Below are 48,885 nucleotides of genomic sequence, written 5' to 3' on the forward strand. Positions count from 1 at the left end.
GCTGGCGTCGTCAGCAAGCAGCACGTTAACAAGATCAAAAAAGAGTCGCATAACAAAAAGAAACAGAAAGGCTCGAAGAATGATGCTGTTGTTGACGAGACCCGGCTCAAGGCCGAACAGGCAGCAAAGGAAAAGGCTGCCCAGGATCGTGAACTAAACAGGCAAAAAGACCAACAAGCGCGAGACAAGGCGCGCTCTGCTGAAATGGATCAACTCATCAATGCCAATCGAATTGCCCGCAATAAAGATGGCGATGACGACGAGCTTGTCTACAACTTCGAGCACGGCGAGCAGATCAAGCGCATCTATATCAATACGGGTCTGAAGCAACAGATCGTGAATGGCAAAGTCGGCATTGCCAGTATCGATGGCCGCTATGAACTCGTGCCCAAAGCCGTCGCCGAAAAGATCCTGCAACGGGACGAGAACCGCGCGATCCTGTTCAGCGATGAAGAACCGGTTATGGATGAAAACGACCCTTATGCTGATTACCAGGTACCCGACGACCTGACGTGGTAAACGTGAGCCAACATATACCTTTCAACTTCATTCTTTACGTGTAAAAAACTGCAACAGTTCCTGGCATAACTCAGTCAATGGCAGGCAGAACCAGTGTTACCCTCACCCCTGTAATATCAGTACGATTATCTGCTTGTAATTGACCACCGTGGTGTTCGGCAATGGTACGGGCGACATACAGCCCCATGCCCAGGTGTGGCCGCTCGTCACTCGAGGGACGGGTAGTAATCATGGACATAAAGGTGGAACCACGCAATTGTTCTGGCAATACTGGACCTTCATTGAGAATGCGACAAATAATCCGGCCTCCTTCAGTTACCAGTTGTACATTAATCGGGCTCCTGTCGTTTGCGAAGTCAATGGCATTATCCATAAGCTTGTCGAATAACTGTTCGATACGCAGTGCACTGCCAATAATCTCGACACCATCAGCAGGACCAGTGAAGATAAATTCCTGCCGGGGATGTGAATGGCGGCAGCTTTCTACATAGGTATATACAAGCAGTGCAAGATCAAATCGGGTTTTCTCGTCTCCCTGCAGAGCCTGTTCCAGGCTCGCCGCTTCGGTCAGGCTGTCCATAATCCGGCTTAAACGCTGAATACCACGTTCCGCACTATGCAGATAATGCTCATCATTCATATCCGGATATTTCTCGGTCAAATTCTGCAATGATGTGCTGATGACATTTAACGGGTTGTTTATCTCATGACGCAGTGTTCGCGGCATGCTTTCGAGAAAGCCTGTATAGCGTTGCAGACGCTGCAGCATGGCACTCATGCGTTGTGACAATTGCCCCAGCTCATCGCGGCTTGAATGTTCAGCACTGAGTTCCGTCGTCGTTATACGTCCTTCACCATCGATTGCCATATCGGCTTCATGACTCAGTCGACGAATTCGCCATGCCAGCCACGATGCAAATCCAAGCAGGCTGAGAATGATCACCAGTAGCACCGCCAGAGTAGTCAGGGTGATTTGTAAAAACGTCTTGCGCTGCAGGGTAAGGATATCGGTCGTATTTTGCATTAATACGACCGCGCCGAGGATCTGCTCTTTACCGAGTATCGGCTGTGCGGCAATAATGACCTCATCATCGGTGTTATCCTGCACGATACGGCGCACCACCGGTGAACCATTCAGCGCTTCCTGTACCGGGTGTTCATCCAGCCGCTCGATTGTATTTCGCTCATACAGGGATTCACCCCCCACTGCAGCGCGCACGCGTTGCTGCCTGTCGACGATCCAGATATGCGCATCTGAGCGCGCCAGTCCGCGTAAAATATTTTCCAGTTCCGGTGATCGAACCACCAGCACGTTGAGTTCACTTGACCACTGTGATGGTAGACTGCCTATCTCGGCATCTACCTGACGATTGTCAGCATCATCGACATCCGCCACACTGATATGCAGGCGTTTGTCTTGCCCCAGCAACCCCTGTTTCAGGCGAAATTCAACGACATAACCATTAGCACCTTCGTACCATTCAGCATAAATGCCATCAAACGGATAACCATTGAGCGGATACTTCCACTCCTCATCTACTTCATAGGCGCTGACCGTCCCGGGGCCTTCAGTAACCAGGACCACGCGCCGAATAGTGTCATTTGAATCAATAAAGGTCATGCGGACATGGTCACCGTTGTCCAATCGCCGGTAACCGGGATGCCGGTAGACGATGGTCTTGTCACTGACCTGTATCACGCCATAAAGATAATCCTGCTGAACACCCAGTAGCAGTGAAAAATTCGGCAGGTCAGCCACATTTTCCTTGCGTAATGAAATAACACTTTCTTTTGCATAATGATTGGCATGCGACAACAGGTCTTTCCAGTCATCCAGATAACCATCGATCTGAATAGGCACATCCAGGGGATAGGCATATACGGAACCCTGTTCGACAAGCGAGGTCGGGATATTCTCTGCCAGGTCAAACAGATCACTGCGGTCATGCAATACAGTTGCTATTGCCTGAGTGGCAAGCAGTTGCGCCTTTTCCTGCCCCTTGAGCAGGAAGTCTTTCATTTCCACGAGATATTGATAACCCAGCGATGGGATTAACAGTAACAGCAGACTGATAACAATAAGGTGACCGCGAATACTGGTATTTTTGTCTTTCACGCACACACCCAGCGATAACCGAAACCGTAGACACTCTTGATACAGTCGAAATCTTTATCAATATCACGAAACTTGTTACGCAAGTGCAGTATGTGGGTATTGATGGTGTTGTTCTGTACCACGCCCTGACGTGTTGCGTCGGCGAGTTCATCATAACTCACACCGCGTGCATCTTTCTTGTTGAGCAGTTCCTGCAATACGCTGTACTCGGTAAAGGTCAACACCAGTGACTGCCCCTGCCAGGCCACCTGCATACGTTCTGTATCGAGGGTCAAGTCACCGATCTGCCGGATATTGGCGACAGGGGTCTTTTCCTGGTTGATATTCAGGATGCGAAATACCGAGCTGGCCCGTTCAGCGAGAAACTCCAGTGACACTGGTTTAGTCTGATAGTCCCATGCTCCCAGGCGCAGGCCGGAAATTCGGTCTATGTCATCATTACGGCTGGTCAGGAAAATGATCGGCAGGCCGGACTGACGTGCCAGCAGATAGCGGCACAGTTCAAAGCCGGCATCCTGTTCCTCGCCGAGCATGATGTCGAGGATCGCAAGATCCGGCAGTTGCTGTTCAAACGCCGCCTGCGCCTCGGCGCGTGAGCCATAGGCCAGTACCTGGTAGCCACGCCGTATCAGCGCATCGGTACAGTTTTGCCGCTGGTCCTGATCGTCCTCAACGATGGCAATGGTTCTTTCCAAACGATTATCTCCGGTTTTACTGCATCAACTGTACCTCACCTTATTTGTCATGTAGAGCATCGAGTTCAACTTTCCATGATTTCTCCATGATCTTTCCATCCTCCGGCAAAGATTGAAACACCCGCTATTGCTTAAATCCTTATCGAACATGACTTCGGCGCAGACAGGCACGGTCATCGGGGCAGCATTCACACCGATTTTGCCAGGGACGGCAGCGCTGAACCAATCGCAAACAAGGAGAACATGATGAAAAAGACACTTATTGTTATCACCCTGGCCTCGGCCATAACCAGCACCGCCGGTTTTGCTGCTGAAGCGGAACCTGGCTACCAGCCAAGTCGACAGGATGCCGGTCTCGGTATCGGCCTGCTTGCCGGTGCCATCGTTGGTGGGCCGATTGGCTTTGTGGTCGGAGGCCTGGTTGGCGCACAGGCTGGTCAGGCCGGGGACTACCGGCAACAGCTGGAGGAAAAAGACCGGCAACTGGTCTCACTGCGCAAGGACATCGCTCTCGCACGGACCAGCAAGGTCAGGGCCGCTGTTGAGGTGGATCAGGACAAACCAGCACGGTTCCATAACACGGCCGCAAGCAGCCAGAACCCAGCGGGCAAACTGGCCACCGGCATGCGTGTCGATGTGCTGTTTCGTACCAATAGCGAAAACATCGAGCCGCATTACACCTCGCAACTACAGCGAATCATTGCCGTCATGAAGCTGTTCCCCGAGGTAGACATCCAGCTCGCCGGTCATGCCGACCCACGTGGCCCGGAAACAAATAACCTGGCCCTCTCCCAACGCCGTGTGAACAGCGTCCGCCAGGCCCTGCTGAAGGCCGGCATCAAAAACGGACGTATCCATGCCACGGCCTGGGGTGAACGCAAAACGATTTCCACACCGAAAGATATCGAGGCATACGCCTTTGATCGCCGCGTGGTAGTGGATTTTATCAGCAAGCCCTCAGGTCATGACCAGGCGGCAATGCGAACAAACGCTGACCAGGCTGGTGGCCATTTCCTGCCAGCCAGCCTGGAACAATAGGGCTCGCCGTCATGAAACAGTTTGTGCCGATCAGCGATGAACTTATCTTCGACCACCCGGAACAGATCCGCGAACCGTTGGTGCCGTTCAGCCATGAGTATGATTGTTATCACCCGCTGAACAGCGCCGCGAGCGAACATACATCAGACAAGGATACTTCGCATGAAAAAAATAATAACCGATAAACAGCATGTAGCGCACTGGATACTGGGCCTGATGTTACTGGCCGGCGGCAACCCGGCCTTGTACGCCAACGATAGTGGCATACGCACACACAACGTGACGCGCGGCTCATTATTGTTAAAGACAGAAGTTGCCGGCCAGTATATCCCCTCACCACTGCTGGACACGGATGTGACGATGCAGATCTCGGGTATGGTGGCAAGAGTCAGGGTCAGCCAGCAGTTTCGAAATACCGGCCGTGAATGGGCGGAAGGGGTTTATGTATTTCCCCTGCCGGAACAGGCGGCCGTCGACAGCATGCGTCTGCGAATTGGTGAACGTGTTATCGAAGGGCAGATAAAGGAACGCCGGCAGGCGAAAAGGATTTACCAGCAGGCCAGGCGCAGTGGCAAACACACCTCACTGGTGGAACAGGAACGGCCGAACATGTTTACCACCTCGGTCGCCAACATCGCCCCCGGCGAGCAGGTAAGTGTCGAGATCGAATACCTGCAAACCCTTACCTATACAGATAACCAGTTCAGCCTGCGTTTCCCGCTGGCGATTACGCCACGCTATATCCCCGGCCAGGCAATCACGCCGCTCAGGGATGCGGTCCGTTTTACTGACAACGGCTGGGCCCGGCAACAGCCAGCCGCTACTACCGTGAGCGTACCGGATGCCGGTCGCATTACGCCACCTGTCGCCACACCGGCAGAAGAACTGGTCAACCCGGTCTCCATCGACATCACACTGGCCGCCGGCTTTCAACTCGCCAAACTGAGCAGCCCTTATCACGCCATCCGGGATCAACAGGATGCCGAGGGGGTGTTTCACATCACGCTGGCAGAAGGCAATGTGCCGGCAGACCGTGATTTTGAACTGGTCTGGAAACCGGTCGCACACGAAGCACCGGTAGCCGCGATGTTCCGGCAGCGTTACCAGGATGAGGAATATGCCCTGCTGATGGTCATGCCACCGGACATCGCCAATATGAAACAGCATGTCGCAGCACGTGAGTTCGTTTTTGTTATTGACGTATCAGGTTCGATGAGTGGTGATTCGATTACACAGGCAAAAGCCGCACTCAAACTCGCGCTGGAACGCCTGACAGCACGCGATCGCTTCAACATTATCTGGTTTAACCACGGTTACGGCAGCTTGTTTCCGGATGCGCGTATTGCCACTTCATTTCGCGTAACACATGCAAAACGTTTTGTTGAACAACTACATTCCAGTGGCGGAACCGAGATGCAGCCGGCATTAAAGCGAGCACTGACTACTCGCAACGATTTCAACACGCTGCGTCAGGTGATTTTCCTCACCGACGGAGCGGTGGGAAATGAAGAACAGTTATTCAAGACGATCAACACCCATCTCGGTGACAATCGCCTGTTTACTATTGGCATTGGTCCTGCACCCAACAGTTACTTCATGCGCAAGGCGGCCGAGCGTGGCCGCGGCACCTTTACCTATATTGGCAATACCCATGAGATACTGGCAAAAATGGAGCCGCTCTTGCTCAAGTTATCGCAACCGGCACTCACCGATCTGAAACTGATCTTGCCTGACAGCACCGTGGTCGAGACTCTGCCGGCGCCCCTGCCCGATCTCTATTTAGGCGAACCTGTCGTGCTGGCCATGAAGGCAGACCGATTACCTGACAATCTGCAACTGCAAGGCATATTCGGGGCCATGCCATGGCAAACACAGGTGAACCTGTCCGGCGGACAACGTCGTGAAGGCATTGCCGCCGTGTGGGCACAACGCAAGATCGCATCATTTATGGATCAGCGCCTGGCAGCGCATGACCAGGACGAACGCCATATATTACGTGAAAACATTCTGCAGCTTGCACTGAAGCATCACCTGGTAAGTAAATTCACCAGCCTGGTTGCCGTCGATATTACCCCCGCACGTCATAATAAGCCGCTCGTCAGTCATGCGCTGAAAACACAATTACCCAAAGGCATGAACTATCAAAAAGTATTCGGCATGGCGAAGACGGCGACGCCTGCGATGATGCATATACTTATCGGCATGCTATTACTGGTGCTGGGCCTGGTCGGCCGGCAATGGCTTAACAGGACAGGGAGTTGAAAAAATTCGCGTTACTACTGTTGATGTGCAGTGGTGGCTTCCTGCTGGCCGACGGCGGCTGGATTTATCTCAAGGCAGTGCTCGCGCAACAGTTACTCGAGCATTCCTGGCAACAAACGCTGGAAACCACGCAGCCGACCAGGCCCTGGCCGTGGGCAGACACCCGGGTGGTGGCAAGGCTCACTGTGCCGGCTCAGGGTATTGCACACATCGTCCTCGCCGGTGACAGCGGGCGGACGCTGGCATTTGGCCCGGGACACACGCCGGGTAGCGCCATGCCCGGCGAGGCCGGCAGTGTTGTGATCAGCGGTCACCGTGATACTCACTTTCGCTTTCTGGAACAACTGCAACAGGGAAACGAAATAGATTTGCAAACCGCAAGGGGGCATTATCGCTACAGGGTACGGGATGTGCGAATACTGAATATACATCGACATAAGCTGGCCAGTGATCCGGACAGCAAGTTACTCTACCTCGTAACCTGTTTTCCGTTTGACAGCGTGGTAAGCGGCGGGCCGTTGCGTTATGTGGTGAGTGCCGAATTGATCGAAGTATAGCCACGAAGACAAGAGACGGTAAAAGGCGCAATCCTTTCCTGCCGGCAATTCCCCCTGTTAAATTCTTTCTGTTAACCGTAAGTCTGCCAACCCCGACAAGCTGCGACTGAATCACCTCAACTTATAGTCTTACCGGCTACACCCCTCTGCCACGATACCGTCATCCACTGACCCCCCCAGATCGGGCTACTTGAACGCTTCCCGAACATTGGCATAGCACGTGCACTATCAAATCATGAGTGCCCGGTATTGCTGCAATTTATCGCTGTTAATGCATTAGAAACGGGAATTGACGCACTGAACTGGTGCGGATTTTATTGCAATGCATCATCTTGAAACACAAGAGGGAAAAGACATGACGTACAAGAGCCTGAATGACCCGTTCAACCCGGATAAAAGTTTACTTCACGAGGCCAGTTGCGATTGTGCGCTGTGCAAATCGGCCCAACAAAACCTGGCTACCGACAACCTGAGTGCCAGCCAGCGCCAGGAGGTGCTGGAGAAACAGATATTTGAACCGGCGACGACAGATCAACCATCGACAATCTATACAGCCGAGGACAATACCGGCCTGGCGTCAACGGAAGACATGATGGACCGCGCGATTGAAAGCGCGGTGGTGCGCTCGGTGTTCGGGCACAATGAAATGAGTCGACGGTCATTTCTCGGCCTGGTCGGTGCCGGCACAGCCACTGCCCTGCTCGGTTCGATGTTCCCCTTGAACGAGGCCAAGGCTGCCCTCAAGGACAGCCTCGGCAAGCTGGAAAAGACCAAACTCGACGTAGGTTTTGTGCCCATTACCTGTGCGACGCCGATCATCATGGCGCACCCGATGGGCTTTTATGAGAAATACGGCCTGGACGTCAATGTCATCAAGACCGCCGGATGGGCGGTGGCACGCGACAAATCCTTATCCAATGAATACGACGCGGCGCACATGCTCACACCTATGCCGCTGGCAATGAGCATGGGCGCAGGTTCTACTGCCAAGCCCTTCATCATGCCGGCGGTCGAAAACATCAATGGCCAGGCCATCGTGCTGCACGTTGACCACAAGGATAAACGCGACCCGAAACAATGGAAGGGCTTCAAGTTCGGTGTGCCTTTTGAATACTCCATGCATAACTTCCTGTTACGCTATTACCTGGCCGAACATGGCCTCGACCCTGACACGGATGTACAGATCCGGGTCGTGCCACCACCGGAGATGGTAGCCAACCTGCGCGCCGGCAACCTCGACGGTTATCTCTCACCCGACCCGTTCAACCAGCGCGCCGTATGGGAGAAGGTTGGCTTCATTCACCTGCTGACCAAGGAAATATGGGAAGGCCACCCCTGCTGCGCCTTTGCCTGTTCGCAGGAATTTGCCACCGAAAACCCCAATACCTACGGGGCACTATTGCGCGCTATTATTGATGCAACCCACTACTCGGCCAAACAGGAAAACCGCAAGGAGATCGCTGAGGCCATTGCGCCGAAGAACTATCTCAACCAGCCGGTTCCGGTTATCCAGCAGGTACTCACCGGGCGTTACGCGGATGGTCTCGGCGGTGTCCAGAACGAACCCTCGCGCATCGATTTCGACCCGTTCCCGTGGCATTCAATGGGCGTGTGGATCCTTACCCAGATGAAGCGCTGGGGCTACATCAAGGGCGACGTGGAATACCGGAAGATTGCCGAGGAAGTCTACCTGGCTGCCGACACCGCGAAGATCATGAAGGAACTGGGTTACACACCACCGGACAAGACCTATGAAAACTACACCATCATGGGTAAGACGTTCGATTACACCAAACCCGAAGAATACGTGAACAGCTTCGCTATCCGGAGGACATAATGCCGGGGTCACAACGATTCAGGGCAGGTATCTTATCCTTGCTGCTGCTGGTGCTTTTTCTCGGTATCTGGGAAGGCCTCAACATTGCACCAGAGGATACGGCACCACTGTCCGAGTATGAGCTGCTGATGGGGGGCGCCTCGCAAGAGGCGCGCGTCCCGCCACCCTCTGCTGTCATCGAGCGCGCCATCGAGGAACTAAGCAATCCCTTCTATGATGCCGGCCCCAATGACAAGGGCATCGGCATCCAGTTGGGTTATTCCATTTACCGCGTGCTGACGGGCTTCTTCCTTGCCGCCCTGGTGGCCCTGCCACTCGGCTTCCTGGTCGGCATGTCGCCCTTGATGCATAAGGCGCTCGATCCTTTCATACAAGTCTTGCGCCCCATCTCGCCTCTCGCATGGATGCCACTTGCCTTGTTTATTATCAAGGATTCGGAGGCCTCGGCGATCTTCGTCATTTTCATTTGCTCGATCTGGCCCATGTTGATCAACACCGCGTTCGGTGTTGCCAACGTTCGCCAGGACTGGGTGAATGTGGCACGCACTCATGAACTGGGTCCCCTTAAGACCGCGTTCCAGGTGATTCTGCCCGCTGCCGCGCCGACCATTCTCACCGGTATGCGTATTTCCATCGGCATAGCGTGGCTGGTTATTGTCGCCGCTGAAATGCTCGTGGGCGGAACCGGCATCGGTTACTACGTGTGGAATGAGTGGAACAATCTTGACCTGATCAGCGTCATCTTCTCCATCCTAATGATCGGCGTCGTTGGCATGCTGCTCGATATGCTGCTTGGCAGCCTCAGTCGACTGGTCGAGTACGAAGAATAGGAGTACACCATGAATAAATATTTCCTCGAAATCCAGGGCCTGTCCAAGCGTTACCCGAGCCCGGGTAGCGAGCAGCCACTGACGGTATTCGAGAATGCCAACTTTGGCATCAACAAGGGCGAGTTCGTCTGCATCATCGGCCACTCCGGTTGCGGTAAATCCACCATCATGAACATCCTTGCCGGGCTGGATGAATCCAGCGACGGCGGCGTTATCATGAACGGCAAGGAAGTCAGCGGGCCGAGCCTGGAGCGCGGCGTCGTGTTTCAGAACTACAGCCTTTTGCCCTGGCGCAGCACACTGAAAAACATCACTTTTGCGGTGCGGGCGCGCTGGCCTGGCTGGAGTAAGGGACAAGTGCTGGAACACAGCATGAAGTTTCTCGATCTGGTCGGCCTCAAGGAGGTCGTGGATCGTAAACCCTCCCAGCTTTCCGGTGGCATGCGCCAGCGTGTCAGTATTGCCCGCGCCTTTGCCACGCAGCCGCAATTGTTGTTGATGGATGAACCGTTCGGGGCACTTGATGCCCTGACCCGCGGCATGATTCAGGAGGAGCTGCTCAAGATATGGGAAGAGACACACCAGACGGTATTCATGATCACCCACGATGTTGACGAGGCGATCCTGCTCTCGGATCGAATACTGTTGATGACAAACGGTCCGCAGGCACGGGTCGCGGAATCTATCAAGGTATCCATCCCGCGTCCACGCAACCGCACCGACATTATCCACCACCCCGGTTATTACAAGATACGTAACCACCTGGTGGACTTTCTTATCAACCGCTCGAAGGAGCTATCCGGTTCAGCGGTTAACAGTGATGCCGGCACAGCGAAGCCCTGTACTGACCACCCGGTAGTGGTTGACCCGATAACGGCGGGCAGCGAAACACCTGCAGAACCGTCATATAAACAGGCTGCCATGTAGCGGCCACCCCGCAAAAACAAACTACATTACCAGGAGATAGATACGATGAAAAAACTTGAAATGACCGAGGTCATAATGGCCGCCAAAACCTCTTCCGGGCTGGGATGGGAGGCCATCGCCGAACATGCCGGGCTGGCCCCGGTGTTCCTTACCTCCGCCTGCCTGGGCATGAATAGCCTCAAGCCCGAGTTTGCCGACAAGGTCTGTGAAATCCTCAAACTGCCTGATGAGGTTTCTGTCGCCCTGCAACAGTTTCCGCACAAGACCTGGGACAAGGCGGTGCCCACCGATCCTGTCATCTACCGTTGGTATGAAATCGTCGGCGTCTATGGCGAAACTATCAAGGAATTGATTCACGAGAAATTCGGCGACGGCATTATGAGCGCCATTGATTTCTCCATGCACATTGACAAGGAAGAGAATCCTGCCGGTGACCGCGTGGTCGTTACCCTGAATGGAAAGTTCCTGCCCTACAAGAGCTGGTAGGTCTTGCTGTCCCGATAAAAAAGCCCGTCACAGACGGGCTTCTTTATTACTGCCTGCCAGCCCGACGATCTGGCAGGGCCGCTTTCCGGTTTACCCTTTAATCTCGTCCAGCAAGGCGGCGAACTCGTCGAGTTCCGGGTAACATCCTGCCACGTCTTTCACATAGCCCAGAGTGCGAGGGATATCGTTGATATAGCCCCCCTTACCGTCGCGGTGTAACAGGCGGGCGAAGATGCCGATGGCCTTGAGGTGCCGCTGTACACCCATGAGGTCAAAGTGACGCAGAAACTGCATCTCGCTGACATGGTCTTCGTTGACAATGCCGGATTCGACGGCGATTTGATAATAGTTCTGCACCCATTCCTCAACGCGTTCGCGTGGCCAGGCGATGTAGCAATCACGCAGCAGGGAAACCAGGTCATAGGTCACCGGTCCGATCACGGCATCCTGGAAATCAAGCACCCCGGGGTTATATTGTTCCGTGAACATCAGGTTACGTGAATGGTAGTCGCGGTGGACGCAGACCTGCGTTTGCGCCAGTGCGTTGTCGACCAGCAGCTGGTTAGTGGTGGCCAGGGTTGATTCCTGCCCGGCATCGAGCGTCATGCCAAGATGCTTTTGCAGGTACCAGTCTTTGAACAAGGACAGTTCAACGTTTAATAATTCGGCGTCATAGTCCGGCAGGCCGGCCGAGGCCGGATCGATGCAGGCCTGTAACCGGGCCAGGGCACCTGTCGCGTCACCATACAGACGATCGACATTGTCCTCATTCAGGACGTCAAGGTAAGTTGTGTTACCGAGATCGCTCAGGAGCAAAAATCCCTCTTCGAGATCGCTGGCGATCACTTCCGGGGCATGCATGCCGGCGGCATGTAACAGGTTCGCCACGTGTACAAAGGGCCGGCAGTCTTCCTGTGGTGGCGGGGCATCCATGACGATGCGTGTGGTGCCATCGGTCTGGATGCGGAAGTAGCGGCGGAAACTGGCATCATTCGAGGCCGGCACCAGTTCATGGTGTGTGCCGGTCAGGGCATGCAGCCAGGCCAGCAGGTTCTGTTCACGTTCAGTCATTTTCAGCAGGGTGTTCACTCACGAGACAAATTGGGGCGATGTTCTCATCCGGCTCGGGCTGGCCGAGAAGCCGCCGTAAGCCGCGGCAAGTATAGTGGCGCAGATCATCGGCGATGAGATAGAAGCAGGGTAACACAACCAGGATCAGGACCGTGGCAAATAACAGGCCAACACCAAGGCTGACGGCCATCGGCGACAGGAACGCGGTCTGGCCGGTGGCGAAGAAGATGAGTGGCGAGATGCCCAGGAAGGTCGTGATCGTCGTCAACAGGATGGGACGAATACGCACCCGCCCCGCCTCGATCACGGCCTCGATACGGTCCCAGCCCTGGGCACGCAGGCGCTTGATGAAGTCGACCAGAATCAGGGAATCATTCACGACGATCCCGGACAGCGCAAGAAAGCCGACCAGGGACAGGAACTGCAAGTGATAACCGAACACGGCATGACCTATGATCACACCGCTGATGCCAAACGGAATGGCGAACATGACCACCAGCGGGTCCAGCAGGGAACGGAACAGCGCGATGAGAATAAAATAAATGATCGCCAGCGCAACGAAGGTCGCACGGATCATGTCGGCGATGGAATCAGCCGCCTCTTTCTTTTCCCCCAGGAAGACCAGGTCGTAACCCGGGCGGCGCTCCGGCAAATCTGCGAATTGCTGACGGATCTGTTCCGCGGCTTCCAGTGGCGTAATGATCTCGCTATTCACCTCCGCGGTGACCGTGGCCAGACGCTGGCCGCCACGCCGGCTCACCGCGTTGAGGCCTCGGCCGATGTCGATATCAGCCACCTCACCGAGATAAATCGCCTCCCCGCCAGGCAGGGTTATGCGCAGCCTCTTCAACTGTGATGAGGTTTCCCGCCAGTCTTCCGGGTAAATGACGCGTACCGGGATACGCTTGTCTCGCCAGGTCACATACGTCACCTCCAGACCCAGGAAGCCGCTGCGCACGGCATTGGCCAGGTCACGTTGCGTCAGCCCCAACTGCCGGCCACGTTCATTCAGTGTGTATCGGTATTCAAGCTTGCCGCTTTCCATGTCCTGACGCGCATCGTGGACCCCGGACAGGCTGCGCAGGTAGTCGCGGATGGCGATGGCCTCTTCCTGCAACACCGCTATATCGTGGCCGCGCACACCGACCTCAATGTCGGCACCGGCGGGCCCGCCCTGTGGCCGCAGGATGGAAAGTCGCTGCACGCCGTTTATCCGCGCTATTCTTTCCCGAACGGCATCAATGATCTCGTTGGCATCGCGTTGCCGCGTGCCTTCGCGTTCAAACCGCAAGTTCACCACGGGCGTTACCCAACGCTCGATAAAACCCTGCGGCTCCTGCTTCTTCAGGTCGATAACCAGCTGGATATAATGGCTGCCAAAACGGAAGCGGTTGAAGTCAATAATGGTGATACCAACATTCGTCAGCATGGTCTTTAGCTCGTTGTCGGCAACCACTTCCTCGATCGCGCTTTCCGCCTTGGCGGCAAGGCGGCGTGAGTCATCGATACTGAAGGTGCTCGGGGCCTCGATATTGACAAAAAACTGGCCAATGTCGACGTTACCGAACAACTGGAATGGCAGGCGGGTTTGCGCGAACACGACCAGGATCAGCAACACCCCGACTGTGGCCAGGCTGACCAGGTAGCGGCTGTGCACGGCGCGCCGCAAGACCTTCAGGTATCTCTGCAGCCAGGCGGACCAATCGACAAAACGGGAGTGGTTGCTCTTTTCGACGCGCAACACTTCAGCCGCATGGGAAGGCAGGACACCGAACGCCTCGAGCAGGGAACCCAGCAGGGCAAATATGACCACCGCCGGAATAACCGCGATAAAGGTGCCGAGTGTGCCGCCGATCGAGAACATCGGCAGGAAGGCCGCAATCGTGGTAGTGGTCGAGGCAATGACCGGCCAGAACACTTCACTGGCGCCGGTCTGCGCGGCCTTATAGCGCGGCATACCCTCTTCCATGTGCCGGTATACATTCTCGGTCACAATGATCGCATCATCAACGATCATGCCCAGCGCAATCAGGAACGCGAACAGTGAAATCATGTTAATGGTGTAACCAAAGTAATTGATCATGATGATCGCAAACAGGAATGACACCGGGATACCCATCGCGGTGATAAAGGCCACGCGAAAATTCAGGAACAGGTACAGCGACAGCAGTACCAGCACCAGGCCCACCAGCCCCGATGACTTCACCGTGTTCAGGCGGGTTTTGACATAGACCGACAGGTCACTGAACAGGCCGATGTGCAGGCTTCCCGGCAATTCGTCCTCGAGCTGTGCGGCCAGCACCCGCACACGATTGGCCACCTCGATAGTAGAGGCCTCGACCGTCTTGGTGATGGTCAGGTTGACCGACGGCTTGCCATTAAAACGGCCCAGGGTTTGTGCCTCTTCAAGGCGTAACTCGACGCGGGCAACCTCTCCCAGCAGGAGTTGTCCACCACGGTCGTTGGTTCGCAACGGGATCCCGGCCAGCCCCTCGACATCCGGAGTCGTTCCCTTGCCGCGCAGGAGAATGTCGCCCTCCACGGATTTGATCGAACCACCCGGGATATCGTTGAGATTATCACGCAGGGCACTGATCACGCTGCCGAGGGGAACCTTGCGCGCGGCGAGTTGCTCCGGATCGACTATTGCCCAGAGTTCCCATTCCCGGTCGCCGGCCACACCGACGCTGGCAACACCGGGGATCTGTAATAACTTGCGTTTCACCTGCTCGGCCTGGGTATACAGTTCGCCGCGAGCGATCTCACCATAGAGGGCGACGCTGATCACCGGGAAGCGGGTTTCGAGGCGAACCACCTCGGGGTCTTCGATCAGGTCCGGCAAGTCCGTAATACGACTAATGCGATCCCGGGCGTCATTGAGAAATTCATCGATATTCGTGCCCGGCTTTAACTCGATCATAACCGTCGATACGCTTTCCTGGCTCACCGAGGTAATGACGTCGATATCCGCGACACCATCAAACTCCTCCTCGATCGGCAAGGTCACCTGCCGGTCGACCTCTTCCGGGGTCGCGCCCTCGAACACGGTGCTGATGCGTACCTTGTCGAGCTCAACCGCCGGAAACATTTCCTGCGGCATGACCTGCCATGACAGCACCCCCATAATAAGGACGATGACCAGCAGCATGTTGGTCAGCAGGGGGTTATTGATACTGAAGCGAATAAGGAACATCGTATTTACCGGCTGATGTTCACTGTCTGGCCGTGGCTCAAAGTAGCGACGTTATCGGCGACAATGACCTCCTCCTCCCGCAGTCCGTGCGTCACGACCACCTGCTCGGCATGGCGCAGGCCGGTACGCACCTCGCGGCGTTCAAGCTGGTTTTCGTGAATAACAAAGACATAGGCCTGTCCATCCTCATAGAGAACGCTCGCCACCGGCACGGCCAGTACCGAGTCCAACGGGCTCAACGGCAGCCGCGTCCGGGCCAGGCCACCCGGTAACAAACCCTCACCCGGCAGGCGAATCCGCAGGGCATGGGTAAAGGTACTGGGGTCCGGGTCACTGCGCAGGGCAATGATATGCCCTGGTATCTCGCGGCCTTCCGCCCCGATACTGACCTCCTGCTGCAGGTGCAGCGCCGCGGCGGCCGCGCCAGAAACCTCGGCATAAAAGTCCATTTGCGCCAGGTCCACCAACTCCACGGCCGTGCTCGCCGGGGTGACGTAGTCACCGGGCTCAATCTCTACCGTGTTCACCGTGCCGGGGAACGGTGCGCGGAGTATCGTGCGCTGCAGGTTACGCTGTGCCCGGGCCAGTGCCGCCTGGTAGGTATTCAGGCGCGCCGCGGCAGTCTCGACGCTGTATTGCAGCTGTGCCTCGGCGGACTCCAGTTGCAGCAGGCGCTGGCGAGCCTGATCCAGACGCGAGGCCGACACCAGGGATTCTGCCCCGAGCTTCTCCAGGCGAGCCACTTCATTCGCCTGTAGCTCTTTGTCTTTTATGGATATTTTTAGAAGCCAGCGGTCGCGCTTGATAGCTGCCTGTTCCATCTCCAGGCGAGCCTGCGCCTCGGCAAGAGCATCACGGGCATCACCGTCTTCCAGGCTCAGCAACAAGGCCCCCGCGCCGACAACCTCGCCCGGCTCAACATGGCGAGCCGCGAGCTGACCACTGATTTCAAAGCGTAACAGGGCACGATTGGCCGGCTGCAGCCGCCCGGTGACCTCGACCTGCGGACGCAGATCCACGCTCTCGACCACGAAGTCTTGCACGCTTACGGCTGCCAACGGCTCCGGCGTGGCTATTTTGTCTGGCCGACTTAGCAACAGGAGGAGTACAATAAGTATGGTTGCACCAACAATGGCTACTGCACTAACAATTTGCCTGGATAGGCTTTTTTTTGATTCTTTTGTCACAATTTCCGGCTATCCCTGATAAAAAATTTGAAGCAGGTGTCATTCTATGCGATTTTAGGCGGCCCCACGATGGGGGTGGGATAATAAAACAAAATTCAGATATCACGCGTGAAAAATACTCATAAACTTTTTAGTGCCTTGCTTGGTGCCGGGCTGGTCATATTGCATTCACCGGTTGTGCATGCCGCGAGGTCGACAGGCTGGGACTGTCAAAAGACCCCGGCCGGCCTGTGGGAATGCAACCCCGACGAGACGCTGCCCGCAGCCGCGCCGGCGCCGGCGACGACAGCGCCGATTCAGGGACCCGTGACGCCACCCATCACCGCTCTGCCAGTGGCCGATGAGCCAGAACCGGCACAACAAACCGAGGCCGAGGCCGACCAGGCAACCAGCACCGAGCAGACGCCGGCCAGCAGCGAGGCAGAAACGGTAGCGGCACCGACAGCGGAGCCCGAACCACGACCGACCCCACCGGCCGACACCAGCAATGCCGCCGAAACGGCAGCGGAACAGCCCGTGCCTGAACCGGCACCCGAAACAGAACCGCGCCCTGCTGCCCTGGCCAGCAAACCCCAAACTGCGCTGAGTACAACACGGCCTGTCGCTGTTGCCGACAAGCAAGCTACCGACACCCCGGAGCTTTGCCCGGTCCAGCCCCGGCCGCCACGCATCCCTGTGCCCGCCGAAGGTCGTGCCAGTGCCGAATTGCACCTGAGTGCCGACGAGGCCGATGTGGCCAAGGAAGGTGTTTCACACTTCCGGGGCAACGTGGAAATCAGACGTGCTGATCAGCACCTGAATGCCGATAACATCGATTATGATCGCGACAAGGAACTCCTGCTTGCCAGGGGGAATGTCAGCCTCTATGACAATGAGCTGCGCATTGACGGCGAAACCGCCCGTGTCGACCTGAATGCCGACCAGGGCGTGGTAGAAAAGGCCGACTTCCTGCTTTATGAACGCCAGGGCCGGGGCACGGCGGAAAAGATTCGCCGCGACGGTGCCGGCAACAAGACCCAGCTCGACGTTACCACCTACACCACCTGCCCGCCCGGCAATGAGGACTGGCAGCTGAAGGCCGACAAGATCAAGCTCGACCATAATGAAGGTGTCGGTACCGCCCGCGATGTGTCGGTGCGCTTCAAGGGTATTCCATTTTTCTACAGCCCGTGGCTGACCTTCCCGATCGATGACCGTCGCAAGACCGGTTTCCTCACCCCGAGTTTCGGCAGCTCCGATGATGACGGCTTTGAGATCATCGCCCCGTATTACTGGAATATCGCCCCGTACCGTGACGCGACCCTGACGCCACGCTTCATGGGCAAGCGCGGCCTGCAACTGGCGGGGGAATACCGTTTCCTGAACAAGGACAACGAGGGCCAGTTCAACGCTGAACTGTTGCCGAGTGACGACCTCTACAATGATGACCGTTATCTGTTCGCCTACAGGAATCAGGTTCGCTTCACGCCGCGCCTGACCGCCAACGCCGATCTCAATTATGTCTCCGATGACGAATACTTTGAAGACCTGGGTACTGACATCTCCCTGACCAGCCAGACACACCTGAACCGTTATGTGAACGTGAATTACTACGGTGATTTCTGGAATGTCAGCGGTCTGCTGCAGGGCTATGAAACAGTTGGTAATGCAGCGCAGCCCTACGAGCGCCTGCCGCAGGTTCTTTTCAACATGAACCTGCCGGATCAGCATGGGGGTCTCGACTACGGCCTGCGCGCCGAGGCTGTGCAGTTCGAGCATAGCAGCAACGCCACCGGTACCCGCATCGACATCGAACCGAGCGTGAGCCTGCCACTGCAAAACAACTATGGCTTTATCACCCCGAAGTTCGCCTTGCGCCACACCCGCTATAATCTCGACGATGTTGCCACCGCCATCGATGACAACCCGGATCGTACCGTGCCGATCTTCAGCATCGACAGTGGCCTGTTCTTCGAGCGTGACATGAGCTGGGGCGATCGCAACCTGCTGCAGACCCTGGAACCGCGCCTGTACTACCTGAACGTGGCACACCGCAACCAGGATAATCTCATCGTCAACGAAGCCGGCCAGGACGTGGTCTTTGACAGCGGCCTGTTTGATTTCAGTTTCTCGCAGTTATTCCGTGAGAACCGCTTCAGCGGGGCCGACCGTATCGGCGACACCAACCAGCTGACCGCCGCGCTGACGACCCGGATCATCGATCAAAACAGCGGCCTGGAACGCTTGTCAGCGAGTATCGGCCAGATCTATTATTTTGAAGATCGCAAGGTTAACCTGCCGGGGGTAGCCGACCAGACCGAAAACAGCTCTGACGTGGTCGCGGAGGTCAGCGCCCGCCTGACCCGGAACTGGAGCGCCCGTGCCGGTGGCCAATGGGATGTGCATGACAGTGTTACCGAGAAAAGTGTATTCTCCACCCGTTACCAGCCCGATGCGGATCGCGTCTTCAACCTGGCCTACCGCCATCGTCGCGGCCTGCTCGAGCAGGTCGATACATCGGTCAGCTGGCCTGTCAACCGGCAGTGGAACGTGGTCGGACGCTGGAACTATGCGCTGGACCGTTCCCGCACCATTGATGCCTTTGCCGGCTTCGAATATGAAAGCTGTTGCTGGATTGGTCGCGTCGTCGCGCGGCAGTTCATCAATGACCTCGATCAGGAAGACGAAAACTTCGCCATCCTGTTCCAACTTGAGTTAAAAGGCCTCACCAGCTTCGGTGACAAGGTCAACAAACTCATCGGTGAGGGCGTCCTCGGCTATGGCCGCGATACCTTTACCGACGAGTTTTAAGTTTGTAGAGAAAATATCATGCGTAGTTTTATTCTGTTAGCCGGTTTACTGGCCGCCCTGTCTGTGCAAGCCGCCGTCGTGCCGGTCGATCGTATCGTTGCCGTGGTCAATGATGATGTCATCATGAAAAGTGAACTGGAGACACGTTTACGCACCATCAAGGGACAACTCCAGCAACGCAACACGCCGTTGCCGCCGGAAGCGGACCTGCGCAAACAGGTTCTCGAGCGCCTGGTCCTGAATCAGCTGCAGCTACAGGCCGCGACCCGCCTGGGCATCCGTGTCAGTGATCAACGCCTGAATGCCTCCATCGCCCGCATTGCCAGCCAGAACAGGCTGAACATTGCCGATTTCCGCCGCACCCTCGAACGTGACGGCTTTGACTTTGATGTCTTCCGTGAAGATATCCGTCGTGAAATGATCATCAGCCAACTGGTCCAGCGTGCCGTCAAACAGCGCATCAACATCACCGAACAGGAAGTCAGCAACTTTCTCGCCACCAACCAGCAACAATCTTCTGCCGCTGATGAATACCGCCTGTCGCATATTCTCATCTCGCTGCCCGAAGCGGCCAGCGCCGAGCAGGTAGAAGCGGCACAGCGCAAGGCCGATGCCACCGTCGCCAAATTGCGCGCCGGTGCCGACTTCAGCCAGGTTGCAGCAACCAGCTCCGCCGGCCAGCAGGCCTTTGAAGGCGGGGATCTCGGCTGGCGTAAAGTCGCCCAGTTGCCCAGCCTGTTTACCGACATCGTAACCGGCATGGGCAAGGGCGATATCAGTGACCCCATCCGCAGCCCGAGCGGTTTTCATATTGTCCAGGTCGCCGATGTCCGTGGCCAGGAGCAACGCCATGTCACCAGGCAGAGCCTGGCGCGGCATATTCTCATCCGTACCGACGAACTGACCTCGGACGCAGATGCGCGTAACCGCCTCACCCAGTTGCTGATCCGCCTTGAGGGAGGAGAAGACTTCGCGACCCTGGCACGCGCGCATTCCGATGACCCCGGTTCGGCCGCCAACGGCGGCGAGCTGGGCTGGACCAGCCCCGGTGCCCTCGTGCCACAGTTTGAGGACGCCATGAACAAGCTCGAACCGGGACAGATCAGTCAGCCGTTCCAGTCCCCCTTCGGCTGGCATATTGTGCAACTGATGGATCGGCGCGCGCATGATGACACCGACCAGTTCATGAAGAACAAGGCCCGTGAGTTCCTGACGGAGCGCAAGGTCGAGGAAGAGACCGAGACCTGGCTGCGCCGACTGCGTGACGAGGCCTATGTTGAATATCGCCTGGAAGACAATTTTTAATCGCACGCCCAAATAGCCACTGCGCACATCGCCGCCAGGCGATACACTCACGCCATGAATGACATCCCCCCACGCCTTGTTATCACCTCCGGTGAACCCGCCGGTATCGGTCCGGACCTGTGCCTGCAGCTCAAGGCACCGCCCGCCGCCGAACTGGTTGTGCTGGGCGACCGCGAACTCATCGCCCGGCGCGCCCAACTGCTGGACATCGCCTTCGACTGGCCAGAATACGATCCCGACATAGTCAGGCCCGGCCAGATCAGTTTGCAGCATATTCCGCTCGAGGTCCCCTGCGAGCCCGGACAACTCGACGCAGCCAATGCGAATTACGTACTGGCATTAATCCGCCAGGCCACCATGGGTTGCCTGACCGGGGAATTCGCCGCCATGGTCACAGCACCGATTCACAAGGGCATTATCAATGAAGCCGGCGCACGTTTTAGCGGCCATACCGAGTATCTTGCCGAACTCTGCAACATCGACACCCCGCCGGTGATGATGCTGGCCACCGAGGGCCTGCGCGTGGCGCTGGCGACCACCCACCTGCCACTGGCCGAGGTTAGCCGGCATATCAGCCGTGAATCGCTGACCACGATCCTGACTATCCTCAACAATGAATTGCGCTCGCATTTCGGTATCGAGACCCCCTCCATCCTGGTCTGCGGCCTGAACCCGCACGCCGGGGAAAATGGCCATCTGGGCCGTGAAGAGATTGATGTGATAGAACCCGCGCTGGCTGCCTTGCGCGAACAGGGGCTGCGGCTGCAAGGCCCGCTGCCGGCCGATACCCTGTTTACGCCCCCTTACCTGGAGCAGGCCGATGCCGTGCTGGCCATGTATCATGACCAGGGTCTGCCGGTCCTCAAGCATATGGGCTTCGGCCGGGCCGTGAATATTACCCTCGGCCTGCCAATCATCCGTACCTCGGTCGACCACGGCACGGCCCTCGACCTGGCCGGCACAGGCCGGGCCGATGCCGGCAGCATGGCGGTTGCCATCAACACGGCACTCGAGATGGTGCGCGCGGCATGAGTGGTGGGCACCGGGCACGCAAGCGCTTCGGCCAGAACTTCCTCAACGACGCCAATATCATCGCGCATATTGTTGATGTGATTGATCCGCAGGCCGGTGATCACATGGTCGAGATTGGCCCGGGCCAGGCCGCCCTGACCGTGAAATTACTCGAACGGCTCGACAGGCTCGATGTCATCGAGATCGATCGTGACCTGGTCGCCCGGCTCGAAGACCTGCGCGTGCAATTCCCCGGCCTGACCATCCACAGCGCCGATGCACTGCGCTTTGACTACCGCCGGTTACAGACTGATGATGAGCCACTGCGCGTGGTCGGTAACCTGCCGTACAACATCTCCACGCCGTTGCTGTTCCACCTGCTCGAGCAGGCCACGATCATCCGGGACATGCACTTCATGCTGCAAAAGGAAGTCGTGGAACGCATGGCCGCGCAACCCGGTGGCAGTGATTACGGTCGCCTCAGCATCATGGTGCAGTACCGTTGTCAGGTCGATAACCTGTTCCGCGTCCCGCCCACAGCCTTCCGTCCCGCGCCCAAGGTCGATTCGGCCATCGTGCGCCTGGTCCCCCATGCCGAACTGCCGTACCCGGCCCGTGACGAGCAATACTTCGCCCGGCTCGTCAATCACGCCTTTACCCAGCGGCGCAAGACGCTGCGCAAGTCACTAAAATCCTATGTCGCGGCGGCAAAGATGGAGGCCATCGGTATCGACCCGATGCGTCGTCCCGAGACGCTCAGCATTGCCGAATTTGTTGCCCTGGCAAACATCCGGCCCGAAGACGAACACTAGCCGGGGAACCGGATAGAATGCATATACCGAGTTTATCGGGTCTGAACGGCCACTTTTACGCTATAATTGCGGTTTAGCCATTTGCACGGCGGCGAAGTAGCGGCCTCGCATCAACCGGAGAGCAAAACATGCAGCCATTAGTGGGCATCATCATGGGTTCCACCTCTGACTGGGAAACAATGAAATACACCACCGAGGCGCTCGAGGCGCTCGGCATCGCCTACGAGGCAGAGGTCGTTTCGGCCCACCGGACTCCGGACAAGCTGTTTGCCTATGCCGAGGCCGCCGCAGGGCGTGGCATTGAGATCATCATCGCCGGTGCTGGCGGCGCCGCCCACCTGCCGGGTATGGCCGCGGCGAAGACTATCCTGCCCGTACTCGGTGTGCCGATTCAATCCAAAGCCCTCAATGGCATGGATTCATTGCTTTCCATTGCGCAGATGCCGGCCGGGATCCCCGTCGGCACCCTCGCCATCGGCAAGGCCGGCGCCACCAATGCCGCCCTGCTCGCGGCTGCCATGCTTGGCAACAAATACGGCGAGATCCGCGAGGCCCTCGAGGCCTACCGTAGCGCGCAGACAGAACGCGTGCTCAAAAACCCGAACCCCAAGAACGGCAACGGCGAATGAAAATAGGTGTCCTCGGTGGCGGGCAGCTGGCCCGCATGTTGTCACTGGCCGGCACCCCGCTCGGCGTCGACTTCGTGTTTCTCTGCCAGGCCCACGATGCCTGTGCCGCAACCGTGGGTGAACACCTGCATGCCCGCTTTGATGACAAGGCGGCGCTCGAGCAACTCGCCACGCAAGTTGACCTCCTCACTTACGAATTCGAAAGCGTGCCTGCCGAGTCTGTCGAATACCTGGGCAGCCGGCTACCGGTTTACCCGCCGCCCGGGGCGCTGGCCACGGCACGGGACCGTTGGCACGAGAAAACCCTGTTTAATGAACTGGGGATAAAGACGGCCGACTTCATCAACCTGAACAGCTTCGAGGATCTGCAGCAGGCCGTGCCGCGCATCGGCCTGCCGGCGATCATCAAGACCCGCACCGAGGGTTACGATGGCAAAGGCCAGCGCCTTATCCGCGACGAGAGCGAGCTGGCTGCGGCATGGGAGGCCATGCTCGATGTCCCTGCAATCATCGAGGCTTTCGTCCCGTTTGCCCGCGAGGTTTCGATCATTGCCGCGCGCAGCGTCTCTGGCGAACTGGCCTTTTACCCGCTGACCGAAAACGAACATCGCGACGGCATCCTGCGCAAGTCCACTGCGCTGGCCAATGACCCGATGCAGGGACTGGCCGAGTCTTATGCCCGACGCCTGCTCGAACACCTCGACTATGTCGGCGTGCTCGCCATCGAGTTTTTCCAGGTCGGTGATGAATTACTCGTTAACGAGATGGCGCCGCGCGTGCACAACTCCGGGCACTGGACCATCGAGGGTGCCGAGACCAGCCAGTTTGAAAATCACATCCGCGCCATCCTCGACTGGCCACTCGGTTCCACTGCCCTGCGCGGCCATGCCGTGATGCTGAACCTGATCGGCGACCTCCCCGACAGCAAAAAAATCCTCGCCCAGCCACATGCGCACCTGCACCTGTACGGCAAGGACGAGCGCCCCGGCCGCAAGGTAGGGCATATTACAATCTGTGCGGAGAATGAAGCCGAGGTGAACGCCTGCATCGAGGCGATCGGGCCAGTTTGATTTTTAAAAGCCCAACGCAGAGGCGCGGAGACGCAAAGGTCGCAGAGTAACTTCAGAATAACCCGATTTTGTCTATTCAGATATGGCGACTCTTACCGCGAAGGACGCCAGGTATCGCAAAGTAACTGAAAAACCTTGGCGTAACTTCGCGTACTTTGCGGTTGAATATTTTAATCGACAGGATTATAAGAAATTAAAATTACGGCGCTAACAACACTGCGCTAATCCTGTAAATACTGTCCAATATTTTTTAGATTTATCTTTGTGTTCTCTGCGCCTTCGCGTCTCTGCGTTGGGCTTTTAAATATTACCCAAGTGCTTTCAGGATCGTATCGGCCATACGTTCGACGTGTTCCATCTTCATGGCCGGGTAGACCGGCAGGGACAGGGCTTCGGTGCTGGCCTTGTCGCAGACCGGCAGGTCGCCGACTTTGTAACCCAGCGGTTTGTAAATTTCCTGCAAATGCAGGCCCAGCGGGTAACACAGCGAGCTCGGGCAACCATTGTCGTTCATGACCGCGCGCACACGATCGCGCTCCGGCATACGCACCGTGTAGAGATTAAAGGCATGACCGCCGTCAGCCGGCAAGGTCGGGGCCATGACCGCGCTGCCGGCAAATAGCTCGGTATAGCGGGCGGCGATGGCGCGGCGGCTGGCCACATCGTCATCGAGCTTGCGCAGCTTGATGCGCAACAGCGCCGCCTGGATCTCATCGAGGCGACTGTTATAACCGACCGTATCGTGCATAAACGGCGCGCTGGCACCGTGGTTACGCAGCTTCTTGAGTTTTTCAACAACCGCTTCGTCGTCGGTGGTGATCACGCCGCCATCACCGTAACAACCCAGCACCTTGGTCGGGTAGAAACTGAAGCCACCAGCGGTGCCAAGACTGCCGACGCGCTTGCCGCCGACATCGGCACCATAGGCCTGGGCGGCATCTTCGATAACAGCAAGGTTATGTTCTTTGGCGATCGCGTTCAGTTCCAGCATGCGCGCCGGGTGACCAAAGATATGTACCGGCAGAATCGCCCGGGTCTTGTCGGTGATCTTTGCCTTGACACTGGCCGGGTCGAGTGTGAAACAGTCCTCGAGGATATCGGCAAACACAGGCGTGGCGCCGGCGAGGCTGATGACCTCGGCGGTGGCATAAAAAGTATATGGTGTGGTGATGACCTCGTCACCAGGGCCAATGTCGAGCGCCCGCAAGGACAACAACAGTGCATCGGTACCGTTGGCGACGCCGACGGAGAACTTCGTGCCGACATGCGCGGCGAGTTCTTTCTCGAAGGCCTGCTCGTTCGGGCCGAGGATATAGGCCCCGCGCTGGCCGGTCTCGTGAATGGCGGCAAACCATTCCTTTTCGAGCGCGTTATATTCTCCGGAAAGATCCAGAAACGGGATGGGATCGTTTACGCCAGACATGCAGTCATTTTCTCCTTGATGATATGAGCGACACGCACGGCCTCGAGGGCGATGCGCCCGGTAACCAGCGGTGTGCCGTTATTTTGTACGGTGTCGATAAAGGCCTCGAGCTCGGTATTCAGCGGCAGGCGCGGTTCAATATCGAGTTCTTCGGTGACAATCCTCGGCCACTGCTCGCCGTCGGCGGGCGGCCTGGTCGTCGCCATCGTGATTTGTTGATTGGTGTAATCCAGCCCGTAGTAATGCTGCTGCTCAAAGATACGGATGCGGCGTTGCTGCTTGGTTGAGACGCGGCTGGCCGTCACATTCGCCACCGCGCCGCTTTCAAACTCAAGGCGCACATTGGCGATATCGATGTGGTCGGTGATCACGGGTGTACCGTTGGCCGAGATACTCGTGATCGGCGAGTTGACCAGCGACATAACGATATCGATATCGTGGATCATCAGATCGGTGACCACATCGACATCGGTCGCGCGCGCGACGAAGGGACCGATACGGGTCACCTCGAGGAAGCGCGGGTTTTCGATACGCTCGGCCAGGGCCATGACTCCGCCATTGAAACGTTCGAGATGCCCGACCTGAAACACGACACCGGACTTTTCGGCGTGCTCGACCAGCGCCAGGGATTCCTCGTAAGTCGGGGCCAACGGCTTTTCCATGAGCATATGGATGCCGGCATCAAGAAAGGGTCTGGCCATCTCCAGGTGCAGGGAGGTGGGCACGACGATACTGACCGCATCGACCTTGCCAATGAGCTCGGCCGGTTCGGTATAGGCGGCGCAGCCGTGGGCGGCGGCGACCTTCTCGGCCGTGGCCGGGTCGGCATCAACCACGCCGACCAGCTCGACGTTGTCCATGTTCGAATAGATTTTTGCGTGGATATTGCCCAGGTAACCGACGCCCACAACGCCGACTCGGATAGGTGATGGCATGAAAAAATGCTCTAAAAAATCAAGAAACCGTCTGCAGGGCGAGGTCTGAACCGCCCAGCCACCCCCGTTGGGTGACTAAAGGCGGGTATTTTAGCATTGCTTGGAAAATTCTGCCTGTTCTGTGGGAAATAGCCTACCAGCGATTGCTCAGGCCGAAATACAGCAGCGGCTTGTTGGTGAGCGCCTCCGGGTTTCCGGCCTCGATTCCCAGGCTCATGCCGAAATGGCGGTATTGCTGCTTGACGACGACACCGAACTGACGGCGCTCAGGCGCTGTGTCATGCAGGGAGGCTCCGGACAGGCCATAAACCTGATCTGTACCGAGTAAGGCACGGCGCGTGTAGTACCAGACCATGCCGAGGTCCGGGCGCTCTTCACTGGACAGGCGCAAGGCGGTGCGATGAGGGAGGGTCCGCTCGGCGGTGTCGCCCATCCATTGCGAACAGCCCTGCCACTCGCCAATCGCCTCGCCACAACCGTTCTCGGCATTCAAACTGATGCCCCAGTACGCCTTGTCGGCCGCATTCACGGTTGCCGTGAGCAATATGCCCAGGCATACAAAAACCGTGACCGCGAATAATAAATCCGGCTTCGATTTGCGTCTGTACATGCTTGCCTCCTTACCCACACCGGTGGGATGCCTGGCGCATATTCTCCATATCCTGCACTTTTCTTCCGCGATGGTCGTCACAGCAAAAATGGACCTGGCGCACATTCCGGGGACTACATTGCGTGCGCCTCTAATCATCGTATCGGCGCCACGCCAGCCGGCTAAAGAACCCATCTCTGGAACTGTGACCTGGTGCACACTGGAATGATGATTGCGGATTGATGATTGATGATTGATGAATTCACCTGTTTTTTCTGCCAGAACAGGAGATTCCGTGCGCCGCACGTGCTTTCCCGATATTCGGGATCTTCGCCTTGTTTTTCAATCATCATTCATCAATCCGCAATCATCAATCCGTCAGTCCGTCAGTCCGTCCCGACGCTTCATACCTCAAAAAACCTGTCATTTTTTCAGAAAGTTATGCCCCTCCTCCATTGGGCTATTCAATCCGTCGTCCGGGCAGGGTATCCTTCGTCTGACAGAATCTCGCCCACCAGCAGGTAGCAAGCATGACTTTTGAGTCAGATCACAATATTCATATCGACGTTGAGACCGATTATATCCCTGAGCAATCCCTGCCTGAGGCCAATCGCTACGTCTTCACTTACACGGTTACCATCCGCAATGACGGCAAGGTTCCGGCGCGCCTGATCGCCCGCCACTGGGTGATCAACCATGCCAATGGCAAGGTCGAGGAAGTCCGTGGCGAAGGCGTCATCGGCGAGCAGCCCTATATGCGGCCCGGCGAAGGTTTCCGCTATACGAGCGGCACGGTGCTGGAGACCCCTTACGGCGATATGACCGGAAGTTACCAGATGCTCGCCGATGACGGCGCGGAATTCGACGCCGAGATCCCGGCCTTTTCACTGACCACGCCCAATACCCTGCATTAATGGCGAGTTACGCCATTGGCGACATCCAGGGTTGCCTGCACGAACTGCAGCGTCTACTTGAGCACATCCATTTTGACCCGGCGAATGATCGACTCTGGTTTGTGGGCGATCTTGTAAACCGTGGCCCCGACTCGAGTGGCGTGCTGCGTTTTATCAAGGCTCTCGGCGAGCGGGCCAGCATCGTGCTCGGCAACCACGATCTGCACCTGCTGGCCGTCGCCGAGGGCCACATGAAGTATGCAAAACAAGACAACCTGCGGGATGTCCTCGAGGCTGAAGATCGGGATGAACTGCTGCACTGGCTGCGGCATCTGCCTCTGCTGCACCATGATGCACAACTCGGGATAACCATGGTGCATGCCGGCCTGCCGCCACAATGGGATCTGGCCACTGCCCGTGCCTGTGCACAGGAGGTTGAAGGCGCACTGCAGGGTTCGGACTACGTGGACTTTCTTGAGCACATGTACGGTAACCTGCCCGATCGCTGGGATGAACAGCTCGGCGGCATTGAGCGCCTGCGCTTTATCACCAACTGCTTCAGCCGCCTGCGCTACTGCGACGCGCAAGGCCGCCTGGCGCTGGATGAAAAAGGCCCGCCCGGCAGTCAGCCGGCCGGCTACCGACCCTGGTTCGAACTCGAAGACCGTCGTTCACGCAACGACACGATTATCTTCGGTCACTGGTCAAGCCTCGGCTTTGTCGACACTGACAATGTCTATGGTCTCGACACCGGTTGCCTGTGGGGGGATTCCCTTACCGCCCTGCGCCTTGAAGACCGTCAGCCTTTCAGCATCGACTGCCCGGGGGCTCGCAAGCCGGATAAATAAGCCAGCGGTTTCCAGGGATTATTTTTCGAGGATCATAAACGTACAGGCATACGGGTTCTTGTCATCGGCCGCGTGTTCCTCGCGGCTGATCTCCTTCCAGTCATAGCCCTCATAGTCAGGGAACCAGGCATCGCCTGCAAAGCGACCATGCACGCGCGTTAGATAGAAACGATCCGCGCGCGGCAGCATCTGGGCATAAAAAGACGCCCCGCCGATGATCATGACCTCGCCGGCATCGCCGGCCGCGGCCAGCGCCGCATTGATATCATGGACAATGATGGCGTCAGCTTCAGGCTGATAGTCTTTATCCCGGGTAATGACGATATTGGTTCGATCCGGCAAAGTCCGCCCACCGAAAGACTCGAATGTCTTGCGCCCCATGATGACGGGCTTGCCCAGGGTATGTTTACGGAACCACCGCATATCAACCGGCAGCTTCCAGGGCAGGGTATTATCGATGCCGATCACGCGGTCATCGGCCATTGCGGCGATCAGGGATATTTTCATGTCTTGTGTCTTGAATAATTGAATTTGAAACCCGGCGGCTCCTCGCCAGCCGGCCAGACTATGCTAAGATGAATAACCATGAGCAGTGTAGCAATAGAACAATTACAAGTCCTGCTGGTGGAACCCTCTTCGGCCCAACGCCGCATCATCGAGTCCTATCTGCGCCAGTTGCGAGTCGAACACATCCACTTGATGCCGCAGGCACAACAGGCCCTGGAATACATCCGCGAACATCCGCAGCCCGACCTGCTCATCAGCGCCATGCACCTGCCCGATATGACCGGCACCGAACTGTTACAGCAGCTCCGTAACGGCGGGCAGCATGCCGACACACCGTTCATGCTCATCTCCAGTGAAACCCATTACCGCTACCTGGAACCCATCCGCCAGGCTGGCGCCATTGCCATCCTGCCGAAACCCTTCGAACTCGAGCAGTTGCGCACGGCCCTGTATTCAACCCTGGATTATTTTGACCCCGGCGACCTGCAGACACGTTCCATCGCCAATGAGGACCTGAACGTCCTGCTTGTCGATGACAGCAGCCTGTCGCGGCGTCACCTGGTGAACATCCTGCGTTCGATGGGCATCGAGAACATCACCGAGGCCGAGAACGGCCAACAGGCGTTTGAACTGGTGCAGGCCAATTACTATGATCTGATTGTCACTGACCTGTACATGCCGGAGATGGATGGCAAGGAACTGGTCGAACAGGTACGACAGAACAGCCAGCAGGCCAGTGTGCCGATCCTCATGGTCTCCAGTGAACAGGATGAGAGCCGGCTGGCCGTGGTCCAGCAGGCCGGTGTTACCGCCGTCTGTGACAAACCCTTCGAACCGAAAAACATCAAGCAATTGATCGAGAAAATGCTCGACTAGCTGTTCAGAACAACAGCAACGACATCTTCCGCCGGTACTCGACCGTCAACGGGTTCTCCGGCCCCAGCATTTCAAACAAGCGTAACAGCCCCATGCGCCCGGCATCCTCATTATAGGCACGGTCACGCTTCATGATTTCGAGTAACTGCTCAAGGGCCGCGACATAGTTACCCTGGCTGACGTACACGGCACTCAATTGCTCCCGCGCCTCGCAGTCATCAGGGTCGGCCTCGACGCGTGCCAGTAATGTCTCGGCCTGCATACCGTTCCCAAGCCGGGCGAGTATCTCGAGTTGTGCCTTGATCGCCGCGATCTCCGGCAGCGTCCGCATCTCCGCCGGCAGGTTCTGTATAAAGGCCTGCAAGGTGTCAGTTTGTTTGTGCTCAAGCAGGACACGCGCATAGGTCGTCTGCACGCGCGGGTTATCCGGGTCCGACTCCGCGGCCTCGCGCATATGCTCGATGGCCGCCTCGATATTGCCCTGCTCGTACTCGGCGACCGCGGCGGCCAGCATCGCATCCGACTCACGCTGCAGGTAGTTGTCCAGCTTGGCGAGGATTTCGGACTCGGGCAGAGCCCCGGTAAACTCGTCCACAACCTCGCCGTTCACGAACAGCTTCACGGTCGGCAGGCTGCGTACACCGTACTGCTGGACAAGCGCCTGTTGTTCGTCACTGTTGACCTTGGCCAGTACCAGCTGGCCGGCAAAGTCGGCGGCGATCTTGTGCAGAACAGGGATGAGACTCTGGCATGGCTGGCACCACTCGGCCCAGAAATCGACCAGCACCGGCAGCTTGTGCGAATTCTCAACTACAACGCTCTCGAAATTGCTCTCTTCAACATCAAAGATATAAACATCGGACATGGTATATGTCGGGCCTCCGGGGCAGGGTCAGGTTAAAACGTCGTCGCTAGATCGCGACAGGGGCCTTGATGTGCGGATGGGCTTTATAAGCAATCAATTCAAAGTCTTCAAAACGGAAGGCAAAGATATCTTTCACCGCGGGGTTGATCTTCATGGTTGGCAACGCATAAGGGGTGCGACTGAGTTGCTCTTCCACCTGTGCGGCATGGTTGCTGTAAAGATGGGCATCGCCCAGAGTATGGATAAAGTCACCGAGCTGCAGCTCACAGACCTGTGCCAGCATCATGGTCAGCAATGCATAGGAGGCAATATTGAACGGCACGCCGAGGAAGATATCCGCACTGCGCTGATAGAGCTGGCAGGAAAGTTTGCCATCAGCGACATAGAACTGGATAAAGGCATGGCAGGGGGCCAGTGCCATCTTCTGCCGTTTGACGTTTTCCTGCGGGGAGATGCTTTCGTCGGGCAGGTCCGCTACGTTCCAGGCATTAATGATGATGCGGCGCGAGTCCGGATTATGCTTTAACTGTTCAACAACGGTCCGGACCTGATCGATGTGACGCCCATCGGGGGTCGGCCAGTTACGCCACTGGTAACCATACACGGGACCGAGATCCCCGTTCTCATCCGCCCACTCGTCCCAGATCTTCACGCCGTTGTCTTTCAGGTAGCGGGTATTGGTGTCACCCTTCAGGAACCATAACAACTCATGAATAATCGAGGGCAGGTGGCACTTCTTGGTGGTCACCAGCGGGAAACCCTGCTGCAGGTCAAAGCGCATCTGGTAACCAAACACACTTTTTGTGCCGGTGCCGGTGCGGTCGCCCTTTTGCGTGCCGTTATCGCGCACGTGGCGCATGAGTTCGAGATACTGCTGCATGGTGCTGCTGTCTCCTGAAAACGTCTTCTTAATTATTCTTTGCTGACCGGTAGGCCCACCACATGAGTGCGCCGCCGCCGATGATCATCGGCAACGACAGGGCCTGTCCCATGGTGAACCAGTCAAAGGCCAGGTAGCCGAGCTGCCGGTCCGGTTCACGCACAAACTCGACCAGGAAGCGGAAACTGCCATAGCCAAGCAGAAACAGACCCGAGACCGCCATGCGTGGCGGGGCCTTATTGCTAAACCACCAGAGCATGACAAACAGCACCACGCCCTCGAGGAAAAACTCGTACAACATCGACGGGTGACGTGGCAACGGCCCGCCCGTGGGGAAGACCACGGCCCAGGGCAGATCCGACACCTTGCCCCACAACTCGGCATTGATATAGTTACCGATGCGTCCCGCGCCGAGACCGAGCGGCACCAGTGGCGCCACAAAGTCGGCAACCTCGAAAAAGCCTTTCCGGTACCGGCGGCCGAACAGCCACATCGCGATCAGCACGCCGATCAAGCCGCCATGGAAGGACATGCCGCCCTTCCAGACCTCCCAGAACTGCGAGGCCTCGCCCGCCGGCAAAAACGGGTTGTAGAACAGCATATAACCAAGCCGGCCACCGGCGATGACCCCGACCGCGGCATAGAAGATGATGTCGCTGACCTGCTCGGCATTCCAGCCCGAGCCCGGCTGACGGGCACGCACGGTCCCCAGCCACCAGGCCAGCGCGAAACCGGCGAGGTAGGTGATGCCGTACCAATGAACCTTGAAGGAACCGATACTGAAGGCAACCGGGTCGATATCGTGAATAATCATAAGTTAATTATCTTAACACGCCGTCCGCCGTCAGGGGCGGAACACGCGGAGGATGAAGGTCTTAAGGTAACGGGTCTCGGGGATGGCCGGATGCACGGGGTGATCCGGGCCCTGGTAGCGTTGCTCGAGTATCTGGTACTGGCAGCCAGTGTTACTGGCCGCCTGGGCCAGCAGGCGCAGGTACGCATCTTCGTGCAGGTGGTGCGAGCAGGACGAGGTGACCAGAATGCCGTCTTTCCCCAGCAGGCGCATGGCCTGTTCATTGATACGCCGGTAGGCCTGCTGCCCGGCCTTCACATCCTTGCGACGCTTGATAAAGGCCGGCGGGTCCACATTCACGACCTCAAAGTGATCGTCACCATCGCTACGCAGCGACTTCATGACCTCGAAGGCGTCACCCTTCATGACCGTGACCTTATCGCCAAGACCATTCTGTTCGGCATTGGCCGTGATGCCGGCACAGGCCGTGGCCGAGGCATCCACGCAGGTCACGGCGCGGGCACCAGCGGCCGCCGCGCCGATTCCCCAGGCGCCGAGATAGGCGAACACATCCAGTACCCGCGCCTCGCGGACATATTCGCGCAGGCGCAGGCGGTTATCACGCTGGTCAAAGAACCAGCCGGTCTTTTGCCCTTCCAGTACCGGCACTCGGTAACGCAGCCCGCCCTCTTCGACCTCGACCACATCCGGGACGTCTCCAAAGGCCGGCGCGACGTAAGTCTCCAGGCCCTCCTGTTCGCGGGCACTGCTGTCATTACGCCACAACACGGCCTGCGGCTTAACAACCTCGAGCAGGGCCGCAAGCAGGGTCTCGCGCGCCTGCTCCATACCGGCCGTGGTGATCTGTATCACACAGAGTCCGGCATAACGGTCGATCACCACACCGGGCAGGCCATCGGCCTCCGCGAAGACGAGGCGGTAATAGGGTTTCGGGTACAGACGTTCGCGCAATAGCAAGGCCCGCTGTAAATGTTGTACAAAGTACGCATGGTCCAGCGCCTGGCCGGGCCAGGTGCTGATAAGGCGGGCACAGATAAGGGAGTGAGGGTTCACATACGCCGTCCCCAGCGGCTTGCCATTGTGGGCCAGGACAGTCACCAGCTTACCGGCCTCAAGGCCGGGCAACGGCGTCACCTGTGTATCGACCTCGTTACTGTATACCCACAGGTGGCCGGCTCGCAGGCGGCGATCTTCTTTTTTCTTTAGCTGCAAAACATCTATATTTTTATTCATGGCTGGAGATTGTACCGGTTGCGTCAGCCGTGCAGGAATAAAAACAGGCCGTGAATCATGAAAATGCGCTCTTGCCGCTGCTGACCTGCCCCGCTGGAGCCGGTATCAGGAACATGATGTTGAACGGAGCCACAAGGGACAATGCGATGACAGAAAACCCAGCGGGCGCGATGCACCGATCTTCGCCGTGTCGGTAGCACATGTACGGTTTCCCTCTCGGCACGCCTACGCCAGATGCTGGAAAAATGCAGTTTACGCGCCTTAAAAACTATCTCATTGTTTTACAAGGTAATTTTATATTCAGAAGCCCCTTCACAGAATAGTTATATTCTCATATAATGCTGGCTTACTACATTTTGCATTATTTCAAGTTGTATTATATATACAACATTGTTTCATAAAAACAACTAAGCGCTGTTTTATGCAATGAAGAATAATAATGAGCATGGTGAAAGAATCCTTGCCCGCAGGAGATAAGCTCTAATGAATATCGACGTTTTCACCTTTATTACCGCATGCGCCATCCTGATCATGTTCTATTGCCTGTGGCTGACCCTGAAGCTGAAAAGCAGCATCCCCGGTGGTCTGGTAGGTAAGAAATGGGGGATGCTCACCGCGCTGGTCAGCCTGTTTACCCTCGGTTACCTGGCCACCCCGTTCTTCAACCAGCTCCCTGAAGACATGCTGCGCCTGATCGTGGCACTCATCTTCCTGTTCGGGGCTATTTATGTGGTCATCACGGTCAAGCTCATTCATACCGTCATTACAGAATTAATGGAGTAATCGCCTGTTTCAGGGGGATACACACATGAATATCGACATCCTGTATAGCCGCACCGATAAGGGCCACAGCGCCCTTACCGACAAGTATATGAATCTGCCGCATTCCCTTAAGCGGGCACTGATCATTGTCGATGGTTCCCGGGATGTCGGTGAACTCCATACCATGGCGCCCTTGTACGATGACCTGGATGAAGCCCTGCAGACACTCGAGTCGGAAGGCTTTATTGAGCCGTCTGCGAGAAAAAGCCGGCATCAGCCGAAATCGGCGACGACAAACAAACCCGGGGCGGTAGGGAAAACAGGCTCTGAAGCAAGCCATACTGATCGCAACAAGAGCATCAAGTGGCGGCTGATCAGCCTTATCCAGGTTGAGTTAGGCTCGAAACTGGATCCGAAAATCAAGGCGACGGCAGAGAAAATGATCCGTGATATTTCCGCCCTCGCGGAAGACTATGATGCCCTCAGTGTCGCGTGGAAAAAGTGTGTAAAGGTGACCAAGATCACCATTGACGAGGAGCTGGCCGAGACGATCCGCCGTCGCGGCGAAGAGCTACTTGTGCAATTAAAAAATTAAATCGACAACCTTCTCCGTTCCACATTTGCCGTGCCTAGCGCACGGCTTTTTTTTGCCCTGACCCATCGGAGATGGGTAGGGTACTCATAATGAACCTCGTAGATGGCTCATAGAAGCTTTCCAAGCTTCATCATGAGTACCCTACTCCATTTCCAATGTCGTCAGGGTATCTATGAGTGGTGAAATTATCAGCCACAGAAGCAACATAGACCGCACAAAACAGGAAGGTTACACGGATGAACCCTTCAGGGTTCTTTGCGCATCGAGGCCTTGTAACTTAGGTGAATGATTAGTAGTTCTATCAGAAGGCCAGGATGAAGGAGTAAATAAAACAATGTGTTATCGAATCTAAATCCCCTCACCCTACCCCTCTCCCGGAGGGAGAGGGAATTAACGGGACAGCACTGAAATGAAGCCCCGAACGTGCCTCATAGAAAATAAGACCCGGTCAACTCAGAGCCTGCGCAGCTCAAGCATCTTATTGTTTTCATCGGTCAAGAGTACAAACTGCCCTCTTATACCGTCCTTGGCTACATAGGGGCGAAGGGCCGCGGCCGGGAATTTAACCTTCAGCCCCTGGCGCGTGTTTACCAGCACGCTTTGCGCGCTACCCTGATAATAACGCAGGTAATCGGTCGCGCTTATCCGCAGACTAAAGTAATACTGCTTCTCTGCCATGGCTCGTCTGAAAGCTGGTTAAAGGTAGCGCGAGTATATCAGTCTATGTCATGGATAATGTCAAAAACCACGCGGGTATCGCGGTTCATAAGTACGATATCGGTACCCACCTTTAGTCGCACGTAACCATTCGGTAGCGATGAAAGCCTTGCTTCGAGCGCGCCCGGCAGGCCACGCCCTTGCAGGCCTGGCGGCAGGCGCTCACGTTTCGCCAGCCCCGGAGGCAGGTTACCGCCGCGCTTGGCCAGACCCGGCGGAACGCGTTTGCTCTTGTTGTTTTTGCCGTGCTTGCGGTAGTAATCATGAATCAGGTCACGATCCCGATCATTGAAACGGATATCAACATGGGCATTTCTATCGTGCATGACCACGCGACCCGATGTATTCGAGGGGGCCGTCACACAACCGACCAGGCCTGTGATGAATAACAAAAGAACTGCGAGATGTTTCATTTTTTTTGCTCCGTTATCGTTGCCTTTAACTATAGCAGTCTTCCGCCTCCCAGCCAGTGAATATGTCACGAAAACACTTATTTCACCGCGACACCACGGTACATATAACCGATCAGCCGCGGGGTCCTCGGCATACAGAAGTTTTCCACGTCGAGTGAGGCAAAGCCGATCTTCTCGACCAGGGCACGAATATCCCGGTTCAGATGACAGCCATCGCCGATAACCTGCTGTAGCGGGTCGAGTCGATGTTGCCAATGCTGGACTGCCGGGTCATCACAGAGGCCGTGTTCGAGGAAGATAAAGCGTCCACCCGGTTTCAATACCCGGTGCACTTCCTGTAAGGCCTGGTCAACGCCCTCGATACTGCACAGGGTCCAGGTGCTGACCACGGTATCAAAGCTGTTATCCGCCATCGGCAGGGATTCACCGCTCAGTTCACAGCGCTCTACTGTAATCGGACTTTGTGCAATGCGCGCATCTGCGTAACGACGCATACCGGGATTCGGATCAATGGCGGTGAGTTCAGAGACGCTCTCGGGGTAATGCGGCAGATTCAGGCCGCTGCCAAAACCGATCTCCAGCGCCCTGCCGGATACCCCGGCAAGCAACTGTTCGCGTTCACTGGCAAACGGCTCTCCGGACATCAGCCAGTTCATGCCCCAGGGAAACAGTACATTGGAATAGAAGCCCATATTGACCTCGGAACATCATTATTAGCGGCTGCAAATATTGCCAGAAATCCATGATGCGTTACACAGGACTAACAACGAGAACTGATGAAATCACTTACCCGCCATGGACAGGAAGGCCTTGCGATTCTCGGCAACATCGATCTCTTCGGCCAGTAACAGGTAAAGTTCGTTAACCGAGCTGGCCTGTTTGGCGGCACGTTCGACCAGTAATTTTGCCATCGGGCCGATGTAGGCAGCCAGGTGCGTTTGCGCACTTTCAAGGTGCTCCTGGTTAAGATCAACCACTGGCGCGGTGGTTTCAATAATGTGCCTTGGCCCGGCCTCTATCAATTTCAGGGCATTGGCATCATTTAATACTTCGTAAACGGCATGCTTGCGCACATGTTTATCTTCATGCATTCCGATGTAATTGAACATGTCCTCATAGTTTTCAGAGATAGCATTAACCACATCGAAATAGGAACGTGAGACGAGTAACTGGTCAGGTTGGGCGAAGGCCATAATGCGTTGGGCCACGTTAATAGCATCACCGATCATGTTGCGCTGACCATTGATATCTTCAACAATCTTCACCGGACCAAGATTGATACCAGAACGTACACTATAGGCCATTTCACAATTTTCCGCCGATCGCATGAAGGCATTGCGCAGGCCGATAGCCAGATACAGGATGTCTTCCGGGTCACCTAGATAACAAATCGCGATGCCATCACCTGTATCAAGCTTGACACTATCCTCGTCTGACAGGCAATCGATTGAATTGGTAATAACCGAGTTGAAATGGTCTTTTACCCGTATTTGATTTTCAATGGAGTGTCGCGAATAGCCGACAATGTCCAGAAATAAAACACTACTTAACCATGTTCGGTTACTGCTCATATTTATCCCCCGTCTAGGAAAGCATCTTCATTGCCTTTTCAAGGCTGATACGCATACGTTCAAAGGACGTGGCCAGTTGCGTAATTTCGTCATTACCACGAGCGATGAAGGCTGGCGCGTCCATATTGCCATTGCTAACCTCATCAGCAATATGGGACATTTTCACCACTGGCCGAATAATGAATTTTCTCAACATGAGGTTAAGCAGAACGAAGATGCACAGGAAGATTATCAGCATAGAGGCCATGAAAATACGGAATGTTTCATCAGCTTTCTTCACCGGCAAAGACAACGGTACACTGACGATCTGACTGCCAACTACTTCATTGTGCTGCCAGCCAAAACCATTGGCCTCCCCGTAAAGCTTGCGCATGCTCATGGGTGCACTGTCGACCGTGCTATGGCAGGCCAGACACGCCTCGTCGGTAATACGAATCGGGCGCGCCAGATACAGTGAGGTACCACCAGGGGTTTCACGTTCACCGATAACTTCTTTTATCTGATTATCATTGCTAAACTGCTGGATAATATCCGTTTCCCAGTCCGTGGCGCGATCCCGCGGATTGGTCGGATTAAGTGTGGCTTCTTTGTAAGAGTACTCCGGATTCTTTTCCCGCAAGGCATTGAAGTTCTGGGTAGCAGCATAGGACGGCACGGTCTGCGGCAGGAACTTCTTTTCCAACTGTTTGCTCAGCAACGGCTTGACTTCCTTGATGGTGTAAGAGCGTATAGCCAGTGCCGCCTCCATCATCATGTCGGCATGCCGGATCACTTCCTCGCGGGCATTTTCCTGCAAAACGTAATTTGAAACATAGCCAACCACGCTCAGGCCAATCGCGAAGACGAACGCCAGAACCAGGTTAAATTTGGTGGAAATTGTCATACTAAACCCCCGCTGCTCAGACACTTTTTTAGATTTTTACAGCCCCGCCATCATCCGGCACTGTGTCTTCAATGTCCATACCCTGAAAGATTCACCGCATCGATCCGAGGCCATGCGCAAGGAAAAACGACCATAAAGGCTGCTGTTCAGGGCAGCTGGCAAGGCTATCAGGCCTTGGATGGGCCGGGGGCGGCCATCCAGGGCATTGGCCTCTACAACCGCATGCCTCTGGGCGGCGAGGAGATGTGCAGGCCGTGATGGCCGAAGCATTGTTGCCCGCCGCTGGATTTATAGCCGGGGTTTTGTTGTCCCCTTAATAAAACTTACAGGCAATAACCAAAGGCTTCCTTGAAGCGGGCATCAAACTCATCACGGCTGAAGCTGTGATTCTGTGTGCCATGCTGTTCTATCTTGATTGCCCCCATGAGTGACGCTATCCGGCCGGTATTTTCCCAGTCCATATCCTTCATCATGCCGTACAGCAGGCCGCTACGGAAGGCATCGCCACAACCGGTCGGGTCATTCAGTTCTTTTGCCGTCGCCGCCGGGATATCGATCCGCTTGCTGGCCGTGTAAATGTGCGAGCCCTCGCCACCAAGGGTCACAATGAGCGCGTCGACACGCTCGGCGACTTCGTGTGGCGACAGGCCGGTACGATCCTGCAGCAACTGCATCTCGTAATCATTCACGGTGACATAACTGGCCTGCTCGATGAAGGTCTTCAGGTCATCACCGTCAAACATCGGCATCCCCTGGCCCGGATCGAAGATGAACGGGATCCCGGCTTCGGCGAACTGGCGAGCATGCTCGATCATGCCATCACGTCCATCCGGGGAGACGATCCCCACGCTTACGCCACTGGCTTCCTCGACCCTGTTCTCATGCGAGAAACCCATGGCCCCCGGGTGGAAGGCCGTGATCTGGTTATCGCTCTTGTCAGTGGTGATAAAGGCCTGACCGGTATAGGTGTGCGCAAGCTCCTTGATGTGGCGGCGCGAGATACCGCACTTGTCCATCCAGGCCGCGTACGGCGCGAAGTCATTGCCGACCGTTGCCATCGGCAGGGCATCGCCCCCCAGCAGGTTCAGGTTGTAGGCAATATTGCCGGCGCAACCGCCGAACTCGCGGCGCATGTCCGGCACGAGGAAGGACACATTCAGGATATGCACCTTGTCCGGCAGGATATGGTTGGCGAACTTGTCATGGAACAGCATGATGGTGTCATAGGCATAAGAGCCACAGATCAGTGCCGACATTGTTTTTCCCCTATTCTTTTGGTTTTTGATAAATAGCCTTATGGCTTCCAGACCAGGTCCAGCTCACGTGCCGCCTTGACGTCATCAAGACGCCGTACCGGCAAGGTATGCGGTGCGGTCTTGAGCATGTCTGGCGCGGTCTTCGCCTCGTCGGCGATCGCGACCATGGCCTCGATAAAACCATCCAGCTCTTCCCTGGCCTCGGTCTCGGTCGGCTCGATCAGCAGGCACTCCGGCACCAGCAACGGGAAATAGGTGGTCGGGGCATGGTAACCATGATCCAGCAGGCGCTTGGCAAAGTCCATGGCATTGGTGCCCTGCTCTTTGGCCTCGCGGCGCAGGGTTACGATGAACTCGTGCGTGGCCCGCCGGTTCGGGTAGGCCAGTTCAAAACCGGCGTCGCGCATCTTCGCCAGCATGTAGTTCGCGTTCAGGGTCGCAAACTCGGCAACCCGGTGCATGCCCTCACGGCCGAGCAGGCGCGCATAGATATAGGCGCGCATGAGCACGCCGGCATTGCCCATGAAGGTCGACAGGCGGCCGATGCTTTGCGGTACATCCTTTTCGGTCAGCCAGCGATAGCTATCGCCCTCTTTCGCCACCATGGGCACGGGCAGGAACGGCTTGAGGCGCTCGTTGACACCCACCGGACCGGCCCCCGGGCCACCGCCGCCATGCGGGGTGGAAAAGGTCTTGTGCAGGTTCATGTGGATGACGTCAAAGCCCATGTCACCCGGGCGTACCTTGCCGAGAATGGCATTCAGGTTGGCGCCGTCATAATAGAGCAGGCCGCCGGCCTCGTGAACGATGCCGGCAATCTCCTTGATCTTGCGTTCGAAGACCCCCAGCGTCGAGGGGTTGGTCAGCATCAGGCCGGCCGTTTGTGGACCAACAGCGGCCTGCAGGGCCTCGATATCGACATCGCCATCCTTGTCAGTCGGGATCTCACGCACCTTGTAGCCGCACATCACGGCAGTGGCCGGGTTGGTGCCGTGGGCCGCATCCGGAACCAGTATCTCGTTACGCGCAGTATCGTTACTGGCGTCATGGTAGGCACGGATCATGGCCACGCCGGCAAACTCACCCTGCGCTCCGGCGGCCGGGGTCAGCGAGACCTCGGTCATGCCGGTCACATCCTTGAGCATTTCCTGCAGCTCGTACATGCAGGCCATAAAACCCTGGGCATGCGTTTCAGGACCCAGCGGATGACGGCCCAGGAAGCCCGGCAGCATCGCCAGCGAGTTGCAGGCGCGCGGGTTGTACTTCATGGTGCAGGAACCCAGCGGATAGAACTGCGTGTCGATAGAAAAATTTTTCTGCGACAGCCGCGTGTAGTGACGCACGGCCTGCATCTCGGAGACCTCCGGCAGGGTTGGCACGTCTGCACGCAGGAAACTGGCCGGGATAGTCGAAACATCCGCAAGCTGTTGCGGGGCCTGCGCCGGGTCACGACGACCGGGTCGGGATTGTTCAAAAATCAACATGTGTTTTTCCTACAGTAAAAATATTGATGAAAGCGGAATGATGATTGCTGATTGGTTTTCAGTTCATCGATCATCATTCATAAATCATCAATCTAATGCTGCGATAGCAGCATCGTAATCTGGTTCCTGCGCGATCTCCGGCACCATCTCTGTGTAAACCACCTTGTCGTTTTCATCCAGCACGACCACGGCACGGGCGGTGATGCCGGCCAGCGGGCCATCGGTGATCAGCACGCCGTAGTCCTTGGCAAAGGACCTGGAACGCATCAGCGATAACGGGATCACCTTGTCGGTACCCTCGGCACCACAAAAACGGCCCATCGCAAACGGCAGGTCGGCGGCAATAACCAGCATCACGGCATCAGCGTGGTCCTTGGCAAAATCGTTAAACTTTTTGGTCGAGGTCGCACAAACCGGCGTGTCCAGGCTTGGCACGATATTCAGCAGTTTTTTCTTGCCGGCATAATCCGCCAGGCTGCGGTCATTGAGTTCGGCATCAACCAGTTTGAAGTCCGGGGCCTGACTACCGATGGCCGGTAAGTCACCATTCGTGTTGATCTCGTTGCCTTTCAGGGTAATCGTTGTCATGTTTTCTTCCTCTTAATGGCCTTGATTGCGCGCCGGACTGCAGGCATCAGCGCATTTTGGGTTGTATGGGCTAGCTTGCCTGATTTTGCATGACGAAAACACGCTCGAGTTTCGTGGCATAGGCCTCGATATCTGCTGCCGTGCGGGTTTCGGTCGCGCACACCAGCAGGGCCTCGCCAAGCTCCGGATAGTCTTCGGTCAGGGCATAGCCGCCAAGGATGTTGCTCGAGGCCAGCTCGCGCAGTACGTCGACAACCGGTAACTCGAGTTGCAGGACAAACTCGTGAAAGCCCGGGCCGCGGAAGCATTGTTGCACGCCTTCAATCTGGCTGAGACGCTGCTTCAGTGCCTCGCTATTGGCATGTGACAGGGCGGCGGCACGCTTCAGGCCTTCGGCACCGAGCAGGCTCATGTGAATCGTCGAGGCCGTCACCATCAGGCCCTGGTTGGTACAGATGTTCGAAGTCGCCTTCGAACGGCGGATATGTTGTTCGCGGGCCTGCAGGGTCAGGGTATAGCCGGGCTTGCCATCGAGGTCCACCGTGCGGCCGATGATACGCCCCGGCATCTGGCGCACATAGGCCTGCTTGCAACACATGATGCCATAGTAAGGGCCGCCCGAGGCGAGCGGTATGCCCAGCGGCTGACCTTCACCACAGACGATGTCAGCACCGGTCTCGCCCCACTGTCCCGGCGCCTTCAACAGACCGAGGGAAAACGGGTTAACCACGGCGATGACCAGCGCGCCGTGCTCGTGCGCCCAGTTGGTGAGGCGGTCGACCTCTTCGAGGCCACCGAAGAAATTCGGATACGGGATCACAACCGCCGTGATGTCACCCGGCTCGGCCGGTAACGACGCCGGGTCGATGACGCCACTGTCGCGGTCATAGTCGAGTTCCTCGAGAACGAGTCCCTGGTTTTTGACAATCGTATGTGCGGTTTGGCGGTAATGCGGGTGCACGGTACGCGGCACCAGGATGCGCTTTGACTTCGACTTGCGGTTGGCGCGCACGGCCATGAGCACCGCCTCGGCCAGGCCGGAGGCGCCGTCGTAGAGGGAGGCGTTCGAGACCTCCATGCCGGTCAGGGAGGCCATCATAGTCTGGAATTCATAGAGCAACTGCAGCGTGCCCTGGCTGGCCTCGGCCTGGTAAGGCGTGTAGGCGCTATAGAACTCGCCGCGCGTAGTCAGTTCCCAGACAGCTGCCGGGATATGGTGCTCATAGGCACCGGCACCGATGAAACACAGTGCCCCGGCATCCTGGGCGGCGCGCGCGTGCATCAGGCGCGCGACATCCATCTCGCTGGCCATCTCGGGCACGGTCTCGAGCTTGCCGCTGCGCAAGCCGGCCGGGATCTCATCAAACAGGTCATCAATGCTGTCAGCGCCTATCGCCTCGAGCATGCTGCGAATATCTTCTTCAGTATGTGGTATGAACGGCATGTGCCAAAATCCTGGAGAGGCGCGCCGTCAGGCCAACGCGCCGTCAATATAAATAAAATGGATCAGTGAGCGTCTTCTTCCGCGACACCGTTATAGGCAGCGGCATCAAGCAGGCCATCGACCTGCGCAACGTCACTCATCCTGACCTTGAACAACCAGCCCGCGCCATAGGGGTCGGTGTTGACGGTTTCAGGGCTGTCGGCGAGCGCCTCGTTGACTTCGACAACTTCACCGGACAGCGGACTGTAAACATCCGAGGCAGCCTTGACCGACTCGACCACGGCGCACTCGTTACCGGCCTCGAGACTGTCGCCAACCTCCGGCAACTCGATAAAGACCATATCACCGAGCAGGTCCTGGGCATGGTCTGTGATGCCGACGGTGGCGGTATCGCCATCAACGGCGACCCATTCGTGTGACTTGGTGTATTTCAGTTCTGCAGGTACGTTACTCATTTTAATTCTCCCGAATACTACAGTACGGCTTTACCGTTACGAACGAACGGCAGTTTGACAATCTGTGCTGTTACCTGCTTGTTGCGAATCTCAACCTTACAGGTGCCGGCGGCATCTTTGGGGACACGCGCGAAGGCAATGGACTTGCCCAGGGTCGGTGAAAAACCGCCACTGGTGATCTCGCCACCGGCATGCCCGTTGACGATCACCTTCTGGTGACTGCGCAGCACACCCTTGTCTTCAAGGATGAGTCCCACAAACTTCTGTGTAACGCCTTCGCTGCGCATCTTCTCCAGCGCCTCACGACCAATGAAGTCGCGGCTATCCGGTTCCCAGGCGACCGTCCAGCCGAGACCGGCGACCAGCGGTGACGTTTCTTCATCCATATCCAGACCATACAGGTTCATGCCGGCCTCGAGTCGCAGGGTATCGCGTGCCGCAAGGCCGATGGGTTGTACGCCCTCGCCATACAGCGAGCGCCACAGGTCACCGGCCTGGCTGCCGGGCAGGATAATCTCGAAGCCATCCTCACCGGTATAGCCGGTGCGCGAGACAAACCACTCGCCGACCTGGGCGGCGGTAAACGGCGCCAGCGCGGTAACAACAGAACGTTCCGGGGCATCAAACACGGCACAGACCTTTTCCCGCGCACTCGGGCCCTGCACCGCGATCATCGCCAGCCCGGCAGGCTCGGTAATCTCGACGGCAAACGGCTGGGCCTGTTCCTGTGCCCAGGCAAGATCCTTGTCATGGGTGGCGGCATTAAAGACGACCCGGAACCAGCTATCGTCCATGTAATAGACGATCAGGTCATCGATCACCCCGCCCTGCTCGTTGAGCATGCAGGTATACAGGGCCTTGCCCTGCGTTGTCAGGCGATCAACATTGTTGGCGAACAGCCTGCGCAGAAACTCGCGCACATGCGGGCCGGTAAAATCCACCACGCTCATGTGCGAGACATCAAACATGCCGGCATCGTTTCTGACCTGGTGGTGCTCGTCAATTTGCGAGCCATAACGTAGCGGCATATCCCAGCCGCCAAAATCCACCATCTTCGCACCCATAACGACATGCTTGTCGTACAGCGGCGTTTGTTTACCCATGCATTCGTACCTGTGTCAAAACCATTTCAGAAAAAAAACCAAAAAAAAGGGTGGCGAATAACCTCGCCTGCGAGGTTATTCGCCACCCCTCTGTCCTGAACCTGAGAGCTTGAGCCCCTTCGGTGGATCGTCATAGCGATCGCTCTCCAGAGACAACGTCTCTCCTGCGGTCCTTTTGCCTGAGCGTTTCCGGGTGGATGTTGCGCCTTCGGCGTTTCCTGCCCCGCATTTCTGCACAGACACGAAACCTCTCCCACGGGAGCATTAGTTGCAGGCGGACTATACCCCAGAACAGGTGCGACGGTCGAGAGACTTGAGCCGTTACCTGGACCGTCCCTTGTTTTTATCACCTCGCATCATCAACCACAGCGCGGGCAGGGTACCGAGGACGAGCATAAGTGCCGCCGGCGCGGCCAGTTCCAGCATCTCTTCGCTGGCCTCGATCCAGATACGTACCGGCAAGGTATCAAAACCGGTCGGCCGCAGGATCAAAGTGGCCGGCAATTCTTTCAGGGCATCAATAAACACCAGCACCCAGGCGCCGGCCATGCCGCTGCTGATCATGGGCAACACCACGCGCCGCAGGTTCTCGAGCGGCGCGGCGCCGAGGCTGCGCCCGGCCTGTTCGATCGAGGGGGTCAGTTGCTGCAGGGAGGCTTCCTGCGACTGTACGGCCAGTGGCAGGAAGCGGATAACCAGCGCCATAAACAGCGCCGCCAGCCCGCCGTAAAGCGGTGCCACGACGGCGAGGATGAAACTCAACACCCCGAGGGCGATAACCGGCCCCGGCAGGACAAAGCCGATACTGGAGAGCTGCAGGTAACTGGTACTCAGGAGCGAACGCTTGCGCGTGTGGAAAAAGGCTACCGGGAAGGCCGCCACAATCGCCAGGCTGGCCGCTACGGCCGCAACGATCAGCGAGTTCGAGACATAACCCCAGAAGGTCGTATCAATGAGGTCGTTGCGCCAGGCAACCCAGCTCCAGTCCAGCATCCACGCCATCGGCAAGGCAAAGGCGAATACGGTAATCAGCCCCAGCCAGGCCCAGATCATGACCTGTTCGAAGGCCGTCGCCGGGCGCAGGGCCGCCTGCCGCTGTTGCGCACTGGCATAGTAACGTTGCTTGCGGCGTGAAAAACGTTCCAGCACGAGGAACATCATGCTCAGCATCACCAGGACCATACTCAGGCCTGCCGCCCCCTGGTAATCAAAACGGCTGTTCATCTGCAGGTAGATGCTCAGGGTAAAGGTCTGGTAGCGCAGCATGCTCACCGCGCCGAAGTCCGAGAGCACGTGCAACACCACCAGCGACAGGCCCGCGGCAATGGCCGGGCGCAACAGGGGCAGATTCACATGCCAGAACACCTCGCGTGGGCTGGCGCCCTGGATACGCGCCGCCTCCTCAAGGCTGGGGTTACTCTGTGCCAGTGCCGTACGCACCAGCAGGAACACATAAGAAAACCCGGCCAGGGAAAGAACAAAGGTGGCACCGCCAACATTATAAAGGTCCGGGATCCCGACACTGTCACCAAACACCGCCAGCCAGGCCCGGCCCAGCCAGCCATCCGACTCGAACAGGGTGGTGTAGATGTGGGCAAAAACATAGGTTGGAATCGTTAGCGGCAAGACCATCAGCCAGGTCGCCAGGCCACGGCCGACAAAACGTCGCCGCGCCACCAGCCAGGCCGAGGAGACCCCGAGCACAAAACAGCCAATGGCGACCAGTAAGGCCAGTGACAGGGTATTCCAGAGCAGGCCCGGCAGACGCTGACTCCACAGTGACCGCCAGTCTTCAAGGGGCAGCTGGCTACTACTGAAGATCACAAAAATCAGTGGTATCGCCGCCACCAGCACAACCAGACCGGCCAGCAACCCCGGCCAGCCAACCTGACGCGACCATGCCCGCTTTACCCTCACGGGTATGGCAGGCGTGGTCTGTATGGCGGTATTGACGACGGTCATATGAACTATGGCATGCCCACGCTATCCAGCAGGTCGAGCGTCTCGATGCGATGTTCACCGAGGGCAGCCATCGGCACATTGGTAATATGGTAGCTGCCGGCAGCCGGCACTTCCGGGGCAGCCGACACGCCTTCACGCGTCGGGTATTCCGAATTGGCACCGGCAAACTCGGCCTGGCCCTGGGGAGAGACCAGGAAGCGGATCAGTTTTTCCGCCGCGGCCCGATCCGGTGTGTGCCGGGTCATGGCGATGCCCGCCACGTTCCAGGCCACGCCCATGCCCGTCTCACCCTGATCCGGCATGATGATACGCAGCGGTGCATCCGGGTGCTTGGCAAGATGGCGATAGATATAGTAGTGATTCACCAGGCCGACATCCTTCCTGCCCTCAGCGACCGCCTTGACGATCTTGCTGTGCTTGGCAAACACGGTATTGTCGGCATTGGTCTTCATTCCCTGCAGCCACTGCCGGGTTTTCTCCCGTCCTTCACTGAGCATGTAGACTGTGACGCCGGCGATAAAGCTTTCATTACTGCTGTTCGTGATCGCCAGCCGGTCTTTCAGGCGTGGATCGGCAAGGTCAAACACGGACTCAACAAAATCAATGTCGCTGGCATTCTCGTTCACGACCAGTACGCGGGCACGGGCAGACAGGCCCAGCCAGGTATTATCTTTGGCGCGCAGATTGGCCGGGATAACAGCCGCTATCTCGGCACTGACCGGCTGGAACAGCCCGAGCTTGCTGCCGGTTTGCAGGTTACCGGCGTCGTTACTGATAAACAGGTCGGCGTCGGTGCGTTCACCTTCGATACGCAGTTTATTCAGCAGGGCGGTGGAGGATGCTGAGTGCAGCACCACCTTGATCCCGGTCTTGGCGGTAAACTGCTCAATGACAGGCTTGATAAACTGGTCCTTGCGACCGGAATAAACCACCAACTCCTCCTCGGCAGCCATTGCCCCTGTACCTCCAAGGGCAGTCAGTAATACACCAAGCAGCAGACGTTGCAGAATCATTTTCATATCTCACCTCATTCAGGCGTTATTTCACTACGTTGACACGACTGTGCTTAATCAAACCCGCGCCAGCATGTCTGGAAACGCTAATGATAATGATTATCATTTATAAATCAAGTCCTGTTTTGCAATAGAAGAGCGCTGGCACAGGACAAACCGGATATCGAAAGTAAGCACCCACTATCGGCAAAATATTCTACAGACAACAGCACCACCCGGCCCGATGCTCTTTTTATTAACCCTGGATTCCGGCCAGGACAATGTTTCCCTGGTTTTGTAGGTCGGGTTAGATATGCCGTGCATATCGTAAGCCGACGTGCCCATGTTCAATCCCGCGTCGGATTACACCCGCATTCCATGCGCGCTAATCCGTATATGGTCTCCTCCCGTTTTGCAAGTCTTTGTGTTATCGGTGACAGGGACAGGATTGCTTCCGTATAT

General features: G+C 56.8%; 46 protein-coding genes and 1 riboswitch. Of the genes, 20 read left to right on the forward strand and 26 right to left on the reverse strand.

Going from position 1 to position 48,885, the window contains the following annotated elements; genetic code table 11:
• On the forward strand, positions 1-519 hold a 519-nt coding region (locus RQ738_RS01970; protein WP_314161705.1), incomplete at its 5' end, for a DUF2058 domain-containing protein.
• 70 nt (positions 520-589) lie between these two features.
• Here the strand turns inward: RQ738_RS01970 and RQ738_RS01975 are convergent.
• Positions 590-2,635 carry an ATP-binding protein gene (locus RQ738_RS01975; protein ID WP_314161706.1) on the reverse strand — a complete coding sequence of 682 codons (2,046 nt, stop codon included), beginning with the start codon at positions 2,633-2,635 and terminating at the stop codon, positions 590-592.
• Entirely contained in the window at positions 2,632-3,330 is a 699-nt protein-coding gene (locus tag RQ738_RS01980) for a response regulator (RefSeq protein WP_314161707.1), read from the reverse strand. The genes RQ738_RS01975 and RQ738_RS01980 overlap by 4 nt, the downstream gene beginning before the upstream one ends.
• A gap of 246 nt (positions 3,331-3,576) precedes the next feature.
• Here RQ738_RS01980 and pdsO point away from each other — a divergent pair, with 246 nt between their 5' ends.
• The 8 genes from pdsO to cynS all read left to right on the forward strand — a co-directional run bounded on the left by pdsO (position 3,577) and on the right by cynS (position 11,267).
• Positions 3,577-4,368: a sortase-associated OmpA-like protein PdsO gene (gene pdsO, locus RQ738_RS01985; protein WP_314161708.1), complete on the forward strand. Its 792-nt coding sequence runs from the start codon at positions 3,577-3,579 to the stop codon at positions 4,366-4,368.
• Between the two features lie 11 nt (positions 4,369-4,379).
• Positions 4,380-4,553, forward strand: coding sequence for a hypothetical protein (locus RQ738_RS01990; protein ID WP_314161709.1), 174 nt, complete (start codon positions 4,380-4,382; stop codon positions 4,551-4,553).
• Positions 4,531-6,630: a marine proteobacterial sortase target protein gene (locus tag RQ738_RS01995; protein ID WP_314161710.1), complete on the forward strand. Its 2,100-nt coding sequence runs from the start codon at positions 4,531-4,533 to the stop codon at positions 6,628-6,630. Before RQ738_RS01990 ends, RQ738_RS01995 begins: the two co-directional genes overlap by 23 nt.
• Positions 6,627-7,187, forward strand: coding sequence for a class GN sortase (locus tag RQ738_RS02000; protein WP_314161711.1), 561 nt, complete (start codon positions 6,627-6,629; stop codon positions 7,185-7,187). Before RQ738_RS01995 ends, RQ738_RS02000 begins: the two co-directional genes overlap by 4 nt.
• Before the next feature lie 355 nt (positions 7,188-7,542).
• Entirely contained in the window at positions 7,543-9,024 is a 1,482-nt protein-coding gene (locus tag RQ738_RS02005; RefSeq protein WP_314161712.1) for an ABC transporter substrate-binding protein, read from the forward strand.
• Positions 9,024-9,854, forward strand: a complete 831-nt coding sequence (gene ntrB, locus RQ738_RS02010) for a nitrate ABC transporter permease (protein WP_314161713.1) — start codon at positions 9,024-9,026, stop codon at positions 9,852-9,854. The genes RQ738_RS02005 and ntrB overlap by 1 nt, the downstream gene beginning before the upstream one ends.
• A gap of 9 nt (positions 9,855-9,863) precedes the next feature.
• The gene (locus RQ738_RS02015; protein ID WP_314161714.1) at positions 9,864-10,781 is read left to right on the forward strand and encodes an ABC transporter ATP-binding protein; all 918 of its coding nucleotides are present in this window, start codon (positions 9,864-9,866) and stop codon (positions 10,779-10,781) included.
• A gap of 45 nt (positions 10,782-10,826) precedes the next feature.
• Positions 10,827-11,267, forward strand: coding sequence for a cyanase (gene cynS / locus RQ738_RS02020; RefSeq protein ID WP_314161715.1), 441 nt, complete (start codon positions 10,827-10,829; stop codon positions 11,265-11,267).
• A gap of 90 nt (positions 11,268-11,357) precedes the next feature.
• Here cynS and RQ738_RS02025 read toward each other — a convergent pair whose 3' ends face one another.
• Genes RQ738_RS02025 through RQ738_RS02035 form a run of 3 tightly spaced genes read right to left on the reverse strand, consistent with a single transcriptional unit; the run spans position 11,358 to position 16,589 of the window.
• Complete coding sequence (locus RQ738_RS02025) at positions 11,358-12,338, reverse strand: aminoglycoside phosphotransferase family protein (protein WP_314161716.1); 981 nt, start codon at positions 12,336-12,338, stop codon at positions 11,358-11,360.
• Positions 12,331-15,531, reverse strand: a complete 3,201-nt coding sequence (locus tag RQ738_RS02030) for an efflux RND transporter permease subunit (RefSeq protein WP_314161717.1) — start codon at positions 15,529-15,531, stop codon at positions 12,331-12,333. The genes RQ738_RS02025 and RQ738_RS02030 overlap by 8 nt, the downstream gene beginning before the upstream one ends.
• A gap of 5 nt (positions 15,532-15,536) precedes the next feature.
• Positions 15,537-16,589, reverse strand: a complete 1,053-nt coding sequence (locus RQ738_RS02035) for an efflux RND transporter periplasmic adaptor subunit (RefSeq protein WP_314161718.1) — start codon at positions 16,587-16,589, stop codon at positions 15,537-15,539.
• A gap of 237 nt (positions 16,590-16,826) precedes the next feature.
• On the opposite strand from RQ738_RS02035, the gene lptD reads away from it, so the two are divergent.
• From lptD to RQ738_RS02065, 6 genes are all read left to right on the forward strand, one after another.
• Positions 16,827-19,508, forward strand: coding sequence for an LPS-assembly protein LptD (gene lptD / locus RQ738_RS02040; RefSeq protein ID WP_314161719.1), 2,682 nt, complete (start codon positions 16,827-16,829; stop codon positions 19,506-19,508).
• 18 nt (positions 19,509-19,526) lie between these two features.
• Positions 19,527-20,813 carry a peptidylprolyl isomerase SurA gene (gene surA, locus RQ738_RS02045; RefSeq protein ID WP_314161720.1) on the forward strand — a complete coding sequence of 429 codons (1,287 nt, stop codon included), beginning with the start codon at positions 19,527-19,529 and terminating at the stop codon, positions 20,811-20,813.
• A gap of 54 nt (positions 20,814-20,867) precedes the next feature.
• A complete protein-coding gene (pdxA, locus tag RQ738_RS02050) occupies positions 20,868-21,845 on the forward strand; it encodes a 4-hydroxythreonine-4-phosphate dehydrogenase PdxA (RefSeq protein ID WP_314161721.1) in 978 nt (325 codons plus the stop codon).
• Positions 21,842-22,636 (forward strand): 16S rRNA (adenine(1518)-N(6)/adenine(1519)-N(6))-dimethyltransferase RsmA, encoded by a 795-nt coding sequence (rsmA, locus tag RQ738_RS02055; RefSeq protein WP_314161722.1) that lies wholly within the window; start codon positions 21,842-21,844, stop codon positions 22,634-22,636. Before pdxA ends, rsmA begins: the two co-directional genes overlap by 4 nt.
• A 128-nt stretch (positions 22,637-22,764) precedes the next feature.
• Positions 22,765-23,265, forward strand: coding sequence for a 5-(carboxyamino)imidazole ribonucleotide mutase (gene purE, locus RQ738_RS02060; protein WP_314161723.1), 501 nt, complete (start codon positions 22,765-22,767; stop codon positions 23,263-23,265).
• Positions 23,262-24,335, forward strand: coding sequence for a 5-(carboxyamino)imidazole ribonucleotide synthase (locus tag RQ738_RS02065; protein ID WP_314161724.1), 1,074 nt, complete (start codon positions 23,262-23,264; stop codon positions 24,333-24,335). Before purE ends, RQ738_RS02065 begins: the two co-directional genes overlap by 4 nt.
• Before the next feature lie 307 nt (positions 24,336-24,642).
• Here RQ738_RS02065 and RQ738_RS02070 read toward each other — a convergent pair whose 3' ends face one another.
• The 3 genes from RQ738_RS02070 to RQ738_RS02080 all read right to left on the reverse strand — a co-directional run bounded on the left by RQ738_RS02070 (position 24,643) and on the right by RQ738_RS02080 (position 27,303).
• A complete protein-coding gene (locus RQ738_RS02070) occupies positions 24,643-25,758 on the reverse strand; it encodes a DegT/DnrJ/EryC1/StrS family aminotransferase (RefSeq protein ID WP_314161725.1) in 1,116 nt (371 codons plus the stop codon).
• On the reverse strand, positions 25,746-26,693 hold the full coding sequence (locus RQ738_RS02075; RefSeq protein WP_314161726.1) for a Gfo/Idh/MocA family oxidoreductase: 948 nt from the start codon (positions 26,691-26,693) through the stop codon (positions 25,746-25,748). Before RQ738_RS02075 ends, RQ738_RS02070 begins: the two co-directional genes overlap by 13 nt.
• A gap of 133 nt (positions 26,694-26,826) precedes the next feature.
• Positions 26,827-27,303: a hypothetical protein gene (locus RQ738_RS02080; RefSeq protein WP_314161727.1), complete on the reverse strand. Its 477-nt coding sequence runs from the start codon at positions 27,301-27,303 to the stop codon at positions 26,827-26,829.
• A 509-nt stretch (positions 27,304-27,812) separates the two neighbouring features.
• On the opposite strand from RQ738_RS02080, the gene apaG reads away from it, so the two are divergent.
• On the forward strand, positions 27,813-28,196 hold the full coding sequence (apaG, locus tag RQ738_RS02085) for a Co2+/Mg2+ efflux protein ApaG (protein ID WP_314161728.1): 384 nt from the start codon (positions 27,813-27,815) through the stop codon (positions 28,194-28,196).
• Positions 28,196-29,023, forward strand: a complete 828-nt coding sequence (locus RQ738_RS02090; RefSeq protein ID WP_314161729.1) for a symmetrical bis(5'-nucleosyl)-tetraphosphatase — start codon at positions 28,196-28,198, stop codon at positions 29,021-29,023. Before apaG ends, RQ738_RS02090 begins: the two co-directional genes overlap by 1 nt.
• 18 nt (positions 29,024-29,041) lie before the next feature.
• Here the strand turns inward: RQ738_RS02090 and folA are convergent, their stop codons facing one another.
• Positions 29,042-29,530 carry a type 3 dihydrofolate reductase gene (gene folA / locus RQ738_RS02095; RefSeq protein WP_314161730.1) on the reverse strand — a complete coding sequence of 163 codons (489 nt, stop codon included), beginning with the start codon at positions 29,528-29,530 and terminating at the stop codon, positions 29,042-29,044.
• Positions 29,531-29,608: 78 nt separating this feature from the next.
• Between folA and RQ738_RS02100 the strand changes: the two genes are divergently transcribed.
• The gene (locus tag RQ738_RS02100; protein ID WP_314161731.1) at positions 29,609-30,406 is read left to right on the forward strand and encodes a response regulator; all 798 of its coding nucleotides are present in this window, start codon (positions 29,609-29,611) and stop codon (positions 30,404-30,406) included.
• 4 nt (positions 30,407-30,410) lie between these two features.
• Here the strand turns inward: RQ738_RS02100 and RQ738_RS02105 are convergent, their stop codons facing one another.
• The 4 genes from RQ738_RS02105 to RQ738_RS02120 are packed head-to-tail and all read right to left on the reverse strand — an operon-like array spanning position 30,411 to position 34,198.
• A complete protein-coding gene (locus tag RQ738_RS02105; RefSeq protein ID WP_314161732.1) occupies positions 30,411-31,271 on the reverse strand; it encodes a tetratricopeptide repeat protein in 861 nt (286 codons plus the stop codon).
• Positions 31,272-31,317: 46 nt separating this feature from the next.
• On the reverse strand, positions 31,318-32,151 hold the full coding sequence (locus RQ738_RS02110) for a thymidylate synthase (protein ID WP_314161733.1): 834 nt from the start codon (positions 32,149-32,151) through the stop codon (positions 31,318-31,320).
• Positions 32,152-32,179: 28 nt separating this feature from the next.
• Entirely contained in the window at positions 32,180-32,965 is a 786-nt protein-coding gene (gene lgt / locus RQ738_RS02115) for a prolipoprotein diacylglyceryl transferase (RefSeq protein WP_314161734.1), read from the reverse strand.
• A gap of 30 nt (positions 32,966-32,995) precedes the next feature.
• Complete coding sequence (locus RQ738_RS02120; RefSeq protein WP_314161735.1) at positions 32,996-34,198, reverse strand: class I SAM-dependent rRNA methyltransferase; 1,203 nt, start codon at positions 34,196-34,198, stop codon at positions 32,996-32,998.
• Positions 34,199-34,681: 483 nt separating this feature from the next.
• Here RQ738_RS02120 and RQ738_RS02125 point away from each other — a divergent pair, with 483 nt between their 5' ends.
• Positions 34,682-34,981, forward strand: a complete 300-nt coding sequence (locus tag RQ738_RS02125; RefSeq protein ID WP_314161736.1) for a hypothetical protein — start codon at positions 34,682-34,684, stop codon at positions 34,979-34,981.
• Between the two features lie 25 nt (positions 34,982-35,006).
• Positions 35,007-35,555: a hypothetical protein gene (locus tag RQ738_RS02130; protein ID WP_314161737.1), complete on the forward strand. Its 549-nt coding sequence runs from the start codon at positions 35,007-35,009 to the stop codon at positions 35,553-35,555.
• Positions 35,556-36,008: 453 nt separating this feature from the next.
• On the opposite strand, the gene RQ738_RS02135 is transcribed toward RQ738_RS02130, so the two are convergent.
• From RQ738_RS02135 to RQ738_RS02195, 13 genes are all read right to left on the reverse strand, one after another.
• A complete protein-coding gene (locus tag RQ738_RS02135) occupies positions 36,009-36,233 on the reverse strand; it encodes a DUF2835 domain-containing protein (protein WP_314161738.1) in 225 nt (74 codons plus the stop codon).
• 38 nt (positions 36,234-36,271) lie between these two features.
• A complete protein-coding gene (locus tag RQ738_RS02140) occupies positions 36,272-36,685 on the reverse strand; it encodes a hypothetical protein (RefSeq protein ID WP_314161739.1) in 414 nt (137 codons plus the stop codon).
• 77 nt (positions 36,686-36,762) lie between these two features.
• Positions 36,763-37,377, reverse strand: coding sequence for a class I SAM-dependent methyltransferase (locus RQ738_RS02145; RefSeq protein WP_314161740.1), 615 nt, complete (start codon positions 37,375-37,377; stop codon positions 36,763-36,765).
• A 90-nt stretch (positions 37,378-37,467) separates the two neighbouring features.
• Positions 37,468-38,256, reverse strand: a complete 789-nt coding sequence (locus RQ738_RS02150; RefSeq protein WP_314161741.1) for an adenylate/guanylate cyclase domain-containing protein — start codon at positions 38,254-38,256, stop codon at positions 37,468-37,470.
• 13 nt (positions 38,257-38,269) lie between these two features.
• Positions 38,270-39,139: a DUF3365 domain-containing protein gene (locus RQ738_RS02155; protein WP_314161742.1), complete on the reverse strand. Its 870-nt coding sequence runs from the start codon at positions 39,137-39,139 to the stop codon at positions 38,270-38,272.
• 323 nt (positions 39,140-39,462) lie between these two features.
• A complete protein-coding gene (locus tag RQ738_RS02160; protein ID WP_314161743.1) occupies positions 39,463-40,395 on the reverse strand; it encodes a carbohydrate kinase family protein in 933 nt (310 codons plus the stop codon).
• Between the two features lie 38 nt (positions 40,396-40,433).
• The gene (gene gcvPB / locus RQ738_RS02165) at positions 40,434-41,879 is read right to left on the reverse strand and encodes an aminomethyl-transferring glycine dehydrogenase subunit GcvPB (protein ID WP_314161744.1); all 1,446 of its coding nucleotides are present in this window, start codon (positions 41,877-41,879) and stop codon (positions 40,434-40,436) included.
• 87 nt (positions 41,880-41,966) lie between these two features.
• The gene (tpx, locus tag RQ738_RS02170) at positions 41,967-42,467 is read right to left on the reverse strand and encodes a thiol peroxidase (RefSeq protein WP_314161745.1); all 501 of its coding nucleotides are present in this window, start codon (positions 42,465-42,467) and stop codon (positions 41,967-41,969) included.
• A gap of 70 nt (positions 42,468-42,537) precedes the next feature.
• On the reverse strand, positions 42,538-43,911 hold the full coding sequence (gcvPA, locus tag RQ738_RS02175) for an aminomethyl-transferring glycine dehydrogenase subunit GcvPA (protein WP_314161746.1): 1,374 nt from the start codon (positions 43,909-43,911) through the stop codon (positions 42,538-42,540).
• 62 nt (positions 43,912-43,973) lie between these two features.
• The gene (gene gcvH / locus RQ738_RS02180) at positions 43,974-44,366 is read right to left on the reverse strand and encodes a glycine cleavage system protein GcvH (protein WP_314161747.1); all 393 of its coding nucleotides are present in this window, start codon (positions 44,364-44,366) and stop codon (positions 43,974-43,976) included.
• A 17-nt stretch (positions 44,367-44,383) separates the two neighbouring features.
• Positions 44,384-45,469: a glycine cleavage system aminomethyltransferase GcvT gene (gene gcvT, locus RQ738_RS02185; RefSeq protein WP_314161748.1), complete on the reverse strand. Its 1,086-nt coding sequence runs from the start codon at positions 45,467-45,469 to the stop codon at positions 44,384-44,386.
• 157 nt (positions 45,470-45,626) lie between these two features.
• Positions 45,627-45,735: riboswitch (glycine riboswitch) on the reverse strand.
• 55 nt (positions 45,736-45,790) lie between these two features.
• On the reverse strand, positions 45,791-47,431 hold the full coding sequence (locus RQ738_RS02190; protein WP_314161749.1) for an iron ABC transporter permease: 1,641 nt from the start codon (positions 47,429-47,431) through the stop codon (positions 45,791-45,793).
• Positions 47,432-47,436: 5 nt separating this feature from the next.
• Positions 47,437-48,450, reverse strand: coding sequence for an extracellular solute-binding protein (locus tag RQ738_RS02195; protein ID WP_314161750.1), 1,014 nt, complete (start codon positions 48,448-48,450; stop codon positions 47,437-47,439).
• Between the last annotated feature and the right edge of the window lie 435 nt (positions 48,451-48,885).

Origin of the sequence: Sulfuriflexus sp. (assembly GCF_032250955.1) — a bacterium.
In the GTDB taxonomy this organism is placed as follows: Bacteria; Pseudomonadota; Gammaproteobacteria; order AKS1; family AKS1; genus Sulfuriflexus.

What these genes read in the sequence shown, in the direction of transcription:
- RQ738_RS02140 (WP_314161739.1), bottom strand. Translation starts at nt 36,685, where the DNA reads ATGAAACATCTCGCAGTTCTTTTGTTATTCATCACAGGCCTGGTCGGT.
- RQ738_RS02015 (WP_314161714.1), top strand. Translation starts at nt 9,864, where the DNA reads ATGAATAAATATTTCCTCGAAATCCAGGGCCTGTCCAAGCGTTACCCG.
- RQ738_RS02090 (WP_314161729.1), top strand. Translation starts at nt 28,196, where the DNA reads ATGGCGAGTTACGCCATTGGCGACATCCAGGGTTGCCTGCACGAACTG.
- RQ738_RS02075 (WP_314161726.1), bottom strand. Translation starts at nt 26,693, where the DNA reads ATGCCATCACCTATCCGAGTCGGCGTTGTGGGCGTCGGTTACCTGGGC.
- folA (WP_314161730.1), bottom strand. Translation starts at nt 29,530, where the DNA reads ATGAAAATATCCCTGATCGCCGCAATGGCCGATGACCGCGTGATCGGC.
- RQ738_RS02080 (WP_314161727.1), bottom strand. Translation starts at nt 27,303, where the DNA reads ATGTACAGACGCAAATCGAAGCCGGATTTATTATTCGCGGTCACGGTT.
- RQ738_RS02005 (WP_314161712.1), top strand. Translation starts at nt 7,543, where the DNA reads ATGACGTACAAGAGCCTGAATGACCCGTTCAACCCGGATAAAAGTTTA.
- RQ738_RS02110 (WP_314161733.1), bottom strand. Translation starts at nt 32,151, where the DNA reads ATGCAGCAGTATCTCGAACTCATGCGCCACGTGCGCGATAACGGCACG.
- RQ738_RS02070 (WP_314161725.1), bottom strand. Translation starts at nt 25,758, where the DNA reads ATGTCTGGCGTAAACGATCCCATCCCGTTTCTGGATCTTTCCGGAGAA.
- surA (WP_314161720.1), top strand. Translation starts at nt 19,527, where the DNA reads ATGCGTAGTTTTATTCTGTTAGCCGGTTTACTGGCCGCCCTGTCTGTG.
- RQ738_RS02130 (WP_314161737.1), top strand. Translation starts at nt 35,007, where the DNA reads ATGAATATCGACATCCTGTATAGCCGCACCGATAAGGGCCACAGCGCC.
- RQ738_RS01990 (WP_314161709.1), top strand. Translation starts at nt 4,380, where the DNA reads ATGAAACAGTTTGTGCCGATCAGCGATGAACTTATCTTCGACCACCCG.
- gcvT (WP_314161748.1), bottom strand. Translation starts at nt 45,469, where the DNA reads ATGGGTAAACAAACGCCGCTGTACGACAAGCATGTCGTTATGGGTGCG.
- lgt (WP_314161734.1), bottom strand. Translation starts at nt 32,965, where the DNA reads ATGATTATTCACGATATCGACCCGGTTGCCTTCAGTATCGGTTCCTTC.
- RQ738_RS02100 (WP_314161731.1), top strand. Translation starts at nt 29,609, where the DNA reads ATGAGCAGTGTAGCAATAGAACAATTACAAGTCCTGCTGGTGGAACCC.
- pdsO (WP_314161708.1), top strand. Translation starts at nt 3,577, where the DNA reads ATGAAAAAGACACTTATTGTTATCACCCTGGCCTCGGCCATAACCAGC.
- rsmA (WP_314161722.1), top strand. Translation starts at nt 21,842, where the DNA reads ATGAGTGGTGGGCACCGGGCACGCAAGCGCTTCGGCCAGAACTTCCTC.
- gcvPB (WP_314161744.1), bottom strand. Translation starts at nt 41,879, where the DNA reads ATGTTGATTTTTGAACAATCCCGACCCGGTCGTCGTGACCCGGCGCAG.
- cynS (WP_314161715.1), top strand. Translation starts at nt 10,827, where the DNA reads ATGAAAAAACTTGAAATGACCGAGGTCATAATGGCCGCCAAAACCTCT.
- tpx (WP_314161745.1), bottom strand. Translation starts at nt 42,467, where the DNA reads ATGACAACGATTACCCTGAAAGGCAACGAGATCAACACGAATGGTGAC.
- RQ738_RS02120 (WP_314161735.1), bottom strand. Translation starts at nt 34,198, where the DNA reads ATGAATAAAAATATAGATGTTTTGCAGCTAAAGAAAAAAGAAGATCGC.
- apaG (WP_314161728.1), top strand. Translation starts at nt 27,813, where the DNA reads ATGACTTTTGAGTCAGATCACAATATTCATATCGACGTTGAGACCGAT.
- pdxA (WP_314161721.1), top strand. Translation starts at nt 20,868, where the DNA reads ATGAATGACATCCCCCCACGCCTTGTTATCACCTCCGGTGAACCCGCC.
- RQ738_RS02030 (WP_314161717.1), bottom strand. Translation starts at nt 15,531, where the DNA reads ATGTTCCTTATTCGCTTCAGTATCAATAACCCCCTGCTGACCAACATG.
- RQ738_RS02105 (WP_314161732.1), bottom strand. Translation starts at nt 31,271, where the DNA reads ATGTCCGATGTTTATATCTTTGATGTTGAAGAGAGCAATTTCGAGAGC.
- RQ738_RS02025 (WP_314161716.1), bottom strand. Translation starts at nt 12,338, where the DNA reads ATGACTGAACGTGAACAGAACCTGCTGGCCTGGCTGCATGCCCTGACC.
- purE (WP_314161723.1), top strand. Translation starts at nt 22,765, where the DNA reads ATGCAGCCATTAGTGGGCATCATCATGGGTTCCACCTCTGACTGGGAA.
- RQ738_RS02065 (WP_314161724.1), top strand. Translation starts at nt 23,262, where the DNA reads ATGAAAATAGGTGTCCTCGGTGGCGGGCAGCTGGCCCGCATGTTGTCA.
- RQ738_RS02125 (WP_314161736.1), top strand. Translation starts at nt 34,682, where the DNA reads ATGAATATCGACGTTTTCACCTTTATTACCGCATGCGCCATCCTGATC.
- RQ738_RS02195 (WP_314161750.1), bottom strand. Translation starts at nt 48,450, where the DNA reads ATGAAAATGATTCTGCAACGTCTGCTGCTTGGTGTATTACTGACTGCC.
- RQ738_RS02190 (WP_314161749.1), bottom strand. Translation starts at nt 47,431, where the DNA reads ATGACCGTCGTCAATACCGCCATACAGACCACGCCTGCCATACCCGTG.
- gcvH (WP_314161747.1), bottom strand. Translation starts at nt 44,366, where the DNA reads ATGAGTAACGTACCTGCAGAACTGAAATACACCAAGTCACACGAATGG.
- RQ738_RS02155 (WP_314161742.1), bottom strand. Translation starts at nt 39,139, where the DNA reads ATGACAATTTCCACCAAATTTAACCTGGTTCTGGCGTTCGTCTTCGCG.
- gcvPA (WP_314161746.1), bottom strand. Translation starts at nt 43,911, where the DNA reads ATGCCGTTCATACCACATACTGAAGAAGATATTCGCAGCATGCTCGAG.
- RQ738_RS02135 (WP_314161738.1), bottom strand. Translation starts at nt 36,233, where the DNA reads ATGGCAGAGAAGCAGTATTACTTTAGTCTGCGGATAAGCGCGACCGAT.
- RQ738_RS02150 (WP_314161741.1), bottom strand. Translation starts at nt 38,256, where the DNA reads ATGAGCAGTAACCGAACATGGTTAAGTAGTGTTTTATTTCTGGACATT.
- RQ738_RS01995 (WP_314161710.1), top strand. Translation starts at nt 4,531, where the DNA reads ATGAAAAAAATAATAACCGATAAACAGCATGTAGCGCACTGGATACTG.
- RQ738_RS02145 (WP_314161740.1), bottom strand. Translation starts at nt 37,377, where the DNA reads ATGGGCTTCTATTCCAATGTACTGTTTCCCTGGGGCATGAACTGGCTG.
- ntrB (WP_314161713.1), top strand. Translation starts at nt 9,024, where the DNA reads ATGCCGGGGTCACAACGATTCAGGGCAGGTATCTTATCCTTGCTGCTG.
- RQ738_RS02160 (WP_314161743.1), bottom strand. Translation starts at nt 40,395, where the DNA reads ATGTCGGCACTGATCTGTGGCTCTTATGCCTATGACACCATCATGCTG.